Annotated in this window: 57 protein-coding genes, 3 tRNA genes and 1 riboswitch (2 of these 61 only partly in view); of the genes, 42 read left to right on the forward strand and 18 right to left on the reverse strand. The window is 39.3% G+C overall.

Annotated features, from left to right (window positions below; genetic code table 11):
* The 7 genes from AC0N32_RS03380 to pckA form a co-directional block, all read left to right on the forward strand.
* On the forward strand, positions 1 to 670 hold the 3' portion of the coding sequence (locus AC0N32_RS03380) for a RagB/SusD family nutrient uptake outer membrane protein (protein WP_476392462.1). It extends 770 nt beyond the left edge of the window; only the last 670 of its 1440 coding nucleotides appear in the window; the start codon falls outside the window, past its left edge; the stop codon is at positions 668 to 670.
* Between the two features lie 88 nt (positions 671 to 758).
* Entirely contained in the window at positions 759 to 2702 is a 1944-nt protein-coding gene (locus AC0N32_RS03385; protein WP_476392463.1) for a putative porin, read from the forward strand.
* 11 nt (positions 2703 to 2713) lie between these two features.
* Complete coding sequence (gene bshC / locus AC0N32_RS03390) at positions 2714 to 4300, forward strand: bacillithiol biosynthesis cysteine-adding enzyme BshC (protein ID WP_476392464.1); 1587 nt, start codon at positions 2714 to 2716, stop codon at positions 4298 to 4300.
* Between the two features lie 37 nt (positions 4301 to 4337).
* Complete coding sequence (locus tag AC0N32_RS03395; protein ID WP_476392465.1) at positions 4338 to 6272, forward strand: amino acid ABC transporter substrate-binding protein; 1935 nt, start codon at positions 4338 to 4340, stop codon at positions 6270 to 6272.
* A gap of 70 nt (positions 6273 to 6342) precedes the next feature.
* Positions 6343 to 7218: an ACP S-malonyltransferase gene (gene fabD, locus AC0N32_RS03400; protein WP_476392466.1), complete on the forward strand. Its 876-nt coding sequence runs from the start codon at positions 6343 to 6345 to the stop codon at positions 7216 to 7218.
* 13 nt (positions 7219 to 7231) lie between these two features.
* Positions 7232 to 8137 carry a GYDIA family GHMP kinase gene (locus tag AC0N32_RS03405; RefSeq protein ID WP_476392467.1) on the forward strand — a complete coding sequence of 302 codons (906 nt, stop codon included), beginning with the start codon at positions 7232 to 7234 and terminating at the stop codon, positions 8135 to 8137.
* 127 nt (positions 8138 to 8264) lie between these two features.
* Positions 8265 to 9881: a phosphoenolpyruvate carboxykinase (ATP) gene (gene pckA / locus AC0N32_RS03410; protein WP_476392468.1), complete on the forward strand. Its 1617-nt coding sequence runs from the start codon at positions 8265 to 8267 to the stop codon at positions 9879 to 9881.
* Positions 9882 to 10106: 225 nt separating this feature from the next.
* On the opposite strand, the gene AC0N32_RS03415 is transcribed toward pckA, so the two are convergent.
* Positions 10107 to 10520, reverse strand: coding sequence for a type II 3-dehydroquinate dehydratase (locus AC0N32_RS03415; protein ID WP_476392469.1), 414 nt, complete (start codon positions 10518 to 10520; stop codon positions 10107 to 10109).
* A gap of 226 nt (positions 10521 to 10746) precedes the next feature.
* On the opposite strand from AC0N32_RS03415, the gene AC0N32_RS03420 reads away from it, so the two are divergent.
* Positions 10747 to 11166 (forward strand): Fur family transcriptional regulator, encoded by a 420-nt coding sequence (locus tag AC0N32_RS03420; RefSeq protein ID WP_476392470.1) that lies wholly within the window; start codon positions 10747 to 10749, stop codon positions 11164 to 11166.
* 43 nt (positions 11167 to 11209) lie between these two features.
* Positions 11210 to 13168 carry a heavy metal translocating P-type ATPase gene (locus AC0N32_RS03425; protein ID WP_476392471.1) on the forward strand — a complete coding sequence of 653 codons (1959 nt, stop codon included), beginning with the start codon at positions 11210 to 11212 and terminating at the stop codon, positions 13166 to 13168.
* 101 nt (positions 13169 to 13269) lie between these two features.
* Here the strand turns inward: AC0N32_RS03425 and AC0N32_RS03430 are convergent, their stop codons facing one another.
* Together AC0N32_RS03430 and AC0N32_RS03435 are read right to left on the reverse strand one after the other, a co-directional pair.
* Positions 13270 to 13485, reverse strand: coding sequence for a hypothetical protein (locus AC0N32_RS03430; protein ID WP_476392472.1), 216 nt, complete (start codon positions 13483 to 13485; stop codon positions 13270 to 13272).
* Between the two features lie 254 nt (positions 13486 to 13739).
* A complete protein-coding gene (locus AC0N32_RS03435) occupies positions 13740 to 13967 on the reverse strand; it encodes a hypothetical protein (protein WP_476392473.1) in 228 nt (75 codons plus the stop codon).
* Positions 13968 to 14021: 54 nt separating this feature from the next.
* Between AC0N32_RS03435 and AC0N32_RS03440 the strand changes: the two genes are divergently transcribed.
* The 12 genes from AC0N32_RS03440 to AC0N32_RS03495 all read left to right on the forward strand — a co-directional run bounded on the left by AC0N32_RS03440 (position 14022) and on the right by AC0N32_RS03495 (position 26169).
* A complete protein-coding gene (locus AC0N32_RS03440; protein WP_476392474.1) occupies positions 14022 to 14384 on the forward strand; it encodes a hypothetical protein in 363 nt (120 codons plus the stop codon).
* Positions 14385 to 14615: 231 nt separating this feature from the next.
* Positions 14616 to 14891, forward strand: a complete 276-nt coding sequence (locus AC0N32_RS03445; RefSeq protein WP_476392475.1) for a YHS domain-containing protein — start codon at positions 14616 to 14618, stop codon at positions 14889 to 14891.
* Positions 14878 to 15558 (forward strand): SCO family protein, encoded by a 681-nt coding sequence (locus tag AC0N32_RS03450; RefSeq protein WP_476392476.1) that lies wholly within the window; start codon positions 14878 to 14880, stop codon positions 15556 to 15558. Before AC0N32_RS03445 ends, AC0N32_RS03450 begins: the two co-directional genes overlap by 14 nt.
* Before the next feature lie 115 nt (positions 15559 to 15673).
* Complete coding sequence (locus AC0N32_RS03455; RefSeq protein WP_476392477.1) at positions 15674 to 16348, forward strand: superoxide dismutase; 675 nt, start codon at positions 15674 to 15676, stop codon at positions 16346 to 16348.
* Between the two features lie 5 nt (positions 16349 to 16353).
* Positions 16354 to 16725 carry a hypothetical protein gene (locus AC0N32_RS03460; protein ID WP_476392478.1) on the forward strand — a complete coding sequence of 124 codons (372 nt, stop codon included), beginning with the start codon at positions 16354 to 16356 and terminating at the stop codon, positions 16723 to 16725.
* 177 nt (positions 16726 to 16902) lie between these two features.
* A complete protein-coding gene (locus AC0N32_RS03465) occupies positions 16903 to 17730 on the forward strand; it encodes an MbnP family protein (RefSeq protein WP_476392479.1) in 828 nt (275 codons plus the stop codon).
* Positions 17723 to 18790 (forward strand): cytochrome-c peroxidase, encoded by a 1068-nt coding sequence (locus AC0N32_RS03470; protein ID WP_476392480.1) that lies wholly within the window; start codon positions 17723 to 17725, stop codon positions 18788 to 18790. The genes AC0N32_RS03465 and AC0N32_RS03470 overlap by 8 nt, the downstream gene beginning before the upstream one ends.
* Before the next feature lie 2 nt (positions 18791 to 18792).
* On the forward strand, positions 18793 to 19740 hold the full coding sequence (locus tag AC0N32_RS03475) for a transporter (RefSeq protein ID WP_476392481.1): 948 nt from the start codon (positions 18793 to 18795) through the stop codon (positions 19738 to 19740).
* Between the two features lie 126 nt (positions 19741 to 19866).
* Positions 19867 to 20051: riboswitch (cobalamin riboswitch) on the forward strand.
* Positions 20052 to 20163: 112 nt separating this feature from the next.
* The gene (locus AC0N32_RS03480) at positions 20164 to 22185 is read left to right on the forward strand and encodes a TonB-dependent receptor plug domain-containing protein (protein WP_476392482.1); all 2022 of its coding nucleotides are present in this window, start codon (positions 20164 to 20166) and stop codon (positions 22183 to 22185) included.
* Positions 22182 to 23318 (forward strand): YncE family protein, encoded by a 1137-nt coding sequence (locus AC0N32_RS03485; protein WP_476392483.1) that lies wholly within the window; start codon positions 22182 to 22184, stop codon positions 23316 to 23318. Before AC0N32_RS03480 ends, AC0N32_RS03485 begins: the two co-directional genes overlap by 4 nt.
* Positions 23319 to 23329: 11 nt before the next feature.
* Positions 23330 to 24526, forward strand: a complete 1197-nt coding sequence (locus AC0N32_RS03490) for a cell surface protein (RefSeq protein ID WP_476392484.1) — start codon at positions 23330 to 23332, stop codon at positions 24524 to 24526.
* A 23-nt stretch (positions 24527 to 24549) separates the two neighbouring features.
* Complete coding sequence (locus tag AC0N32_RS03495) at positions 24550 to 26169, forward strand: DUF5074 domain-containing protein (RefSeq protein ID WP_476392485.1); 1620 nt, start codon at positions 24550 to 24552, stop codon at positions 26167 to 26169.
* 377 nt (positions 26170 to 26546) lie between these two features.
* Here the strand turns inward: AC0N32_RS03495 and AC0N32_RS03500 are convergent.
* The 6 genes from AC0N32_RS03500 to AC0N32_RS03525 form a co-directional block, all read right to left on the reverse strand.
* Positions 26547 to 26618 (reverse strand) — tRNA-Glu (locus AC0N32_RS03500).
* Between the two features lie 93 nt (positions 26619 to 26711).
* Positions 26712 to 26783, reverse strand: a tRNA-Glu gene (locus AC0N32_RS03505).
* Between the two features lie 11 nt (positions 26784 to 26794).
* Entirely contained in the window at positions 26795 to 27049 is a 255-nt protein-coding gene (gene rpsT, locus AC0N32_RS03510; RefSeq protein WP_042721082.1) for a 30S ribosomal protein S20, read from the reverse strand.
* 67 nt (positions 27050 to 27116) lie between these two features.
* Entirely contained in the window at positions 27117 to 27437 is a 321-nt protein-coding gene (locus AC0N32_RS03515) for a hypothetical protein (protein ID WP_476392486.1), read from the reverse strand.
* 219 nt (positions 27438 to 27656) lie between these two features.
* Positions 27657 to 27728: transfer RNA gene (locus AC0N32_RS03520), tRNA-Glu, on the reverse strand.
* Positions 27729 to 27784: 56 nt separating this feature from the next.
* Entirely contained in the window at positions 27785 to 29071 is a 1287-nt protein-coding gene (locus AC0N32_RS03525) for an N-acetylmuramoyl-L-alanine amidase family protein (RefSeq protein ID WP_476392487.1), read from the reverse strand.
* Positions 29072 to 29098: 27 nt separating this feature from the next.
* Between AC0N32_RS03525 and AC0N32_RS03530 the strand changes: the two genes are divergently transcribed.
* From AC0N32_RS03530 to AC0N32_RS03540, 3 genes are all read left to right on the forward strand, one after another.
* Entirely contained in the window at positions 29099 to 31723 is a 2625-nt protein-coding gene (locus tag AC0N32_RS03530) for a putative LPS assembly protein LptD (protein ID WP_476392488.1), read from the forward strand.
* Positions 31724 to 31791: 68 nt separating this feature from the next.
* Positions 31792 to 32172 (forward strand): RidA family protein, encoded by a 381-nt coding sequence (locus tag AC0N32_RS03535; RefSeq protein ID WP_029297852.1) that lies wholly within the window; start codon positions 31792 to 31794, stop codon positions 32170 to 32172.
* Positions 32172 to 32621 (forward strand): hypothetical protein, encoded by a 450-nt coding sequence (locus AC0N32_RS03540; protein WP_476392489.1) that lies wholly within the window; start codon positions 32172 to 32174, stop codon positions 32619 to 32621. The genes AC0N32_RS03535 and AC0N32_RS03540 overlap by 1 nt, the downstream gene beginning before the upstream one ends.
* 69 nt (positions 32622 to 32690) lie before the next feature.
* Here AC0N32_RS03540 and AC0N32_RS03545 read toward each other — a convergent pair whose 3' ends face one another.
* The gene (locus tag AC0N32_RS03545; RefSeq protein WP_476392490.1) at positions 32691 to 34223 is read right to left on the reverse strand and encodes a trypsin-like peptidase domain-containing protein; all 1533 of its coding nucleotides are present in this window, start codon (positions 34221 to 34223) and stop codon (positions 32691 to 32693) included.
* A 356-nt stretch (positions 34224 to 34579) separates the two neighbouring features.
* Between AC0N32_RS03545 and trhO the strand changes: the two genes are divergently transcribed.
* Complete coding sequence (gene trhO, locus AC0N32_RS03550) at positions 34580 to 35947, forward strand: oxygen-dependent tRNA uridine(34) hydroxylase TrhO (protein WP_476392491.1); 1368 nt, start codon at positions 34580 to 34582, stop codon at positions 35945 to 35947.
* A gap of 3 nt (positions 35948 to 35950) precedes the next feature.
* Positions 35951 to 36529: a 5-formyltetrahydrofolate cyclo-ligase gene (locus AC0N32_RS03555; RefSeq protein WP_476392492.1), complete on the forward strand. Its 579-nt coding sequence runs from the start codon at positions 35951 to 35953 to the stop codon at positions 36527 to 36529.
* Here the strand turns inward: AC0N32_RS03555 and AC0N32_RS03560 are convergent.
* On the reverse strand, positions 36475 to 37059 hold the full coding sequence (locus AC0N32_RS03560) for a hypothetical protein (RefSeq protein WP_476392493.1): 585 nt from the start codon (positions 37057 to 37059) through the stop codon (positions 36475 to 36477). The genes AC0N32_RS03555 and AC0N32_RS03560 overlap by 55 nt on opposite strands.
* Complete coding sequence (locus AC0N32_RS03565) at positions 37043 to 38206, reverse strand: hypothetical protein (protein ID WP_476392494.1); 1164 nt, start codon at positions 38204 to 38206, stop codon at positions 37043 to 37045. Before AC0N32_RS03565 ends, AC0N32_RS03560 begins: the two co-directional genes overlap by 17 nt.
* Positions 38207 to 38390: 184 nt before the next feature.
* Between AC0N32_RS03565 and AC0N32_RS03570 the strand changes: the two genes are divergently transcribed.
* Positions 38391 to 38660: a hypothetical protein gene (locus AC0N32_RS03570; protein WP_476392495.1), complete on the forward strand. Its 270-nt coding sequence runs from the start codon at positions 38391 to 38393 to the stop codon at positions 38658 to 38660.
* A gap of 73 nt (positions 38661 to 38733) precedes the next feature.
* On the opposite strand, the gene AC0N32_RS03575 is transcribed toward AC0N32_RS03570, so the two are convergent.
* Entirely contained in the window at positions 38734 to 39501 is a 768-nt protein-coding gene (locus AC0N32_RS03575; RefSeq protein WP_476392496.1) for a TrmH family RNA methyltransferase, read from the reverse strand.
* 86 nt (positions 39502 to 39587) lie between these two features.
* On the reverse strand, positions 39588 to 41096 hold the full coding sequence (locus AC0N32_RS03580) for a DNA recombination protein RmuC (protein WP_476392497.1): 1509 nt from the start codon (positions 41094 to 41096) through the stop codon (positions 39588 to 39590).
* A 163-nt stretch (positions 41097 to 41259) separates the two neighbouring features.
* On the opposite strand from AC0N32_RS03580, the gene AC0N32_RS03585 reads away from it, so the two are divergent.
* Complete coding sequence (locus AC0N32_RS03585; RefSeq protein WP_476392498.1) at positions 41260 to 41919, forward strand: SGNH/GDSL hydrolase family protein; 660 nt, start codon at positions 41260 to 41262, stop codon at positions 41917 to 41919.
* Positions 41920 to 41979: 60 nt separating this feature from the next.
* Here the strand turns inward: AC0N32_RS03585 and pncB are convergent, their stop codons facing one another.
* Both pncB and AC0N32_RS03595 read right to left on the reverse strand, forming a co-directional pair.
* Positions 41980 to 43155, reverse strand: a complete 1176-nt coding sequence (pncB, locus tag AC0N32_RS03590) for a nicotinate phosphoribosyltransferase (RefSeq protein ID WP_476392499.1) — start codon at positions 43153 to 43155, stop codon at positions 41980 to 41982.
* Between the two features lie 88 nt (positions 43156 to 43243).
* Complete coding sequence (locus AC0N32_RS03595) at positions 43244 to 43720, reverse strand: Dps family protein (protein ID WP_476392500.1); 477 nt, start codon at positions 43718 to 43720, stop codon at positions 43244 to 43246.
* Positions 43721 to 43855: 135 nt separating this feature from the next.
* Here AC0N32_RS03595 and AC0N32_RS03600 point away from each other — a divergent pair, with 135 nt between their 5' ends.
* From AC0N32_RS03600 to AC0N32_RS03630, 7 genes are all read left to right on the forward strand, one after another.
* A complete protein-coding gene (locus AC0N32_RS03600) occupies positions 43856 to 45223 on the forward strand; it encodes a hypothetical protein (RefSeq protein WP_476392501.1) in 1368 nt (455 codons plus the stop codon).
* A 131-nt stretch (positions 45224 to 45354) separates the two neighbouring features.
* The gene (gene rpsL / locus AC0N32_RS03605; RefSeq protein ID WP_027381287.1) at positions 45355 to 45768 is read left to right on the forward strand and encodes a 30S ribosomal protein S12; all 414 of its coding nucleotides are present in this window, start codon (positions 45355 to 45357) and stop codon (positions 45766 to 45768) included.
* 23 nt (positions 45769 to 45791) lie between these two features.
* On the forward strand, positions 45792 to 46268 hold the full coding sequence (gene rpsG / locus AC0N32_RS03610) for a 30S ribosomal protein S7 (protein ID WP_062673583.1): 477 nt from the start codon (positions 45792 to 45794) through the stop codon (positions 46266 to 46268).
* A 6-nt stretch (positions 46269 to 46274) separates the two neighbouring features.
* Complete coding sequence (gene fusA / locus AC0N32_RS03615; RefSeq protein WP_476392502.1) at positions 46275 to 48392, forward strand: elongation factor G; 2118 nt, start codon at positions 46275 to 46277, stop codon at positions 48390 to 48392.
* Positions 48393 to 48409: 17 nt separating this feature from the next.
* Positions 48410 to 48715, forward strand: a complete 306-nt coding sequence (gene rpsJ / locus AC0N32_RS03620; RefSeq protein ID WP_002661363.1) for a 30S ribosomal protein S10 — start codon at positions 48410 to 48412, stop codon at positions 48713 to 48715.
* Between the two features lie 166 nt (positions 48716 to 48881).
* Positions 48882 to 49709, forward strand: coding sequence for a GLPGLI family protein (locus AC0N32_RS03625; protein ID WP_476392503.1), 828 nt, complete (start codon positions 48882 to 48884; stop codon positions 49707 to 49709).
* Between the two features lie 81 nt (positions 49710 to 49790).
* Positions 49791 to 50291 (forward strand): low affinity iron permease family protein, encoded by a 501-nt coding sequence (locus AC0N32_RS03630; RefSeq protein WP_476392504.1) that lies wholly within the window; start codon positions 49791 to 49793, stop codon positions 50289 to 50291.
* A 23-nt stretch (positions 50292 to 50314) separates the two neighbouring features.
* On the opposite strand, the gene AC0N32_RS03635 is transcribed toward AC0N32_RS03630, so the two are convergent.
* Positions 50315 to 53017, reverse strand: a complete 2703-nt coding sequence (locus AC0N32_RS03635) for a hypothetical protein (RefSeq protein WP_476392505.1) — start codon at positions 53015 to 53017, stop codon at positions 50315 to 50317.
* A 59-nt stretch (positions 53018 to 53076) separates the two neighbouring features.
* Entirely contained in the window at positions 53077 to 54054 is a 978-nt protein-coding gene (locus AC0N32_RS03640) for a hypothetical protein (protein ID WP_476392506.1), read from the reverse strand.
* Between the two features lie 456 nt (positions 54055 to 54510).
* Between AC0N32_RS03640 and rplC the strand changes: the two genes are divergently transcribed.
* The 7 genes in view from rplC to rpsC are tightly spaced (at most 21 nt apart) and all read left to right on the forward strand, a layout consistent with a single transcriptional unit that may run on beyond the window.
* Positions 54511 to 55137 carry a 50S ribosomal protein L3 gene (gene rplC, locus AC0N32_RS03645; RefSeq protein ID WP_042720943.1) on the forward strand — a complete coding sequence of 209 codons (627 nt, stop codon included), beginning with the start codon at positions 54511 to 54513 and terminating at the stop codon, positions 55135 to 55137.
* Positions 55128 to 55757 (forward strand): 50S ribosomal protein L4, encoded by a 630-nt coding sequence (gene rplD / locus AC0N32_RS03650; RefSeq protein WP_076444040.1) that lies wholly within the window; start codon positions 55128 to 55130, stop codon positions 55755 to 55757. The genes rplC and rplD overlap by 10 nt, the downstream gene beginning before the upstream one ends.
* A 3-nt stretch (positions 55758 to 55760) precedes the next feature.
* Entirely contained in the window at positions 55761 to 56051 is a 291-nt protein-coding gene (rplW, locus tag AC0N32_RS03655; protein ID WP_027381304.1) for a 50S ribosomal protein L23, read from the forward strand.
* 21 nt (positions 56052 to 56072) lie between these two features.
* Complete coding sequence (gene rplB, locus AC0N32_RS03660) at positions 56073 to 56894, forward strand: 50S ribosomal protein L2 (RefSeq protein WP_027381305.1); 822 nt, start codon at positions 56073 to 56075, stop codon at positions 56892 to 56894.
* A 2-nt stretch (positions 56895 to 56896) separates the two neighbouring features.
* Positions 56897 to 57175, forward strand: a complete 279-nt coding sequence (gene rpsS / locus AC0N32_RS03665; RefSeq protein WP_002983209.1) for a 30S ribosomal protein S19 — start codon at positions 56897 to 56899, stop codon at positions 57173 to 57175.
* A 2-nt stretch (positions 57176 to 57177) separates the two neighbouring features.
* Positions 57178 to 57576 (forward strand): 50S ribosomal protein L22, encoded by a 399-nt coding sequence (rplV, locus tag AC0N32_RS03670; RefSeq protein ID WP_007839512.1) that lies wholly within the window; start codon positions 57178 to 57180, stop codon positions 57574 to 57576.
* An 8-nt stretch (positions 57577 to 57584) separates the two neighbouring features.
* Positions 57585 to 57671, forward strand: partial view of a 30S ribosomal protein S3 gene (rpsC, locus tag AC0N32_RS03675; RefSeq protein ID WP_476392507.1) — the start only. It continues 678 nt past the right edge of the window; the window shows 87 of its 765 coding nt (coding positions 1-87); its start codon is at positions 57585 to 57587; its stop codon lies off the right edge, out of view.

A 57671-nucleotide genomic window follows, 5' to 3' on the forward strand; every position in this document is an offset into this window, starting at 1 on the left:
AAATTTTAAAAATATTTGGAACGATACATCAAGTGATGGTGTTTTATTTAAGATACTAAATTCAAGCATTGAAAATGTAAAAACAGGTTCTGCTTATAACCAAACTGTTGGAGGACAAATTAAATCAGAATACGTTGTAGATTATGATTTGTATATTAAGTTTATTTCAAACGATATTAGAAAAAGTTCTTATATATTGACTTCAATGTTTAATGGGAAAAATTACAATAACATAATTAAATATAAACAAGCGACAGGTAAGCCAATTGAAGCTGTAGATATCAAATATTTACGATCTGCTGAAGTTCTTCTAAATGTTTCTGAAGCAATGTTTAAAAAAGGTAATGAAGGTGGTGCTCTTTCACAATTAAATAAACTAAGAGAACAAAGATATACAGGATTCATTCAAGGAAATGAAACAGGGCAAGACCTTTGGAATGCAATTATGTTGGAGAGAAGGCTTGAATTAGCATTCGAAACAGACAGATTCTTTACACTAAAACGATTAGCACTTCCAATTCAAAGATCAAATTTTGGTCCTGAAGCTAATGGGACAGGTAATCCTGCATCAGTATTAAATCTGCCAGTATCAAGTTATAAGTGGCAGTTACCAATTCCTCAGATAGCCATTGATAATAATCCTCAGATTCAACAAAACCCCAATTACTAATCAATAAATATACATAGGAGCCCCGCATGATTTATGCGGGGTTTTTTATTCCCCATTATTTCTTATTTTTGCTGTACAAAAAAGAATAATGAAGTATATACTTTTCATAATAACTTTCTTCGGTTTCGTTGCTAATGCTCAGGTGGTTAATAAGACAGATTCGAACAGGCTGGATAAAAAGTTAGAGGCAAAAGATACCCTGGTGATCGATTCCGGAAAGAAAGATTCCTTAAAAATATTTAAACCCACCATTAATGACTACCTGTACCAGACGCAGTTTTCAGAAAAGAAAGTCTTTGATACGGTAATGACGTTTGATAAAACCTATATATTTTCTCAGTACAATAACAGGGATAATTTTGGAAGGGTGCAGGTTGCCAATATCGGGGCCGGATTTAATCCTATTTCTTATGAATTTAATCCTGAGCAGAATCTTTCGCTGCTGCCAACCAATAAATCGTATGGTATTCTTGGAGTCAATGATATTCACTATTACGATGTGAAAACACCTACGGCGACGTTTATTTATCATAATGCAATGAAGAACGGAGCTGCACTACGGTCCTCCTATACTCAGAATATCGGAAAAAGATTCAATTTTTCATTGGAGTACAGCGGATTGCGCTCCCAGGGGATGTACAGGAACTCTTTGGCTTCCAACAACAATACCTTATTTACCGGACATTATGTTTCCAAAAGTGGCAATTATGAATTATTTGCCCACTATTTACATCAAAACGTTAATAATCAGGAAAACGGAGGGATTGCGGTAGACAGCCTCTTTCAGAATGGGAACAGTGATTCCCGGAACAGGCAGAATATGCAGGTTAATCTGGCTTCTTCAAGTTCTCAGTTTTCGTACAGGAGGTATTATCTGACGCATCAGTTTGCGCCCTTCAATTCAGAAAAAATACCTTTTAAAATTAGGCATACGATTTCTCATCAGGGAAATAAATATTATTACACCCAAAGCTCACCGGAAACCTTTTGGTATGCTGCTCCGCAAGAGCTGGTAGCAGGTGCGTCGGTATCATCGAAGAAATATTCAGACAATTTTAGCAATACCGTAAGCCTGGTTTGGGATAATGAAAGATTTAAGCTGGATGCAGGCGTCCGGTATCAGATGCTGAAATTGGGAGCTACCGAGATTGTTTTACCTTTACTCGAAATTCCTGCGGAAATCAAAGAAAACAGGATCGGAGCCGTTGGGAATTTACAGATCAACCTTTTTGATAAGTTTCAGTTAAATTCATTTTTAGAGTTATCAAATGGAAGCCAGTTCGGAAATTACCTTAAAACAACAAATAATCTTAAGTTCGAACCGATAAAAGATTATTTTGTAAATGCCAAATTAAATTTTCAGAGCGCCTATCCGTCATTTAATTATCTGCTGAATACTTCTATTTATAATAACTTCAATTATTATCTTCAGAATGCGCAAAACCAAACGGTAATGGAGGCTGGCGGAAGTCTTAATCTGAAATGGTTTAAAACAGAATTATTTGCCAACTATTTCAGAATTGAAAATTACACCTATTTTGATGCGACAGCAATGCCAAAGCAGAGTGCAGGCTCGGTTAATATTTCCCAGATCGGAGGTGATGCCACTTTCAGCTACGGAAAATTTCACTTAAATTCGAGATTGCAGTTTCAGAATGTGCTGACGAATAAAGACCTGTTGCCATTACCGGATTTTATTGGAAGAGCCAATTTCTTTTATCAGTCAAAAGCGTTTAAAAATGCAGCAGAAATTCAGGCCGGGATAAAAGTGTATTACTTTTCAAAATTTGCATCAAGAGACTATTTCCCGATTCTTAATGAATATATTTTACCCGGTGCCAATTCGTTCTCTATCGGAGGACAGCCGATCGCTGACGTATACTTTAATATGAAAGTTAAAAAAATGTTCTTTTTCATCGAAGGACAACAGGTAGGAACTTTTATTTCTCATAATAAAGCCTATGCATTCCCAAGTTATCCGGTCTATGACTTCAGACTGAACCTCGGAATTGTATGGTATTTATTCAACTAAAACAGACAAAGTTGAAAACAATAAATAAAATATCATTTCAAGATATAGCAAGCATACCTCAACTGGTAAAAGATTTTTTAAATCAGAAAATTGAAGGTTTTGAAGAATATACATTTTCTTTGGACCACTTCATAAAGAGTATTCATCAAAAGCAGATTTCTTTCACTTCGCAGCAGAGACAGATTTTAGCAGATGCATGGGAAGATCAGCTTTCGGGTCTCAAACTGTCATCAGCACAAAGGCAGAATTTAAATGACATAAGGCTCGAAAATACATTTACCATTACGACGGGACACCAGTTGAATCTTTTCTCAGGACCTGCTTTTTTTGTGTATAAAATTTTACAGACCATCAAGACATGCTCTTACCTGAAAGCAAAATTTCCGGATTTTAATTTTGTACCGGTCTACTGGATGGCTTCGGAAGATCATGATTTTTCGGAAATCAACCACTTTAAAACCGAAAACAAGTATTACGAAATTAATGAGAAATCTGGGGGAGCGGTAGGAAGAATCCGGATTTCCGATACTTTTTTCATTTCAGAATTTGAAGAAGAATTTAAAGATTTTGTTTTTGGGACCGAATTGATTTTAATGCTGAAAGAAGCTTATAAGCCCGGAAATACTTTAACGGAGGCCATTCAGATTTTAGTCAACCGGTTATTTTCAGAGTTTGGATTGTTGATTCTTGATGGTGATTCAAAAGCTTTAAAAAATCAGATAAAAGATACCTTTAAAGATGAACTGCTCAATTTTTCTTTACATAAGACCTCAAAGGAAAAAGTAGAATTCCTGACCGGGAAATATGGTAAAGTACAGGTAAATCCTCGTGAGATCAATCTTTTTTACCTTACGGAAACGAGAGACAGAATTGATTTTGACGGCCATCATTATATCATTGTTGATAAAAATATTCGGTTCACAAAAGAAGAGATCCTCCGCGAGCTGGAAAATTATCCTGAAAAATTCAGCCCAAATGCGCTGATGCGTCCTGTTTACCAGGAAACAGTACTTCCGAATCTGGCGTACATCGGCGGAAATGCAGAAATCATGTACTGGCTGGAGCTGAAAGATTATTTTACAAAAATAAAGGTACCGTTTCCAATTCTGATTCCAAGGAATTCTATGTTATTTTTAAAGGAAAAAACATTAGGAAAAATTGAAAAACTGCAATTGAAAATTGAAGATTTCTTCCGGAATTTTACAGCGATTACAAACACTAAAATCTTAGATAATAATGAAATCTTAAAATTGCTTGAGGAAAAGGAAAATCAATTAATGCTCCAGTTCTCAGAATTGAAGAAGGCGGCAGAGACCACCGAGAAATCTTTCGGAAATATGGTGAAAGCGGAAGAGACAAGACAGATGAGATCTTTTAAAAGAATGAAAAAACGTCTGCTCCATGCTGAGAAAATCAAACAGGCCGAATTGCTCGAAAGGCTGGAGAAGCTTTTTCTGGAGATCCATCCTTCAAAAAACTGGCAGGAAAGAGTGTACAACTTCAGTGTTTTCTTTGCAGATCACGGATATTCCTGGCTTGAGACTTGTTTAGAAGAAATGGAAATCGATGAGTCGAAATTAATAATTCTTGCGATTTAATTTTAAAGAAGTATTTTTGTAAATATAATGATCCAATATGATAAAGAGGTTTTTTATTCTGTCCAGTTTATGCATGGTTTTGGGGGTGTCTGCTCAGAAATCGCACACCGTTGTAAAAGGCGATACTCCTTATAATATTGCTAAAAGATACGGGCTTTCCGTAGATGAATTGCTGAAGCTCAATCCTGCCGTAAAGGACGGAAAGCTGGCAATTGGTGATGTTTTAACCGTTAAAAACGATAAGACGGCAACGCCATCAAAACAAAATGTGGCGACAAAATCTTCTGATAACGGCAAGTTGGGAAAGATCGTCCTTCAGCCAAAGCAGACGATTTACGGGATTACAAAACAGTACAGAATTTCAGAAACTGATCTCAGAAAGCTGAATCCCGAACTCGATTCCCACATGAAGATCGGCGACGAGGTTACCTTGCCTCTGGAAAGCATCAAAAAATACGGTGAGAGTAATCAGCAAGCAATCACTACCAGCGTAAAACCTGTGGAAACCGTAGCTGAAACACCGGTTGTAACTGTGGCTGAAGGAGAATATATTATTCAGCAAAAGGACAATTATTACAGAATATCAAAACAGTTTAATATTACCAAAGAAGAACTTTTTGCTTTAAATCCAGGATTGGAAGAAAAAGGTCTGAAGCCAGGTGAGAAAATTTCTGTCAGAAAACAGGATGCTGAAACCGGCTCTGGGGCAGATGTTTTTGAAGAAAAAACCAACCCGAAGACAAAAGTAGATGCCGGAAACGAAAGATCTTCGGCAAATACGACAGCCGCTGCAGACGACTATGTTACCTATACCGTACAGCAGGGAGATACCGTTTTTTCCATTGTTAATAAATTCGGCATTTCGATCGATGAGTTAATTGCTCTGAACCCTGAATTGTCCAAAGGATTAAAATCCGGGATGGTTCTTAAGATTAAAAAAATGGATCCCGCTTATATAAAGAAAAACGGAGATGCATTAAGTGTTGTTGTCATGTTGCCTTTCGGATACAGTACCGGGGAAACCCAATACAGAACGATGGCGCTCGACTTCCTCACAGGAGCCAAACTCGCTATTGAAAGAAATGCTAAAAATGGTCAGAAATTAGATGTGAAGATCGTTGATTCAGGAAATGAAGCATCTTTCCGTAATTCATTGACACAGATTAATCCTGATAACACCGATTTGATTATCGGACCTTTCTTTAAATCAAATGTTGTCGACGTACTTGATTTTACGAAAAATCAGAAAATCCCGATTGTGGCTCCTTTTGCCAACTCTCCGGAATTATACAACTACAGCAACCTGATTATTGTTGAAACCAACGACCAGACTTATGCCGACAAGATCGTAGAAGAAGTAAAAGCAGCCTATTCGGATCAGAAAATATATATTGTTGCGGATGCCAAAAAAGAAAATGCAAACTACATCAAAGCAGGTCTTGAAAAAATATTGAAAAACCCTAACGTTACGATTGTAAATTCACCGGCAGATCTTCAGCTGGATCAGAATATGATGACAGGGCAGTCGGCTCCGGTAATTGCAATTCTGGCCAGCGACAATGATGCGGTAGGGGAAGCTTTTGCCAACAAAGTCATTGCTTTATCCAAAGAAGTTCAGGGCGTAAAAGCTTTCAGTATGCATTATGTTCCTGCATTTGAGAAAAAAGTAGATGATCTGGCCCTCGCCAACCTGGTTTATCTTATGGACAGGAAAATCAATACCGAAGGAAATTTTGAAAAGGAAATTCTTGCCGCTTATAAAAGCAAGTACTGTAAAACTCCTCCGAGATATGCCATCATAGGTTTTGATGTGGTTAATGATATGCTGACCAGAGAAAATAAAAAAGGAGAAATCTTTAAACAAATGAATAAAGTACAGACTCAGCTGGCGACCAAATTTGAGTTTGTAAAATCCAAAGCAAACGGAGCATACGTAAATACGGGCTACCGGGTAATCAGATTGGTTCCATAAACCATTTGGTGATTTCTAAAGAATATTATTAACATTATATTTATATTTGCAAAATATTTTAAATTAATACATGAAAGCACTTGTGTTTCCTGGGCAGGGTTCTCAGTTCGTAGGAATGGGAAAAGAATTGTATGATTCTCGAAAAGATATCAAAGATCTGATGGAATCTGCCAACGAAATTTTAGGATTCGATATCTTATCTGTGATGTTTGGCGGAACGGATGATGATCTTAAAAAAACCGAAGTTACCCAACCTTCAATTTTTATACATTCAGTTGCTGCATTGAAAGCCGTAAACGGTCTCGGAGCAGAAATGGTCGCAGGACATTCTTTAGGAGAGTTTTCAGCATTGGTTGCGAATGGCGTTTTGTCTTTTGATGACGGACTGAAGCTGGTTTCCGAAAGGGCAAAGGCCATGCAGGCCGCTTGTGATGCCAATCCGAGTTCTATGGCCGCCATTTTAGGATTAGAAGATGCTAAAGTGGAGGAAATATGTTCTCAGATCAACGGAATCGTTGTGCCGGCTAATTACAACTGTCCTGGGCAGCTGGTCATTTCCGGGGAAACGTCAGCCGTTGAAGAAGCCTGTTTGAAATTAAAAGAAGCAGGTGCCAAAAGAGCATTATTGTTACCGGTAAACGGTGCATTCCATTCTCCTTTGATGCAGCCGGCACAGGAAAGACTGGCAGCGGCCATCGAGCAGACAAAATTCAGAAAAGCAACCATTCCGGTATACCAGAATATTACGACAACGGCGATTTCTGATCCGGATGAGATTAAGAAAAACCTTATCGCCCAGCTTACCGGTCCTGTAAAATGGACACAATCGGTACAGAATATGATCAAAGACGGGGCAACAAATTTCGTAGAAGTGGGTCCTGGAAAAACATTACAGGGACTGATCAAAAAAATTGACAGTACGGTAGACGTTGCTTCTGCCATCTAAAATCAATTAAATCATGGGCGAGATATTTTCACCGGGAAAGCTGATGCTTACTTCAGAATATTTCGCTATAGACGGAGCTCTTGTCCTGGCGGTACCTACAAAGCCGGGACAAGAGTTTTCTTTTAAGGAATCCAATGATGGGAGATCCCTGGTCTTCTGGGAAGCGTACCATCAGAATAAATTATGGTTAAAGGCGGTCATCGATTACCAAAGCTGGCAGATCCTGGAAACCAATATTCCCGCAAGTGCAGCGTTTATTTTAAAAACATTAAAAAACGTTCAGTCGCTTTCCGATACAAAATTCAAAAATAATTTTACCTACCATCTTACGACCAATCTTCAGTTTCCGGCAAATTACGGCTTGGGAAGCAGTTCTACTTTAATGAACAATCTTGCGGAATGGGCAGCGGTTGATCCTTTTTATTTAAATACGATAAGCCTTGGCGGAAGCGGCTATGATATTGCCGTGGCCAAAGAAAAATCTGCAGTGCTTTATCAGAACAAACCGGAGATCAAATATGAAAAGGTAAATTTCAGTCCTTCCTTTAAAAATGAACTCATTTTTATTCACCTCAATCAGAAGCAGGACAGCCGTGAAGGAATCAACTTTTACAGATCTAAAAATAAATCACAAAAACTGGTGGATGAATTTTCGGATCTTACAAGAAAAATTTTATTATGCAGCGAATTGAAAAATTTTTCTGACTTATTGTTATTTCATGAACAAAAAATATCGGATTTCCTTGAAATTCCAACAGTTAAGGAACGTTTTTTCGCCGATTGTCCGGTTTTTGTGAAAAGTCTTGGGGCATGGGGCGGAGATTTTGTCATGAGCTCAAAATTTGATGGCTTTAAGGACTATTTTTGGGGAAAAGATTTTAACACTATTTTCGAATGGAAGGATATAATAGACTTGTAGTCAGTAGATTATAAAGTTGTATTTTTATTTGCCATTTTGACTTATATGATTATATTTAAACCACTTTTAACAATTAATTAATATTAATTTTGTTAACACCCAAAAAGAAATAGAAAATATAAGTAAAATGAAAAACGCTAAAATCATCCAGGATTTAGAAAAATTAGGGATTAAAGGAAACTATCAGATCGTTTATAATCCTTCGTATGAAGAATTGTACCAGGCTGAAGTTTCTCCTGAAAATCAGGGCTTTGAAAAAGCTGAGCTTACGGAATCTGGTGCAGTATCAGTAAAAACAGGAATTTTCACAGGTCGTTCACCTAAAGACAGATATATTGTTCAGGATGATGTTACGAGAGATACGATTTTCTGGGACGGTAAAGTAAACCTGCCGACTTCTCCGGAAATTTTTCAATCTTGTAAAGAAATAGTACTGAATCAACTTTCTACATCAAAAAAAATCTACGTGGTAGACGCTTTTTGCGGAACAAATGCTGACACAAGACTTAAGGTGAGATTCATTGTGGAAGTAGCATGGCAGGCACACTTCGTTACGAATATGTTCATCCGTCCTTCTCATTACGAACTGGAAAACTTCGGAGAGCCGGATTTCACGGTAATCAACGGTTCTAAAACGACCAATCCGAACTGGGAAGAGCAGGGGCTTCATTCCGAAAACTTTATCATGTTCAATCTTACCGAAAGACTTCAGATCATCGGCGGTACATGGTACGGCGGCGAAATGAAAAAAGGAATGTTTGCCATGATGAATTATTATCTTCCGCTAAAAGGGATGGCTTCCATGCACTGTTCAGCCAATGTAGGGGAAGAAGGAGATGTGGCTCTTTTCTTCGGTCTTTCAGGAACAGGGAAAACGACCTTATCGGCAGATCCGAAAAGATATCTGATCGGGGACGATGAGCACGGCTGGGACAACAACGGTGTTTTCAATTATGAAGGTGGATGCTATGCAAAAGTGATCGATCTTTCCGCAGAAAAAGAACCGGATATCTTCGGGGCGATCAAAAGAGACGCACTTCTTGAGAATGTTGTTGTAAATAACGGCATCTCGGATTATACAGACAATTCAATCACGGAAAATACAAGGGTATCTTATCCTATTTACCATATCAATAAGATTGTTCTCCCTTCAAAGGCAGGACACGCCAAAAAGATCGTTTACCTTTCGGCAGATGCATTCGGTGTATTGCCTCCGGTTTCCATTTTAGATGAAGATCAGGCACAATACCATTTCCTTTGCGGGTATACTTCCAAGCTGGCAGGTACTGAGAGAGGTATTACAGAACCCGAACCGTCTTTCTCCCCGGCATTCGGAGAAGCATTCTTAACACTGCATCCGACCATGTATTCTAAAACGCTGATCGGGAAAATGAAAGAACATGGCGCCAAAGCCTATCTTGTAAACACAGGATGGAATGGAACCGGAAAAAGAATTTCTCTAAAGGATACAAGAGCCATCATTGATGCCATCATCGACGGATCTATCGAAGAAGCTCCGAAAACCAGAATCCCGATCATGAACCTTGAAGTGCCTACTTCTTTACCAAACGTTTCTGAAGGTATTCTCGATCCAAGAGATACATACGGCAATGTTGAAGAGTGGGAAGACAAAGCAAAAGATCTGGCTGCAAAATACATCAAAAACTTTGAGCAGTACTGCGATTCGGACGAAGCTAAAAAATTAGTGAAATCCGGACCTCAGCTACAGGAACAGACCATTTAGTAAATGAAAGCCTCATCATTAGATGGGGCTTTTTTCATATAAGTTACGGAGTAATTCTATAGCAGTTTCTTCTGTAAATGAGAGGAATTTAAATTCAAATCCTTTGGAGGGCTGGATGAATTTTCAAAGAAAATTTAGACGGGGTGGCCTTAAGCAGCATCACAAATAAAAACGTATTCATCTGTGAAAATCTGTGTAATCCGTGGTCGATAAATCTACAGTCAATTAAACAGAAACCAGGTTCAGCAAAGCCAGCCGGTACCCCTCCATTCCGAAACCCGACAAGACCGCATCGGTATTCGCCGCCGTGACAGACTTTTGTCGGAACTCTTCTCTTTTATAAATATTGCTGATATGCACTTCCACTTTCGGCTTTGTGATGTTCTTCAGGCAGTCGGCAATGGCATAGGAGTAGTGTGTAAAAGCGCCCGGATTGATCACGACAGCATCAAAATCATCCTCCTGTAACCTGTTGATAATTTCACCTTCAATATTCGATTGATAATATTGAATATCATGAGAAGGAAATGCAGATTTTAAATTGGCCAGATAATCTTCCATAGATACATTACCGTAGATTTCAGGCTCTCTCGTTCCCAGGAGATTTAGGTTCGGGCCGTTTACAATTAAAACTTTCATATCATAAAATTAATGTTTTTACCGTATACGGAAGGGTTTCAGGACTTATTTTTTTTAGCCGGAAATTTCACCTTATTATTTAAAGGAATGCAAAAACCTTTTTAAATACAGGTCTCAATGCGTAAAAGTCATTCAGACGGCACGAAGATCTGTATAAAAACCACTAACTTTGGGTAGAAGGAAGTAACAAGGCTCCTTTTAAGCTTCCGGAAATCCACCAACGATCATGAAGAAATATATTGAAGATAAATTAATCGACAAAAATACCAAGCCCACCAGCATGAGAATTCTGGTATATGATTTCCTGAGTTCCCAGGAAGCGGCGCTTTCACTGTCGGAAATTGAAAATCATTTTGAACATGCCGACAGAACGACCATTTACAGGACCTTGAAAACGTTCGAGGAAAAAGGAATCGTTCACAGCATCCAGGAAAATACGACCACAAGATACAAGCTTTGCCACGATGGCTGCGACGAAAATACACACAAAGACCGGCACCTTCATTTTTACTGTAAAATATGCAAACAGACCACCTGCAGGGAAGATATTTCCTTCCCGGAAAATATGCAGACCGATTTTCGCATCGACGAAATACGCCTTTTTGCCAAAGGAATATGCGAAACCTGCCTGGAAAGTTTGCCATAGCATTGCATTTGCTTAAGATCTAGTTTTACATAAAAATTAAGTTATGGAAGAATGTTGCAGCACAAAACCAAAAAAAGATAATCACAGCCATAATCACGAAGGCCACGACCATTCGCATGATACCGGGGATAAATCTGTTTTTCAGATGTTTCTCCCGGCCATCATTTCTTTCCTGTTATTGTTAGCGGGCATTGCATTGGATCACTACATAAAACCGGAATGGTTTACCGGATGGCTACGGCTCGGATGGTATCTTGCCGCCTATATCCCGGTGGGAATTCCGGTGCTGAAAGAAGCGTATGAAAGCATCACCCACGGAGATGTTTTCTCTGAATTTTTCCTGATGGGGATTGCCACAGTGGGCGCCTTTGCCATTGGTGAGTATCCTGAAGGCGTCGCCGTTATGCTGTTCTATTCTGTCGGAGAAGTTTTCCAGGGAATAGCTGTTACAAAGGCGCAAACCAATATCAAATCATTGCTTGACCAGAGACCCGATGAAGTGACGGTCATCAAAGAAGGGAAACCAATCACCATAAAAGCCGAAAAAGTAAACATCGGAGAGATCATCCAGCTAAAGTCCGGTGAAAAGCTGGGGCTGGACGGAGAACTGCTGTCTGAAACGGCCTCTTTCAATACCGCGGCACTCACAGGAGAAAGTAAGCCCGATACCAAAACAAAAGGACAAATGGTATTGGCTGGAATGATTAATTTAAATACCGTCAGCCAGGTGAGAGTCACGGCCGCTTACAAAGACAGCAAGCTGAGCCGGATTCTTGAATTGGTGCAGAACGCCACGGCCCAAAAAGCCCCCACCGAATTATTCATCAGGAAATTTGCCAGGATCTATACGCCCATTGTCGTATTTCTGGCGGTAGGAATCACATTTTTGCCCTATTTTTTCGTTAAAGACTATCTGTTCAGCCAATGGCTGTATCGGGCACTGATATTTCTGGTGATCTCCTGTCCTTGCGCACTGGTGATCTCCATTCCGCTGGGGTACTTCGGGGGAATAGGGGCCGGCAGCCGGAACGGTATTTTATTTAAAGGCAGTAATTTCCTGGATCTTCTGGCCAATATCCGGAATGTGGTGATGGACAAGACCGGAACATTAACAGAAGGCGTCTTCAAAGTACAGGAAGTTATTTTTAACAATGAGGTGAATAAGGATGAAATCCTAAAGCTCATTAATGTTTTGGAAAGCAAAAGCTCACACCCCGTAGCCACAGCCATCCACGAATATGCCGGCGAAATAGACCATTCTATTATAATGGATGATGTAGAGGAGATCTCAGGACATGGCCTGAAAGCTACCGTTAACGGGAAAGAACTTCTGGTCGGAAATCTGAAGCTGATGGATAAATTTCATATCAGCTATGATATCAATTCTGACAATATAGTGTACACCCTCATCGCAGTGGCGTATGATAAAAAATTCGCAGGCTACCTCACCATTGCAGATGCTGTAAAGCCCGATGCGTCATCAGCCGTCAACAGGTTAAAGGCAATGAATGTAAAAACCACCATGCTGAGTGGTGACAAAACCTCTGTGGTAAAACACGTTGCCGATCAGTTAGGAATCCTCAATGCGTACGGAGACCTGTTGCCGGAAGATAAAGTGAACAAAATAAAAGAGATAAAAGCAAGGAAAGAAACCGTTGCTTTTGTCGGGGATGGTGTGAATGATGCTCCTGTGGTAGCCCTCAGCGATGTCGGAATTGCCATGGGCGGACTCGGAAGTGATGCCACCATCGAAACCGCAGATGTCGTGATACAGGATGATAAGCCAAGTAAAATTCCCATGGCTATCAATATCGGAAAGCAGACAAGAAAAATTGTGTGGCAGAATATCATTCTGGCATTCGCGGTAAAAGCGGTGGTCCTTATCCTGGGCGCCGGCGGGCTGGCCACGATGTGGGAAGCCGTTTTTGCAGATGTCGGGGTTGCTCTGCTGGCCATCCTCAATGCCGTGCGGATCCAGAGAATGACTTTTACTTCGGAATAAAGATCATCAAAAAAGACTTTTATTTCAATAGGACGGGCTTTAGCCCGTTTTTTTATAATCGGCTGGAACGATCTGGCTTCAGCCAAAATTTAAAATAAGCATCATCCATTTCTTCCCACCAGAAAGTTTGTCGCAAGGGTGTAATAGGTTTTCTGGTATTCCGGAAAGTCTCCTGCAGGTTGCAGCACGTTTTCTGGTATCCCGGAAAGTTTCCTGCAGGTTGCAGCAGGTTTTCCGGAAATATCAATGCCTTTCATCATAATTGTCGCGTAAGAAGATTTTAAATTTTTATAATCGGCTGAACGATTTGGCTTCATCCAAATTTAAACAACCTGAATTCGTGATAATTTTATATACCACGCAAAGCTAAACAAAGTATTAATCACATACCTTTCAAAATTTAAGATATACGAAGGCGTGAAACTTATCAAAGTAATACAAAATTGTTGTATTACTTTAATAAACGAAGTGGCATTGTTTAACTTAAAAGCGTTTCAAAAATTAAATATTTCTTTGTTTCTCTTTGCGATAAAATAATTTTATTTTGAAAATCAATTATTTAAAATATCGCTTATCCCGAACTCAGGTTTAATAAATCCAAACATTTTCCTTTCACCCGAAAATCTCCTGCAAGGGTGCAATACATTTTCGGCTGTTCCCGAAAGTTTGTCGCAGGGGTGTAACGGGTTTTCGGATGTCCCCGAAAGTCTCCTGCAGTTTGCAGCGCATTTTCGGAAGGATCCGAAAGTTCCCTGCAGAGTGCAGCGGGTTTTCGGGAAATATCAATGACTTTCATCATAATCGTCCTGTAAGAAAATTTTCAGTAGTATATTTGTAGTACCAAAAAAGAAAGTTGAGGTTTTTCATTTCCATATTTATCATCTTTACCATCGCATTACGTCCGGTTCTGCCATTGGTCAATTATGCGGTCAATTATGATTATATCGTGAAGAATCTCTGCGAAAACAGGAACATCCCCCAATCTACCTGCAAAGGGAAATGCTATGTCGCCAAAGAACTGGCAAAAACGGAGAAGCAATCCAACAACAATCAGAATATAAAGATCGGCGGCCTGGATGTCTTTCTGTCAAATGACATTCTTCTTTTCACCACCGGAAAACAATTTCCCTGTGATCTTAAGAATCCGGCCCCGGATGATATCAGCTTCCGTACATCAGGGTATTTTTCCAGGATATTCCATCCTCCTTTAGCCTAAAATTATTTTCAGCACATTTCTCAGTTGAATTTCACATGAAATAAACTTAAGCATCATTTGCTGAGTGTTTATTTTACGCTGAGCCTGTAGAAGTATCCTTGTGGACGTATCAACATGAAGTTTTACGAAAAACTTTGCGGGCATGGCGTTTAAACTGGATCTATTGTTAAATTTAGTTTAAAAATCAACCTTGTTTTTCCCATTACGAGTATTAATTTCAATGTAAATAAAATGAAATCAAAAGTTATTTTAACAGCCCTATTGTCTGTTTCCCTGATGGCCTGTGCCCAGGAAACGCCTAAAGTAAAGCATAAAAAAGCAAAAACGGCAGCAAAAGCCGATGCAAAAACCGTGAAGTTTGCCAACGCCACAGATCCGATCTGTAATATGCCGACCGAAGCCGATATGAAAGATACGGCAGTCTATAAAAATAAAACGTACGGTTTTTGCAGTGCATACTGCCGTGACGAGTTTAAAAAGAATCCGGAAAAGTATGTCCAGAAATAAGAAGACCAACAATACAAAGCGCAAAGTCATTATTCCGATAGCGGTTATGGCGCTGCTTTTCTTCGGGATCGGGGTCGGGATGGGCTACTTCAAGAAGAATCTGTACACGGTCATGAAAGTTCCCGATTTTAAACTTACCGACCAGAACCATAAAGCGATAACGAATAAGGATATGCTGGGAAAGGTCTATCTGGTAGAATTTTTCTTCAGCAGATGCCCGACGATTTGCCCGGTGATGAATACCAACATGAGGCACATCGAAGACGAGATCAATAATCCTGATTTTGGAATAATCTCCATCAGCATTGATCCGGAGAACGATACTCCCGGACTGCTGAAGGAACATGCTAAAAGAATAGGCGCAAAGTCTCCCAACTGGCACTTCCTGACCGGCAACAGGGATTATATCGGTAAGATCGCCGATGAATTCAATATCTATGTAGGGGATAAGGAAGACGAAAGCGAAAGCCTGAACCACAGCGGAATGATCGCCCTGGTGGATAAAGAAGGAAACATCCGGTGCCGATATAATAAAGAAAATATGCCCATCCTTTATTATTCGGGACTGAATTATGAAGACCCGGAAGGAAAAGTTCCGAAGCTGAACGGGAAATACCATCCGGACCGGAAAATTTTAATTGAAGATATTAAAAAATTGTTGAAGTAAAAGAATGGAAGTTAGAAGATGGAAGCTGGAAGTTTAATGATGTTTAAAATAACTTCCATTCTCCCAATCTCCATCTTCCATCTAAAATTTTAACCATATATAAAAATAGGAAATTATGAAAATTATGAAAATTGCTGCTCTGAGTGCAGTATTTGCGGCCCAGTTTGCCATGGCACAATTCAAACAGACCCCTCTTCCGTATGCGTACAACGCACTGGAAGGAAACATTGATGCGCAGACCATGGAAATTCACTATTCAAAACATGCCGCTGCGTATGTGGCTAATCTGAACAAGGCGATTGCCGGAACCCCACAGGAAAAACAAAGCCTGTTTGAGATCATGTCGAATGCGTCAAAGCTAAGTCCGGCCATAAGAAATAATGCCGGCGGCCACTACAACCACGAGCTGTTCTGGACGGTTCTGACACCGGAAAAAAATACGCAGCCGTCTGCAAAACTGGCCAAAGCCATCAACGACGCTTTCGGAAGCATGGAGGCTTTTAAAGAAAAAATGAGCAAAGCCGGCGCCGACCGTTTCGGGTCGGGATGGGCGTGGCTTGCGGTAGACAAAAACGGTAAGCTGTTCGTTTCATCAACCCCAAACCAGGATAATCCTTTAATGGATGTGGTAGAGCAAAAAGGAACGCCCATCTTTGGAATTGATGTCTGGGAGCATGCGTATTACCTGAAATATCAGAACAAAAGAGCCGACTATCTTTCAGCAATCTGGAACGTAACCAATTGGAAAGAGATCAGCAGAAGATACGAAGAGGCAGTAGCCAAAAAATAATCTGAATGAACTTTATTTGCAGCATATTCCTTACCTTATTCGTGGTATTCAGACCTCTGGTGCCGCTGGTGGAATATGCTGTAAATTATGATTATATCTCTGAAGTTTTATGTATCAACAAAGACAATACGGAACTGCACTGCAACGGGAAATGCTACCTCAGGAAACAGCTCTCCAAGGTTAATGATACTGAATCTTCTCCTTTAAACAAGACAAAAAATTCCGGCCAGAAATTACTGGATATCTACATTCTCCCCGATATAGCCGGAATCAATACAACAGAAAATACTTTCTTTTCACATTTCAATTTTCTCTTGACATCGGACTATTCTTTTCTGTACCTGAAATCTGTTTTCAGGCCGCCCGTTTTAAGTTAATTTTTTAAACCTTATTTAATTCCAAAAGTTTACGCTTTTACTCATTAGTTGTGATTCAATAAAAATCTCAGCCAGGTTTTTAGTGTCATTGCTAAGCCAAAACTTTTCAGTTTAAATCGAATGAACGCTCATTCGATCAAAAAAATTCTATTTAAAAATTAACTTAAAAAATCAACAATGAAAATTTATAAACTCTTACCGCTATTCCTGATCATCGCCACATTATTCATCACTTCCTCATGCAGCAGCCATGATGACGATGAGGTTCAGGCCGCGACTCCGGGAAATCTTCAGGTAAAATTTGAAAACGGATTCAATAACCTCGGGGATATTGTATTGAACCAGACGACGCAAACTTCTTCAAACGGACAGAAATACCAGTTTTCAACCTTAAAATACATCATCAGCAATATCACGCTGATCGATGAAAACGGTAATCAATTTAAATATCACGAAAACGATCCGGATAAAGGAGCCTTCATCATCGACCAGTCGGAAGCGGTTGCCGGCATCAATTATATTAACCTCGCCGATATTCCTAAAAACAATTATAAGAAAATAAAAATCGGACTGGGAATCAGCCAGAATGCTTACCTGATTGGCCAGGACGGGCAGGGTGTTTTCTGGCAAAAAGCAAAAACCGCCGGAATGGCCTGGTCATGGGCAGCAGGATATATTTTCACGAAACTGGAAGGCAAGTACGGAACTTCTGCACCGGTTTCCGAATTTATGAACCACTGTGGAAATATGGGAAATACAGCGGCCAACAACACGCCCGATCTCTACCGTGAAATTACCCTGGATTTGCCCACTACGGCAAGGGTATCTCAGGACATCACGCCTTCCATCCATATTCTGGCCGATCTTAATCAGTATCTGAGCGGGCAGAAAGCGTTAACCCTGGACTCAAACAACGACACGGCGATGGGCTCCAGCCAGCATCTGGTAGATGTTACCGACAATATTTCAAAAATGTTCAGAGTAGATCACGTTCATAATGATTAAGAGATTAAAAAAGTCCGGAAGCGCGGGTTTCCTTGCGGGGTTATTTGTTTTAAGTATGCTGATGTGTATTGCTTGTTCCGATGAAGTGATGGAGCCTCTTGAAAAAAATGAGGCTTACCCGCTTGAGAAACCATCCGGTTTTCCTGAGATGACATTTGATGTCACCGGAAATCCCGTTACGGTCAATGGGGTTGCTTTGGGTAAAAAACTGTTTTATGAAGGGAAACTGTCCCGGAATAATACCATTTCATGCGGGTTTTGCCATATCCAGGAATATGCTTTCACGCACCATGGCCACAGCATAAGCCACGGCATTGATGATCGGCTGGGAATGCGCAATGCACCACCAATACAAAACATGGCTTTCCTGAAAAATTATACCTGGGACGGCGTAAGCCACAACCTCGATGAAAGATCGCTGGTTCCCATCACGACCGATTTTGAAATGGATAGTTCGCTCCCCGAAGCGGTTGGAAAACTTAACGCTGACAGCAATTATAAAAAAATGTTTAAAGCGGCATTCGGAGATGAAAATATTACAGGAGACAGAGTTTTGAAGGCGATTTCCCAGTTTATGGCGACCATGATCTCTGCTGATTCAAAATATGACAGGATGAAAAAAGGAGCGGCTGCCTTCACGGCTGAAGAGAACCAGGGAATGTCGCTGTTTCAGAACAAATGTGCCGCATGTCATTCGGGTGACCTGTTTACGGATGAAAGTTACCGCAATACAGGAATGTACTACAACAGCCAGCTCAATGACCGGGGAAGGTACAGGGTAACTTTAGACTGGAATGACAATATGAAATTCCGTGTTCCAAGCCTCAGAAATGTGGAATATACCGCTCCTTATATGCATGACGGAAGGTTTTACTCCCTGGATGCCGTCATGGATTTCTATTCCGGAAATGTAGAGGACCAGCCGAACCTTGATCCTCTTTTAAAACAGAACGGTCACGTAGGAATTCCCATGAACAGCCAGGAGAAACAGTATATCATCGCTTTCCTGAAAACCTTAAGCGATCAAAATTTTATTACCAACCCAAAATTCGCCGAGTAATCATGATTAAAAAACTAATGGTATTCATTTGCCTGATGAGCTTTTATCTCCATCAGGCCAGAACGGTCAATGACAGCCTTTACATTCCACAAAGTTTCAGTCATATTGTTTTGTATGACGATTGTGATGCGTGTGGCTGTGCTGCGGGCAACGGCTCTTCCGGTTTTGAATCGCTGCTTAATCCTCAGTTTATAGGAATTAAATATTTTGCCCAGCATTATAAAGCCAAAGAAAATCTTTTCACTGATGAACTGACCCAGGACCAGTATTTCAATACCATTCAGCTCTGGGGTAAAATTCCTGTCGCCAAAAAGATCAGTGTTTATGCAAGCATTCCCTATCATTTCCATACCAAAAAAACACTGCAGGGAGATATTCCGATCCAGGGAATCGGGGATGCCAGTGTGATGGGAATTTACCAGCTTATGGATTCACGAGATTCTGCTCACCAGCTTAATGGCGGGATCGGCGTGAAAATTCCGGTCGGAAAGTTTGATGAAAAGGGAATCTCCGGTGTGAATCCCAGTTTTCAGCTCGGTACGGGAAGCTGGGATTATCAGCTGGCCATCAATTATAAGTTTCAGAAGAATAAAGTGGCTGTACTGCTCAGCACCGATTATACGCTGAAAACGGAAAACAGAAAGCATTACCGTTTCGGAAACCAATGGAATTATTCTGCGGCAGGTTTTTACAGGCTCTGGAATGCTGAAAAAGGTGTGGTTTCGGGAAAATTGGGTGTGCAGGGTGAAGTGTATGACTGGAACAGGCAATTTGGTGAAATTATGCCCAATACCGCTGGCAACGCACTCTATGGAAAACTTGGTTTCGAGGCTTCCTATAAGAAGTTCAGCCTCGGGAGTGAGATCATGCTTCCTGCATACTCCCATCTTGCGGGAGAAGATCTTGAAGCGAGGTCACGTTTCAGTGTGTTCCTGAACTTTGGGATTTAGCAATGTAAATAAGAAGCTTCAGGTATTGTCTGCGGGAGAAAACTGCTTTCAGGCAATACCTTTTTTTCAATTATATGATTCATACTCACGGAGATTACATTCGATTTTGATTCTATGATTTATTTTCTATCTTTGCCGCAATCTGGTGAGCCGTAAAAAGCGCTTAAAAGGGAATCCGGTGAAAATCCGGAACAGACCCGCTGCTGTAAGCTCCAAACCAAAGTTTCCGGAAGGTATATCCACTGTTTTTTAATGGGAAGGATTTCGGAAACGGAGTAAGTCAGAAGACCTGCCGGAGGATTTATCGTTTGACGCTTTCGTGGAATAAAGCTTAGGACATCATTGATTCTGTGCAGTGTATAGCTGTACTTTATCACTGTATTCTTATATCCGTTAGCGTCATCATTATCCTATGTTGAGCTAATGGTGACCATATTTTTTACATCGCGACTTCAGAAGGTTGTTTGCACCATATTGGTGTTGACAGCACATCTTGTATTTTCACAATCCGTCCGGGATACGGTGAAGGAACATTCAATCATTCCCGTTCATATCAAGAAGAAAAATTTTAAACAGGTTCTTCCGGCACAGGTTTTATCAGGAGAAACACTGGAAAGGCTCAATAGCCATTCCGTTGCCGATGCGCTAAGATATTTTTCCGGAACACAGATCAAGGATTATGGTGGGATTGGCGGACTGAAAACCATCGACATCAGAAGCATGGGAAGTCAGCATGTCGGTGTTTTCTATGATGGCATTCAGATCGGAAATGCGCAGAACGGTGTGGTGGATCTGGGAAGATATTCATTGGACGACCTGGAAGAAATTTCTTTATATAACGGGCAGAAAAGTGAGATCTTCCAGCCGGCAAAGGATTTCGGTTCTTCGGGATCAATTTATCTGCAGCCCAAAATTCCAACCTTTAAAGATCAGAGTAAAACAAATCTTACGGTAAGGTTAAAAAACAGTTCTATCGATTTATTCAATCCTTCCTTCCGGCTGGAACAGAAAATATCCCAGAATATTTCGGCAAGTTTCAGTTCGGAATTTATTCAGAGTGACGGCGTTTACAAATACCGCTACAAAAAGAAATATCCCGACGGCGAAATTGCCAACGATACGATTGCCAAACGCCATGATTCGGATATCAGGGCCAAACGTTTCGAAACATCTTTAAATGGAAATCTGAATAACGGAAGCTGGAATGTCCGTGGCTACGGCTACCTCTCCGACAGGGGAATACCTGCTGCTATTGTCAATAACCGTTTTGACGGGAGAGGGGAAAGGCAGACCGATGAGAATTTTTTTGTCCAGGGAAGCTTTAGGAAGAAAATATTTCCGAAACTGGAAACTCAGCTGAAAGCCAAATTTGCCTACGACTACACGCATTACATCGATACGGCGTCCTCTATAAAAATCGAGAATCAGTATGTACAGCGGGAACTTTACCTTTCAAGCTCCAATCTCTATTCGGTAACGCCGGACTGGGATATCGGCGCAAGCCTGGATTTTCAGTATAATAATCTCGATGCGGATCTTGATAATTTTTCCTATCCCGTGCGGTATACCACTCTTACAGCATTCGCTACGACTTACCAGTGGAAAAATCTGAAGTTTTTAGGAAGTGTCCTGGGAACCTTCATTGCCGAACAGGTGGAAAAGAACACAAAATCACCCGACAGGACGGTCTGGACTCCGGCCGCTTTTCTGAGCTACCAGCCTTTTGCGGGCAGAGATTTTACCGTAAGGGCTTTCTATAAAAGGATTTTCAGGATGCCTACATTTAATGACCTTTATTATACGATGATTGGCAACAGTTCCCTGCAACCGGAATTTACCAATCAGTATAACCTGGGCTTCACTTATTCCCAAAGTTTTGGTCATTCAGTTTTACAAAGAATTTCGGTAAAGGCAGACGGCTATTTTAACAAAGTGGAAAATAAAATCATCGCCGCTCCCAACGGAAGTATGTTTCGCTGGATGATGCTGAATCTGGGTGAAGTTGAAGTTCTCGGAACCGATGTTAATCTTCAGGCAGATCTTGTTTTTGGTAAACTAAAGATTCATCCTTTGTTAACCTACACTTTTCAGCGGGCAAGAGATTTTTCCGGTCGTGAAGAGTCTTATTTCGGGCACCAGATTCCGTACACGCCATGGCACAGCGGATCTTTTTCCCTGATGTCCGATTATAAAAGCTGGAGTTTCAATTACAGTTTTATCTATGTCGGCGAGCGTTACGACGGGCAGCAGAACAATATTCAGTACAACTATATCCAGCCGTGGTACACACACGATCTGTCGGTTCAGAAGAAAATCAATTGGAAAAAGCACGAATTCAAAGCAAGCTTTGAGGTGAATAATATCCTGAATCAGTATTATGATGTGGTCTTAAATTATCCGATGCCGGGGAGAACTTTTAAACTCATTGTCAGCTTTACTTTATGAAAAAATTAAACTTTTACCTTATTATTTCCGTTTTATTTTCCCTGTTTTCCTGCAGAACCGATGAGTTTATTCCCAGGGAAGAAACGGAAACAGGCCTGGCGGCGCCGGAAAATACTGCTATTAAAGGATTTTACCTGCTAAACGAAGGAAATATGGGCAGCAATAAAGCCACTCTGGATTTCTTCGACTATACCACAGGAACCTATCACCGGAATATTTACGCGGAAATAAACCCGACTGTCATTAAAGAACTTGGAGACGTGGGAAATGATATTCAGATTTATGGAGCTAAAATGTATGCGGTCATCAATGTTTCCAATAAAATTGAAGTACTGGATGCCAAAACGGCTAAAAGAATCAAAACGATTAATCTCGAAAACTGCCGTTACATCACCTTTAAAGACGGAAAAGCCTACGCCTCAAGCTATGCCGGCCCGGTTTCAATTGATCCGGATGCGCCTTTGGGAAAGGTTGTTGAAATCGATACAACTTCTTTAACGATCCAGAGAACAGCGGTCGTAGGGTATCAGCCCGAAGAAATGGCAATTGTGGGGAATCAGCTGTTTGTGGCTAATTCCGGAGGATACAAACCTCCTGATTATGACAGAACGGTGTCGGTTGTCGATCTTAATTCTTTCGCCGAAACTAAAAAAATAGACGTTGCCATCAATCTTCACAGGATCACGAAAGATCAGTACGGGGATCTTTATGTAACATCCAGGGGCGATTATTACACGGTTCCATCCAGTTTGTTTGTACTGGACGCTGCAACAGGTACCGTGAAGAAAAATTTTCATATCTCGGTGAGCGCAATGACCATCGTCAATGACAAGCTGTATTATTTCGGAAATGAATTTAATTATAACACCCATTCTTACAGTAAAACCTTTGGGATTATTGATGTTAAGACGGAAGAAGTTATTTCAAACAAGATGATCAGCCAGCAGTATGCAGATGCGATTAAAACGCCTTATGGCATTGCCGTAAATCCGGTTACGGAAGACATTTATCTTACCGACGCAAGAAATTATGTGTCGACAGGTTTTGTGTATTGTTTTGACCGGAACGGGCAATTCAAATGGAAAACGGAAGGCGGAAATATTCCCGCTCACTTCACTTTTTTATATAAGTAATCCATTCTAAAATGAAAAAAAATACTTTTAAACTTATTAAGTTATCACTCGCTTCAGCCTTTCTTATCGGAACCGTAGGCTGTAAAAGCGAAAGAGAAGACGAGGAAACGGTTTTTACCGGACTGGAGGAGTCTTACACAATAGACCGCCTCAGGGTTTTGAATATCGATCCTAAAACGGGAGGTGCTTTTAAATGGAGCATCAACGACTCTGTTATTTCACAGGAAAGCCAGCTCGATTTCATCAGCCCGGCTGTAAAAACATATCCTTTAACCCTGACCATCGATTTTGGAGGAAGTGTAAAAACATATCATTCCAAAATTATCGTTAAACCGGAAGCGGTTCCGTACAGCAGGTATATTTCTGATGTTTTAGATTTCCGTCCGGCGGTAGGCCAGTTTACCAATGAAATGCCTGAATACTCGGATGGTGATACTTTTAGCCAAATGCTTCAGAGAGCTAAGGCATCGCTGATAGGAAGCAGTCCGTCTTTAATTACTTTGGGTGGTTTCGGAGGCTATGTGGTCTTGGGTTTTGATCATACCATTCCGAATATGAACGGGAAGGATTTTAAGATTCTGGGAAATGCTTTTTTTGGAAACGATGCGAGCCAGCCGCGCTCCGGATCCTGCGAACCAGGTATTATCATGGTCGCCTACGACCGTAACAAAAACGGAAAGCCCGATGATGAAGAGTGGTACGAAATAGCCGGAAGTGAATACTTTAAGAATACAACCGTAAAAAATTACAGCATTACGTATTTCAAACCCAATGAAAATAAACCTCCTGTTACCGGAAGTGAATTCTGGCAGGCTGATATCGAGTATATCAAATGGCAGGACAATCTCGGAAATACAGGGTATAAAACGAAAAATGCATTTCATGGACAAAGCTATTATCCACTGTGGATTGCAGATGCTTCTTACAGTTTTACCGGAACAAAGCTGATGAATAATTATTACGATCAAAGCGGAACCGGAGATTACTGGGCAGGAAAGTCTTATGATTTTGGATATGCAGACAACGCCCCGAATAACGATGAAGCCTCTAATATCGATATATCATGGGCCGTAGACCGGAACGGGAAATATGTAAAATTGCCGGGTATTGACTTTATAAAAGTGTATACCGGAGTGAATCAGGAGGCCGGCTGGGTAGGTGAGGTATCTACGGAAGTGGGCGGTGCTTATGATCTCCATTTGAATTAAATTAAAAATAAATATTTTATACAATGAAAAAGTTTTATCTTTTTACAGCACTTTTATCTGCGTTTCTCGGAAATGCACAATCGACCTACACGGACGGATTTTTTATGGTGAATGAAGATTGGTTCGGCCATGCCAACGGTTCTGTAAATTTCATTAAAAATGATGGGATCGTAAATTACAGAGTCTACAGCAATGTGAACAATAATCAGGCTTTCGGAGCGACAACACAGTTTGGGACAATATATGGCGATAAGTTTTATTTTGTTTCAAAACAGCCGGCAGACGGTGGAGACACGCAATATACACCCGGAGGAAGACTGGTGATAGCCAACGCGCAAACCATGCAGAAAATTGCGGGCTTCAACACCATTGGTGGAGCAGACGGAAGATCTTTTGTCGGCGTTAATGAGCATAAAGGATATATCGGAACTTCCAACGGAATTTATACATTTGATATCGACAATTTACAAGTTGGAAGCCTTATTCCTAATACGGGAGGGGGGCAGATCGGGAATATGATCAGGACTTCCCGTTATGTGTATGCCGTAAAGCAGGCGGTCGGCATTCTGGTCATTAATCCGGAAACCAATGCGGTGGTTACTACCATTCAGGGTTCTTACCATTCTGTTGTACAGGCCAAAGACGGAAGTGTCTGGACGGTACAGGATCAGAAGGTTGTCAGTATCAATGAAACGACCTTTGCGACAACCGCTTATAATATTCCTTCAACCAAGTATATCGGGCCGTGGGGTGCCTGGAATGCCGGAAGCTTTACGGCGAGTGTTCAGAATAATACCTTGTACTGGATCAATTCAGTCAACAGTTTTGTTTCGGGGACACAGATTGTAAAGTTTGATGTGACCAGCAAAACTTTTAATGAAAACTTTGCGACGCTTCCCGGACAGACCGGAACTTACAAACAAATTCCGTACGGTGCGGCACTAAGGGTACATCCGGTGACTGATGAACTTATCCTGAATACTACGGAAAGCGGATATGGCGCGCACTATCAAAACAACTGGATCCATACATTCGGCAATGACGGAACACTGATCAGCACCAAAAAACTGGACGATTACTACTGGTTCCCTGCCATGGCTGTATTTCCGGACAATACAGCGCCTGTCATCAGCAGTGTTTTACCAACACAGATCGCGGTAAGCGGTACAACGACGATAGATCTTAAAAATGTTATTTCTGATACCGATAATTTATCGGCGGCTATTGTAAAGACCGTAAAATCAAATACAAATCCCGGAGTTGTTTCGGCTGCTATCAATGCCAATGAGGAGCTTGTTTTAAATGCACACGGAAATGGAACGGCTGAAATAGTGGTAAGCTTTAATTCAAATGGTAAGATTAGTGAGAAAACGTTATCGGTAACGGGTTCTACGCAGGTATTGGGAACCACAGACGTGCAAAAGGTGTCATTCAGCATTTATCCGAACCCGGCGACAGATGTTCTGAATATCCGTACTTCTGAAAAGGTCGTTGAGGTGTCTGTATTTGATGCAACGGGCAGAAAAATCCAGACTTCATACAGCAGTGGCCAGGTTAATGTTGGTTCACTGGCCAAAGGGATGTATATTCTCCGGACAACCACCGACAAAGCTGTTTACCAGCATAAATTCATTAAGAACTAAATATCTTTTTAGTATATCCAATTTTTGTTAACCTTCACCTTTCTTAGGTGGAGGTTTTTTCATTTTAAATAGTAAGAATTTATTTGTAGGATAAAGTATGGTTTGAAAAAGGAATAGCTTATAATTAAAAACATTCCTGAAGACATTGGAAGCTTTGGCGTAAAACTGCCATGGGAGCAATATTTAAACAATCAACCAAGATAGTTGTAAATACACTTAAATTTTACGGGTACACTTTTACAACAATAGAACAAAAAAAGAGAAAAATAGCGAGATTTTTTAGATTAGATAGGAATAAAAAGTAGGCAAAAAAATTCGTAAATATTAAAAATAAAAAAACTCTGATTGTATATATCAGAGTTTAAATTGTTGTCAAGTAGCCCGTAGGGGAATCGAACCCCTCTTACCAGAATGAAAATCTGAGGTCCTAACCGATAGACGAACGGGCCATCTGTCTTCTACTGTTGCCAGTATGTTAGTTTTTTTGTTTTAGAAGTTTACAACTCTTCGAACAATCACCAGGTTAGATCGTGATTATTTTGTAGCCCGTAGGGGAATCGAACCCCTCTTACCAGAATGAAAATCTGAGGTCCTAACCGATAGACGAACGGGCCAACTATACTTATTAAGCCAGTTTGTTAACGTGCTTAGTTAATTTGCTTTTTAAGTTAGCTGCTTTGTTTTTGTGGATAATGTTTTTCTTCGCTAATTTATCCAACAAAGAGATAACTTTTGGCAATTGTTCTGCAGCAGCAGCTTTATCTTCTTCATTTCTTAACACCTTCATTGCTGTTCTAGCAGTCTTGTGGTAGTATCTGTTACGAAGTCTTCTTACTTCGTTTTGTCTAATTCTTTTTAATGCTGATTTATGATTTGCCATATCGTTCAAATGTGAGTGCAAAAGTATAAACTTTTTTTTTATCTACCAAATTTATTTTTGAAAAAATTTAATTTTCTTCTGATAAATATTTTCGGAGTTTATCAATCGCTTGTTCTATTTTAATATTCTCTTCTTCTCTTTCTAATTTTTTGATGGTTGCGGTAAGCATGGCCATCGCATTGTTCCATTCTCCAGTAGTATTGGTGAAGGTAAGTCCGTCAATCGTTACTTCAAAATCGACTCTTTCTCCTGTCCTGTAAAGTCTGAAACTAATTTTTTCATCACTGCCTGTAATCCCGTCTTCATTGATTCTTAAATCGTAACTTTTTGGGTTAGAGTGGATTTTTTTAAAAAGCATTTTTGCTTCCTGTATTTTTAAATCCGGCATTATTTGTGGCTCTATCAGGAGTAATTATTCCCTGCTAAAGCGATGCAAAGATAATATTTTTTTCTTTTCAACAAAATAGCGGATTGGTTTTTGAGAATATTTTTTGTAAAATAGTATCCGTCAGTCAGTTTTAGTTGTATGCAGTGACAAATAGCTTCATTCTTAAAATAAAAATCCCTCTCAATAATGTTTGAAAGGGATTTGTTCATGAATATCTTGTAGCCTATAGGGGAATCGAACCCCTGTTGCAAGAATGAAAATCTTGAGTCCTGACCACTAGACGAATAGGCCAAATTTTGAGGTTGCAAAAGTAGGTATTAACTTTTTAACTTCAAAATTATATTGTATTATTTGGATACTTTCTGAATGACCGTATTCTTAATTCCTTTAGCTTCAAGATCTTTCTGAAGTTTTACTGCTTCTTCCAGGGTAAAGACTTTTCCGTAGGTGTAATAGAAAACACCGCTTTCCTTATTTCTTTCTACGTCTTTCAGCGTCTGGAGAATGAATGAATTTCCATTCAGTTTACCTCCTGTATACACTTCAATGGTATAATAACCTGTGCTGAGTTTCTGGTTTGGCATAAATCCTACGGCGTATGCATTTCTGAAACCTGCATCTTTTGCCGTCTTAATATTAATGTCTCTTACCGAAGCCAGATTGGTCACACCATAGTAATACTTATACTGTCCGTTTTCTTTGATAGGTAAAATATAATTGAGTCCTTTTAAAGCCGGGTCGCCATCGTTGTATTTCGTCGGTGAGCTTAACAGCAGAATCCTGAAATCATTCTTCAGGGCTACTTCCGCAAGTCTTTCCGGTTCCTGCTTCTTGGGGGCAACCGGAGTTCCCGCTTTACGATCGATGGCTTTTTTGTAATCGATGACAGCCTTATATATACTTTCTGCAATTTCATCCTGGCCTTTTTCCGAGGCAAGATAGTGGCTTTCTTCCGGATGATTGATAAAGCCGGTTTCGATAAGCACGGAAGGCATGGCATTCATCCGAAGTACGTGAAGGTTTTTCTGCCACACGCCTCTGGATGTTCTTTTATCCTTATTTACGAAATTTTCTTCTACCAGGCCGCCTAAAAGCAGGCTCGATTCAAGGTATTTGCTTTGCTGAAGCTTCAGTGCAATAAGAGATTCGGGTGAACTTGCGTCATAGGAGCCGAAGGTCTGCTTATCTTTTTCATCCAGAAAAATCACATCATTCTCTCTCTTGGCCACTTCAAGGTTGGTGTCGTTCTGGTCCGGCCCCTGCACGAACGTTTCGGTTCCGTAGGCCGTAGGTTTTTTAGAAGAGTTACAGTGTATGGAAATAAAAAGATCTGCCTTGCTTCTGTTGGCAAGGTTGGTTCTGTCTGAAAGCGAAGGATATTCGTCGATTTTTCGGGTGTATATTACCTTAAAATCTTTATTTTTTTCAAGCATAGCGCCCACCTTCAGGGTAATCGCAAGCGTAATGTCTTTTTCTGCAATTCTGCCTATGTCTGCATAGGTCCTGTTTGCTCCGTGATCATTTCCTCCGTGTCCCGCATCGAGAACAATGGTGAATTTCTTTTGCGAAAAAATAAAGTTGATCGAAAGAATAAGGAGAAATGATAAAATTATTTTAAAATTTACTTTGTGCATCCTACAGTTTTAAAAATTATATTAATTTTGAGCCCTAATTATATCTTAAATATAACAAATAAATTGGCCAAAACCGTCTCCAAAAATATATTACAAATTTTAATTATCCTAATTTTTAACAATTTTTTAGCACAGGAAACTTCTGAAAAATTGACTAAAAATACGGTTAATGATACTATACCCAAACAAGATACGATCGTCCTGAAGAAAGAACCTCTCGAAAGTGTTCTTCAGACCAAGGCCGACTATAACCGAAGGGATTTTCAGAAAAAAATGATTTATCTGAACAAAAATGCCCAGGTAAAATACCAGGACGTGCAGATCGATGCAGATTACATCTCCATTGATGAGTCTAAAAGCCTCATGTACGCCCGCGGAAAACAGGATTCTCTGGGGAAATATATAGAGCCGGCGGTGATAACCCAGGGCGGGAAAAAATATGAAACGGACGAGTTCCAGTATAATACCAAAACAAAGAAAGCCATTGCTTTCAATGCGAGAACTGAAGAAAACGAAGGCGTAATTGTCGCTGAAAAAACCAAAAAATACAACGATTCCGTTTTTGCCATGAGACGGGCGAATTATACGACCGACGATTATTTCATTAAAAAGAAAGACACCGCGGCAGATTATCATTTACGGGCATCCAATATTAAACTGGTTAAAACCAAAAATAAATCCTCCATCATTTCCGGACCTATCCAGATGTATATCGAGCAGGTTCCTACGCCTTTAATCATGCCTTTTGCGATTTTACCTTTTTCGGATAAAAGATCGGCGGGGATTCTCATCCCGAGTTTCGGGGAAAGGCAGGATGTGGGGTTTTTCCTGAACGGACTGGGATATTATCAGCCCATCGGGGAACATTTCGACCTTAAAATTCTTACCGATATTTATACAAAAGGAAGCTGGAACTTACGCCCGGAAATGAATTATGTGAAAAAGTACCGCTATTCAGGGAGTTTTTCAGCGGACATCGGAACGGCCGTCCGAGGAATCAAAGGACTTGATGACTACGGTAAAACCAGTACCTACAGGATTGCCTGGAGACACACGCAGGACACAAAAGCGAATCCTTTTTTAAATTTCTCCGCATCCGTTGATATTGTGAGTACACGATTCTACAATAATACATTGAACAACAATTATATTTTAAATCAAAACGTATTAAATACTCAGCAAAACTCAACGGTGACGATCACCAAGAGGTTTTTGAAGCTGCCTTCAACCATCACGGCTACGGCGTCTTATTCTCAGAATTTTGCGACGGGACTGTCAGATCTTCGTCTTCCTCAGATGAATGTGGCGATTAACCAGTTTTATCTGTTCCCTTCCAAAACCGGCACACGAACAGGCTTGTTGGAAAATATCACGGTAAACACCGGCCTCAATCTTACGAATTACGTACAGACTAATGAAGGAGAGCTTTTTACTGCCGCCATGTGGGATAAAATGCAGACCGGCCTTAAAAACAATATCGCTCTAGGAACGAATACTACGGTTGCCAAATATTTCACTTTCAGTTTAGGAGCGAACATCGATAATGCTTTAACAACAAAAACCGTCAGAAAATATTATGATCCTTTACTGAACCGGCCTGTCACCGAAACGGATAAAGGAATAACAGGATATTCCACGTTCTCTACGACAGCCAGTATTCAGACCATTTTATATGGTGTAAAAAAATTTAAGAAGGGATCTACTATCGAAGCCATCAGGCATATGGTAACGCCAAGCATTGGGTTTACTTACTCTCCGGATTTTGGTGGTTCCGGGTTTGGGTATTATAAAAACTATTACGATGCCAACGGAGCTTTAACGCCTTATTCTATATTTGAAGGAGGTATCGTCGGAAGCCCGACGAGCGGAATGGTAGGCGCCTTAGGGTTTAATATCGGAAACAATATCGAGATGAAAGTGAAGTCTAAGAAAGATTCTACAGGGATAAAGAAACTGAAGATCTTCGAATCGCTGAATCTTGCCGGGAACTACAACTTTGCGGCGAAAGATCACCCTTTGTCAATTATCACCATCAATGGGCAGTCTTCGTTCTTTAATAATAAGTTAAATGTCAATACAAGCTTGTCATTAGATCCCTATAAAATCATTTATCTGCCAGGACAGGATGCCGGGATTAGAACAGAAGATCTTGGAGGGTTCAGCGTACAGGGTTTCAATGTTCAGCTTTCCTATCCTTTAAGCAGTGAAATATTTGGCGAAAAAGTAGATTACTCAAAAAAATACCAGTCAAAAGGGGAGATCAGGAATGAAAATTATTATTTTGATGATGATCACTATGCCCATTTTGATCAGGCCTGGACTTTAAATGTAAATGCCAATTATGCCTATACCAAAAGTTATGCATCCAGAACGCCTACCAGGCTGGCTTCGGTGGGTCTTGACGGTAGTATCAAGCTTACCCCGTATTGGAACATCAATGGAAGTACGCATTATGATATGGTTACCAAACAACTGGCATACACGAGAATAGGTTTTTCCAGGGACCAGAGAAGTTTTACGATTAATTTCAACTGGGTGCCTTTCGGGCAGTACAAGGTGTATGACTTCTTTATCGGGATCAAAGCCAATATCTTAAGTGATGCCCTGAAATATAAGGACAGAAGTTTTACACAGCCGAATGCACCATTCTAGCATTAGATTTGATATTTGATTATAGAAATAGAATATAAATTTTATATTTGCACCCAAAATAAATTCTAATGAAAAAAATAATCAACACTGTAAATGCTCCTGCAGCAATCGGGCCTTATTCGCAAGCCAATATGGCCAACGGAATTCTTTACATCTCCGGTCAGATTCCTGTAGATCCGGCAACAGGTAAATTGGTGGAAGGAATTGAAAAGGAAACGCATCAGGTGATGAAAAACCTTGAAGCTATTCTTACGGAAGCAGGAATGACTTTTAAAAATGTTGTAAAAGCTACTATCTTCCTTAAAAGCATGGATGATTTTGCGGTAATGAATGATATTTATGCGTCTTATCTGGATGCAGAAAGCTTCCCGGCTCGGGAAACGGTACAGGTTTCTTGCCTGCCGAAAAATGTGGATATCGAAATTTCTATGATTGCTCATCAGGATTAATGAATTTTATAAGGAATACAATTGCGGTTATTGTAGGTCTGGGGATTGCCGGACTTATTATTACTCTTGGGATAAGAGCGTTTCCGCAATGGGTTACTTTCGATGCTTTTGCTCCGTTTGAACATTGGCAGAGATTCCTTCAAAGCATGCAGCATGACGATGCGTTTTTTGGGTTTCTTTTATTTATTTCCGGATTGGGAACGACCGTGGGAGGGGTTGCCACAGCAATGATCGTTAAATACGCTAAAGTAGCCTATGCTATTCTTATCGGGTTTATCATGCTTTTCCTGGCGATGCTGGATGTCATCGTTTTTCCTTATCATCCGACTTTCTATAAGATTTCAATTTTCCTTACGTTCTTTCCTTTTTCCTGGATCGGAGGTAAAATTGTAGAAATCATTTATGAACGCAAAAAGAAAAAAAGGATCTCCGAAAAGGTAAATCAATAATAAAATAAAAATCGCTGCAATAGTCACTGCAGCGATTTTTTGTTGATATGAAAGTTTAGGTTAATTTTCTTAAGGCATTTTGAAGCCTCTGGTGTAGATCTGTCCGTAATTATCAACAAATTTCACCGATACGTTCCCTGAATATTTCTCGAGAATCTTTTCAACGTCTTTCTGTGAATTTACGGGTTTGCCATTAATTTCAATTACGATATAGTTGTCTACGATGCCGATTTTGGCGATTTCGCTTCCTTCTGCAACATTCGAAGCGATCACACCGCTGTTCAATCCGTAGTCGGTTTTAAATCTTTCGTCTAAAGGTTTAAATTCTGCGCCGATCTTTTCACTTACGCTAAGGTCGGCTTTTGTTCTGGTGCTGGTTCCTCCTTTCTGGTCTCTAAGGGTAACGGTGGCAGTATTTTCTTTACCGTTTCTTGTGTAGGTCACTGCTACTTTGTCTCCAGGTCGTTTGCTTCCGATTGCAATAGAAAGGTCTGCAAAATCAGTTACTGCTGTATTATCAATTTTAGTAATGATATCACCTGTTTTTAATCCTGCATCTTCTGCACCGCTGTTGTCGCCAAAACCTGTTACATATACTCCTGATCCCGCTTTAATATTGGTTTTTTTCTCTCTGTTATAAGCAGCTACCTGCATGTCATTGGATAAGTCCAAAGACTGTACACCCAAGAATCCTCTCTGTACGATACCGAATTTCTTGATATCTTCTACGATCTTTCTTGCTAAATTGGAAGGAACGGCAAATCCGTATCCCTGATAATATCCGGTTGTAGACTGTATCGCAGAGTTGATACCGATCAGGTCGCCGTTCGTATTTACGAGTGCACCTCCCGAGTTCCCAGGATTAATCGCAGCATCGGTCTGGATAAAGCTTTCTATTGGGTTAGCTGCCTTACCTTGTGTGCTCAAAATACCAATTCCTCTTCCTTTTGCAGAAATAATACCGGCTGTCACCGTAGAATTCAGTCCGAGCGGGTTACCAACCGCAAGCACCCATTGTCCGACTTCGATGTTATCAGAATTGGCGAAATTAAGGTATGGTAAGCCTTTTTCCTCGATCTTTAATAATGAAATATCTGTATTCGGATCTGTACCGACCAATGTAGCAATGTATGATTTTTTATTGCTTAAAACCACTTCCAGTTTATTAGCTCCGGCAACAACGTGGTTATTGGAGATGATATAGCCGTCAGGAGAAATGATCACTCCGGAACCCATTCCGGAAGGCATATTGTCCGGTGCCTGTTGCTGCTGTCTTTGTCTCTGCTGGCCCCTTCCTCCAAACGGATCTCCGAAGAAAAAATCGAAAAGATCCTGTTCCGAAGCTCGGTTGGCAGATCTTGACTGGTAATTTTTAATCGTTACTACGGCAGGCACTGTTGTTTTCGCTGCTTTTACGAAATCATCGCCGACCACGGCAGAATTCATCCCGGCAAAACTTACATTAGAAGCCGACTTGGTAAAATATGACTGGTCGGAACCATCGGAATTATGATTGAGATATTGAATACCTCCAACGGCAGTAGCCCCTGAAATAACGCCCACTACGGCAAATGGTAATAGTTTTTTTAAAGTACTCTTCATTTTTATATCTTTCTTATTTATTGATTGTTTGTTCACTTTTTCGTTTTATCTAAAACAAATTTAATGCTAAATAGGTATGCAATTAATATATAAAGTTTCAATTTTAACTAAAATTTAACGAGAATAGCAATACTTTATGGATTATGTCATAATTGTTAAAATGCTGATTAACGATTATTAAAATTTTATTAAAGACAAATTGTCATAAGTAAGATACAATTGTCATACAAAAAGTTAAAGATGACCTTAATTTAAACATTTAATTTTTAACCATCCATTGGTTCGCTTTAATTTAAAATCTGAAAAAAAGTTTTATCTTTGCACCATTAATTTTTCTCACTTAAAACGTTTATAGCATGCAACTGTACAACACCTTAAGCGCAGAAGAAAGAGCACGACTTATTGATGAGGCCGGAAAAGAGCGCCTTACTCTGTCTTTCTATGCGTATGCCCATATTGAAGATCCTAAAAAATTTCGCGACGATTTATTTATAGCCTGGAATGCCCTTGATGCATTGGGCCGTATTTATGTAGCGCATGAAGGAATTAACGCTCAGATGAGTGTTCCTGCAGAAAATTTTGAGGCTTTCCGCGAAACGCTGGAAGTGTACGAGTTCATGAAAGGCATCCGTCTGAATGTGGCAGTGGAGCAGGACAACCATTCCTTTTTGAAGCTTACCATCAAGGTAAGACACAAAATTGTGGCCGACGGTCTCAATGACGATACTTTTGATGTGACCAATAAAGGAGTACACCTTAGGGCAAAAGAATTCAATGAACTCCTTGAGGATCCCAATACCATTGTAGTAGATTTCAGAAATCATTACGAAAGTGAAGTAGGTCATTTTGAAGGAGCCATTACGCCCGACGTGGAGAATTTCAGAGAAAGTCTGCCTATTATCAATGATCAGCTGCAGGATTATAAAGAAGATAAAAATCTGCTTATGTACTGTACCGGAGGGATCCGTTGTGAGAAGGCGAGTGCTTATTTCAAACACCAGGGTTTCAAAAATGTATTTCAGCTGGAAGGCGGAATTATCGAGTACACCCGCCAGATCAAAGAGGAAGGAATCCAAAGTAAATTTATAGGTAAAAACTTTGTGTTTGACCATCGTTTGGGCGAAAGGATTACAGATGATATCATCGCGCAGTGCCACCAATGCGGAAAACCTTGTGACAATCATACCAACTGTGCCAATGATGCCTGCCACCTCCTTTTCATCCAGTGTGATGAATGTAAGGCGGCTATGGAAAACTGCTGTTCTACGGAATGCCAGGAAATCATTCATCTGCCTTGGGAAGAGCAGCTGAAACTGAGAAAAGGCCTGCAGGTGGGAAATAAAGTCTTCAGAAAAGGAAAATCCGAAGCTTTGAAGTTCAAAAAATCAGGTGATCTTCCGGATAAACCTCTGGCAAAAGCAGAGGTAAAAGACATTCGCCAGAAAATAAAAATTAAAAAGACATTAATCGGTAAAGCGGAGCATTACTTTACAAAGTCAAAGATTGCGCAGTTCCTGATCGAAAACGATACTCTTTTTATCGGAGACAAAGTATTGATTTCAGGGCCTACTACCGGTGAACAGGAAGTTGTTATTACGGAAATCTATGCTAATGGCGGTCCTGTGGAAACAGCTGCTGAAGGGGATCAGGTAACTTTTGAACTTCCGTTCAGAGTGCGTCTGTCTGATAAACTTTATAAGATTTTACCTGCCGAAAAAGCTTGAGGTATGTTAAAAGCAGAGCTTAGAAAAATATATATGCAAAAAAGAAAAACCTTGTCAGATGATGAGGTTTTCTTGTTATCCGAAAGTATTTTTAAAAATTTTATCCATTATTTTAAACCTTTTTCACGTCAGAAAATTCATGTTTTTATCCCGATTGAGAAATTTAAGGAAATTGATACCCAGATTTTTATAGATTACTTTTTAAGTGGTAATATCAGGGTTTTCGTTCCTAAAATCATCGGTACCACTTTAATATCCGTTGAAATTTTCGATGATACTAAGTTTGAGCCTAATAAATGGGGTATTCCTGAGCCTGTTTCCAATAAAGATGCTGAAATTCTCGACTTTGACTATGTGATTACGCCGCTGCTGTATTGTGATAACAAAGGAAACAGGGTAGGATATGGCAAAGGTTTTTATGACGGTTTTTTTGAAAGTATATCTGAGGGAACAAAAAAAATCGGAGTTAATTACTTTAACCCCGATGAAAATATTGATGATGTCTGGAAAAGTGATATTCCACTAGACTATCTTGTTACTCCAACAGAAGTACTGTCTTTTTTAAGCAAAGGATTGGAATAAAAATTCAGAAAGAAAAATTTAAACTCTTTTTTCGTATTGGGAGTCGATAACAGGATGTATTGTGCGTTTTTCTCAAAAGTTCCCAATGATTTATTCTTATTGTCGAAATATTCCACATTGAATTTTGCAAAATCCAGGGTGTCCTGATTGTGCAGGTCCTTGTAAACTTCCAGGTTGTTTACCTTCACGCTTTTCACTTTCAGGCTGTCAAGTTCATGAAACAGGTTTTTGAATGTGAGACTGTCGGGCTTATGAAAATAGCTTTGCATCTGAGAATAAATCAGCGTGTCTATTTCGGTGTTTTTGTTTCCCGATAAATACAGGGTCGAGAGATCAAGAAGTTCCTGCACCTTTTGTTTGGTGATAAAATTGATTGCCTGTGCACTGTCCATCTGCACGGCAGGATATGTTTTGGTATTATTGCTGTTTCTGAGTTTATCCAGATCGCTGATTTCTGTTTTCTTGTTGTTACAGGAAACAAATGCAAGAAGCAATAAAGTAAAAATTAAAAAGTTATTTATTCTTTTCATCTGTTGCAATTTTAAATTTGATGGAGATGATTTTTCCGTTGTTGTCTTTTTTCATTTCTATTACACTCAGGTTTTTTAACGAGGTGGTTGGGGTGGTAACCAGTGTAATATATTTCTGTTTGTCCAGCCTTTCTATGCCGTAAATATTGTTATCGTAAATCTGATAAATAACTGCATTGCTGCTGATCAGGCTTTCCAGCTGGTTTCTTTTTTTCTTGAGTTCTTCGGGGTCTCCGTTGGCATCTTTAATAGAGAAATAATAAGCCGCCATCTTATAATCGTCGGGTTTAAGCTCAATAATTTCTTCATCAGGGGCATTTTCAAGGCTTCTGTTGACTTCCAGATACTCGTAAAATGGTGAACTGATCTGCATTTTCAGATTCTTGTCCTTCGTGGAGTAATAAAAACATTCTCCCGGTTTGATTTTATAAAGAATTGGAGACTCGTTTTCCTTGATCACTTTGATCTCTAATGTGTTGACAACACCGACTCCGCGGTCCGCATCCGTAAAACAATATTTGTAAGTTTTTGAAAACAAGGCATCTTTAAACCCTAAAAGACCGGTCACGACAACCAAAACAGAAGTTACAATAGCCCAGACATTTTTTCTGATGAAACTTTTCCTTGATTTTTCATCTTCAGGTTTAGTTGTTGCTGGTGTATCTGTGTTTTGATTAACTATTTGATTTTCAGTATTTGATTTTTGTAAATCAGTGTTTTCAGGTGTAATTGTTTCCTGCTTTTGTGGCAAAATTTCATTTTCGGTAACCGATGGTGCTGCCGCAACGAGTTTTTCAATTTCCTGCAGGTTTTCTTCACTTAATCCATCGTCGTCCTGTAAAAGCTCGCCGGCAAAAAGATGCTGTTTCTTGAATTCATACCAAGAGTCGTAACCCGCATAAATACTGAGCAAATTGAGCATGTCAATTCTTGGTAGTTTTGTAACGGGTGAATTTTTAAAGTAGGTATAAAAGGATTTTTCGCTGATGTTTCCTTTGGCCTTTTTCCTAAGATCCTCCTGAAAATATATAATATCAATTCCCTTCCATTTAGAAATATCATCATAGGAAGGGGTGTATTCTTTCAAATATTGAGCCTGTACATCCTTTTTCAGCTGCTCAAAGTGTAATAGATCCAGATCTGTCAATTTATTTTAAAATAATTAAATTATTGATTATCAGTTGTATTTATTTGTAAAACTATTTTACAAAGGTATTACAATTATTTTTCCTACACAAATTTTCTATCTGCTATACCTTTGTCTTGTTCAAATAATAGAACAGAGAAAAGATTTTATAAAACAATATTAACAAAATTAAATTTAATTTATTATGAAAAAGTCATTATTCGTAGCTGCTATCGCTGCAATCTCTCTAGTTGCTTGTAAAAAAACTGAAGCTAACACTACTGAAGGATCTGTAGATTCAGTAAACGCTACAGCTGATTCAGCTACTACTGCTATCGATTCTACTGCTAACGCTACTGTAGATTCAGTAAAAGCTAACGCTGATGCTGCTAAAGATTCAGTTAAAGCTGATGCTAAAGTAGCTAAAGAAGAAGTTAAAGCTGAAGAGAAAAAAGAAGAAGCTGCTAAGAAATAATTAAAGCACGCTTTAAAAATAAAAGAACCGCTCACCCAGTGATGCGGTTTTTTTATGCTTAAAAATCAAATGGCTATGATTTCTTCTGTCTCAAAGCTTCATAGCAGGTAATGGCAACAGCATTGCTCAGGTTAAGAGAATCGATGCTTCCAATCATAGGAATAAGCGTATTTTTTCCTTTTCCATTCCAGAATTCACTCAATCCGGAGTGTTCTGTGCCGAATACGACGGCAGATTTTTCTTTGAAATTTCTCGTAAATAGATCCTGCGAACTTTCATCCATAATGGTTGTATAAACATGATATTCATTTTTACGAAGGAATTCCAGGGTTTTTTCATTATCCGCCTGAAATACATTCATCCCGAAAAGGCAGCCGACACTTGATCGGATGACATTTGGGTTATAAAAATCTGTTTTCCCGTCAGACACGATAAGTGCATCGATTCCGAAAGCTTCACAACTTCTTAAAATAGCGCCTAAATTTCCGGGCTTTTCCACGCCTTCCACAATGATGACCGTAGAATCTTGTTGTGGAATAAAAGAAGTAAGATCTTCCTGTTTTGTATGGTAAATGCCAATAATTCCTTCCGAAGTCCCGCGATAGGCAATTTTTTCGTACACTTTATCGCTTACCCAATGAACTTTTCCTTCCGGGATTTCCTGCTGGAAAATTTTTTCACAGATAAAAAATTCTACCGGCTCAAAACCGAATGCTTGTGCACGTTCATTCTCCTGTTGCCCTTCAACGGCGAATACATTTGTTTTTTTTCTGAATCTGTTGTCTGTAAGGAGCTTGGTGATATATTTTACCTTTTCGTTCTGAAAGCTTTCTATTAACATACCGCAAAATTATGTAAAATTATTTTTAGATCTTTTCAAATGGGATCTCATCATAAAAACTCCGGCCCAAAAGAGCCGGAGATGTATTATTCACCTGAAATATTCAGATATGTCTGAGAATTGTCAATCAGGCTTGCAGGGAGATCTTTTTTATTCTTAATGCCCAGTGATTTCAGTTTCTGGGTCTGTAATACGAGATTGTCATTTCCTGTAGAAAGTTGTTTATAGGCATCATTATATACGTTTTTGGCCAGGTCAAGATTCTTACCGACCTTTTCCAGATTGTCGACAAAGCCTACGAATTTATCGTAAAGTCTGGCGCCGCGGTCAGCAATTTCCATTGCGTTACGGTTCTGGTATTCACGTTTCCAAAGATCGGCAATCAGTTTCAGGGAGGTAATCAGATTGCTGGGGTTGAGCAGCAGGATTCTCCTGTCATAGGCATAATTCCATAAATTCTGATCTGCCTGCATGGCGGCAATATAAGCCGGTTCGCTTGGAATAAACATCATGACAAAATCCAGGGACTTTCCATAGTCATCATAAGCTTTCTGGCTAAGCTGTGATATGTGATTTTTAATAGACGATAAATGCTGGTTGAGTTTTATCAGGTAAACGTCCTGATCGGTCTCATCCACAAGCTCGGTAAAAGCGGTAAGGGAAACTTTGGAATCGATAATCACATTTCTTTCATCGGGATATTTTACAACGGCATCCGGACGCATTTTTTTACCGGAGAACTCTGAAAAGAGAGCTTTGTTGTCTTCGTCCCGCAACTCATGCTCAAGGAAATATTCTCTTCCTTTTACCAGTCCCGATTTTTCAAGGATGCTTTCGAGGATCATTTCACCCCAGTTTCCCTGGGTTTTACTTTCGCCTTTCAAGGCACGGGTTAATTTTTTTGCATCTTCTGAAATTTGCTGATTCAGTTCTGCGAGTTCTTTTACTTTTTCGGCCAGGGAAAAACGTTCTTTATTTTCTTTCTCATAAGCTTCATTGACCCGGTTTTTGAGATCCGTGATCTTTTCCTGGAATGGCTCAAGGATCGTTTTCAGGTTGTTTTGGTTGATGGTGGTGAACTTTTCACTTTTTTCTTCAAGAATTTTATTCGCGAGATTCTCAAACTGTAACTTAGATTCTTCCTGGATCTTTGTAATTTCTTCTTTTTGGGTTTGAAGGGATTTTTGTAAGCTGTCATTAATGGCCGACAACTCTGAGTTTTTGGCAAATAACGATTGTTTTTCGATCAGCAAGCTTTCAATCTGTAAGGTTTGTTTTGAACGTAACTCTTTTTGTTCCTGGAATTGACCGCTCAAAGATGAATATTCGGCGGAAATTTTGGCAAATTCATTCTTCAGATCATTCAGAAGATCGGTTTGCTGAAGATTGGTTTCTTTGTCTTTTTCAATGTGCTGAATAAGTTCCCGGATTTTAAGATTTGAGTTTTCCAGGTCAGAATTGTTCTTAATGTATAAATTATTGAGTTCATCAAAAGATCTTCTCGAAATCATCGACGACTTCAGTGCGAAATACTGAATGACCGCCCCGATAATTCCGCCTGCGATGCATCCGATTATTAAATAAGTAATCTCCATGTTCCAAAATTACAAAAAGGAAAATTGATTTCTTTTACGGTAAACCGTAAGTTTTGTCCTGTTCATTATTTTTGTTCAAAAGTTTCTGAATCGATGCACGGAATGTTTTCAAAACGTATATTTGTTGGGTTATTTCTTTCCTTTAAATATAAAATATACTTTAATGAGACTGTTAATTCTTGCTGCCTTTATTTTCTCAGCAGTCCTTTCGGGACAGGATTTTGCCAATTATGCCAAATATGAAAAGCAGAATCAGGAAATTTTATCCCAAAATAAGATGCCGGATACTGTGTTTATGGGAGATTCTATTACGGAAGGCTGGTTTTCTGCAGATCCTTCATTTTTCACGAAAAATAATTTTGTGGGGAGAGGAATCAGCGGACAGGTGACTTCCCAGATGCTGCTCAGATTCAGGGAAGATGTTATTAATTTAGAACCAAAACGTGTAATCATTCTGGCCGGAACCAATGATATAGCGGAAAATCAGGGACCGATTTCTCTGGATAAAGTTTTCGGGAATATTGTTTCGATGGCCGAACTGGCTAAAGCGAATAATATTAAAGTCATATTATGTTCTGTACTTCCGGCTTATGATTTCGGTTGGCGAAAAGACATGCATCCGGCAGAAAAAGTGATGACACTTAATAAAATGATTGAGTCTTATGCTAAAAAAAATAATCTTGTTTATGTAGATTATCATTCCGAAATGAAAGATTCAAGAAACGGTCTCGATAAAATTTATACCGAAGATGAGATTCATCCTACGGCAAAAGGATATCAGAAAATGGAAACAATTCTGATGAAGAAACTGGGCAAAAATTAATCATGGAAAAATTGATAAAAGCCGTGATTCTTTAAATTCTGAAGTTCACGGCCTTTTAATTTAATTTATTCTTAAAAATTCTTTAGCGAGTTCAATCATTTTACGTTCACCCGTATATTTTCCATGTTCGTCGGAAAGTTTTACGGTTGGGATCCATTCTTTGTTGGGTGCCTGAACGCCGATGAGCTTCATTACAATATTCATGGGTTTTAAACCTACATCGTTCGTGAGATTGGTGCCGATACCGAAAGATACGCCGATTTTTCCTTTACAGTAGTTGGTAATTTCCTCAACTTTTTCAAGATTTAATCCATCGGAAAAGATGATGTATTTAAACAGCGGATTGATGCCGTGTCTTTCGTAATGGGCAATCGTTTTGTCGGCAAACACCAACGGATCGCCGCTGTCATGACGTACACCGTCGAAAAGCTTGGCAAATTTTTTATCAAACTGCTGGAAAAAAACATCAGTGGTGTACGTATCTGAAAGAGCAACTCCCAAATCGCCTCTGTAAACGTCTACCCAGTGTTCTAAAGCCAGCTCGTTGGCCATTTTAAAACCATACTCCGCAGCGTGGAACATAAACCATTCGTGGGCATGGGTTCCGATAGGCTTTACACCGTATTTCATGGCAAAATGTACGTTTGAACTGCCAATGAATGTTGAATTTTTGTTCTGGGTAAGAGCTTCCATAACAAGGTTCTGTACTTTGTGAGAATGTCTTCTCCTGGTCCCGAATTCTGCGAAATTTACCCCGAGTTTTTCCAGTGTAGCGGCTTTTTCGAGGGTTCTGTTCATGATGACTTCATTGGAATCTCTCTCCAGGTGATTCATCTCGTAATGAAGTTCGCTGATGAGAGCCAGCAAAGGAACTTCCCATAAAATTGTTCGGTACCATAGTCCTTCCACGATCACGGAAAGATCGCTTCCTTCCTGGTGAATTTTAACCTCAGACGGGTCGTAATGATAGCCTTCAAGGAAATCAAGATAGGGGAGATCGATATAAGGACATGTTCTGGCCATGAATCTTTTTTCTTCTTTGGTCAGTTTCAGTTCAGCCATTTTATTAACGGCCTCCCTTAAAGCGACATCAAAACCTTCGGGAAACTGATGCTTTCCACGGTTGATAAATTCATATTTCACTACGGATCCGGGAAATAATTTTACAACGGCATTCTGCATCGTTATTTTATAGAAGTCATTATCTAAAATGGAGTTCAGTCGTACGTTGTGCATAATTGTGTAATTTATACGCAAATATAATTAATAAAAATAAAATCACCTAAATGTAAGGTGATTTTTTTAATTTTCGAGTCACATTTATTTATTTTCCGAGATAAGAATTGTACATCCACACTTCTTTTTCCTGTTCCGTGATATAGTCGCTCATTTGGGAATTGGTACCTTCGTCTCCGGCTTCATCGGTAATGTCAAGAAGTTCTCTCTGAAGATCAATCACGACTTTAAAAGAATTTAAGATAATTTCGACACTTTTTGTCGCATCACTTACCTCCTGGCTTTCTTTAATGGTGGCCACTTTCAGGTAATCCGAATAATTGTGCGCAGGAGTGGCTCCCAGTGTCAAAATTCTTTCTGCAATTTCGTCAATCTTCAATACGAGATTGTTGTAAAGCTCCTCAAACTTTGGGTGCAATGTGAAGAATTGATCTCCTTTGATATTCCAGTGAGAACCTCTTGTGTTCTGGTAAAACACGGAATAGTTGGCGAGAAGAATATTCAGTTTTTCTGCGATTTTCTGGCAATCTGCTTCCTGAAGCCCGATGATATTGGAATTTTTCATATGATACTGTAGTTTATTATTATAGACAAATTTAAGTAAATATTATGCCGAAAGTGTGGGTTGCTGATTGATGATGGCTATACTTATGTTTTTAAATAAGTTTGCTTAATATTGCAGCAGGAAATTAATTTGATCATGAAATATAAGATACTGGCTGTTGTTATCATTGCCGTATATTTTTTACAGACTTTTTTTATCTCATTCGGAGGTATCGGTGCAGACAGTCTTTCATATTTTGGTATTTCGTCTGATCTTCCGCATCCTGAGACAAATCTTTTCCCTGTCGGATATCCTGTTTTACTCAGGATGGTTCATTTCTTTTCAAAGGATTATTTCTGGGCTTCTAAGATCCTGAATTTACTGTTTACTGTTATCATTCTTTCTTTTTCTTATTATAAAAAATATTATTTCCGGGAGACGGTTTTGCTTTTTGCCGGAAAAACATTTTATGTTGTGTTTTTTGGGGCTATGTCAGAAGGACCTTTTATTTTCTTCATGTATTTCCTGTTGTATTTTTTACACCAACTATTTTCCGGGACTAAAAATATGTATCTGAATGCGGTGGCTGCTTCCCTGATGATGATTTTCATGTTTGCCTGCAGGTATTCGGGAATCTATATTTATATTTCGATCATATTGTTTTGTGTTTTTTTTTTATTAAAACTGAAAAAACAAATCTACTTCAGGGCTTTGGTCATGTTTGTTATTTTGTCGGGTTTAGGTATAGGCGGCTACTTACTATTGAATTATTTACATTTCGGAAGCCTTACGGGGGAAGGGCTAAGAGGGAAACCGAGTGATGATTCATTGATCGGATTAGTCAGGAATCTGTTTGGGCTTGTGAATGGGATAGACCCGTTTATCGCGATAAAGCCGATTTCCAACAGCTTCGGAAGTATGGCTTTCCAGTTTGTTGTTTTTGTGATCGACTTATTTATATTTTATTATCTGCTTCAATGTTATAAGAAGGCTAAAGAAACAGTCCTCTATCATTTCCATGTTCTTTTATGGATTATGGCGGCATTTTATGGCATCGCGTTGTTGGTTTCAGGATGGTTTCAACAAATTGAAGAGCTCGGCGTGCGGCTCATGGCGGCTTCTAATTTCTGTCTGTTTTTCTCATTCCTGATTTTATACTTTCAGAAGAATACTTCGGATAAACTAACTTGGAGGGTGAGCTGTTTCTTTTTCGTTTTCCTGGTTTTGTACGGATTAAAAGATCCGGGCAATTATCTGGAAAATAAAAATAAAATCGAACCCCAGATGTCTAAGTTTAAGGGTAAAAAGTATCTGTATAATAATGAAAAGAATGTGGTGGCGGTCACCACTTATTATTTCCCGCTCATCAACAAGTCATTTAAATACATTCATACCAACAATCAGAAGGGTAAGCTCAAGGAAAGCATTGCCGGAACGATTAATCCTCAAATAAAATGGATAAAAGCCGATACGGTAAAGGATAAATCTAAAGTTTTATATACATCACAGTTGAATCTTCGCTGATTCTTTCGTTACAGGATGTTTACTTCCGCTTATTATTAATTAAAATTAAATAATGATTGTAATTTCTTCATAACTGCTTGTTAATTAAAAAAATATTACTATTTTTGCACCCTAAAATAAAAAGCAATTAAATGCCTACTATTCAACAATTAGTAAGAAAAGGAAGAGCCACGCTTGCCAAGAAGAGCAAATCGGCTGCCCTTGATTCTTGTCCACAAAGACGTGGTGTATGTACGAGAGTATATACTACTACACCGAAGAAACCGAACTCTGCACTAAGAAAAGTTGCAAGGGTAAGACTTTCTAACGGTAAAGAAGTTAACGCCTACATCCCGGGCGAAGGACATAATCTTCAGGAGCACTCGATAGTATTGGTGAGAGGCGGAAGGGTGAAAGACCTACCGGGAGTACGTTACCACATCGTAAGAGGTGCATTAGACACTGCAGGTGTAAATGGAAGAACACAGAGAAGATCTAAGTATGGAGCGAAGAGACCTAAACCAGGTCAGGCACCAGCGGCACCAGCTAAAGGAAAGAAAAAATAATCATTAAATAAGGTACAGAAACAATGAGAAAGACAAAAGCGAAAAAAAGACCGTTGTTACCAGATCCGAAATTTAATGATCAGTTGGTAACAAGATTCGTAAACAACTTAATGCTTGACGGTAAAAAGTCAATCGCATTCAAAATTTTCTATGATGCATTGGATATCGTAGAAACTAAAAAAGGAGATAACGAGAAAACAGCCCTTGAAATCTGGAAAGATGCACTTACTAACGTAATGCCTCACGTAGAAGTACGTTCCAGAAGAGTAGGTGGAGCTAACTTCCAGATCCCGATGCCGATCAGAGCAGATAGAAAAATTTCTATGGCGATGAAATGGTTAATCAAATATTCTAAAGCCAGAAATGATAAGTCTATGGCTTTGAAATTGGCTAACGAGGTAGTAGCTGCTTCAAGAGAAGAAGGTGCTGCTTTCAAAAAGAAATCCGATACTCACAAAATGGCGGAAGCAAACAAAGCTTTCTCACACTTCAAATTCTAATCTGAAATGGGAAGAGATCTTAAATTTACAAGAAATATTGGTATTGCTGCTCACATTGATGCGGGTAAGACAACCACTACAGAAAGGATTTTATTCTATACAGGTGTAAACCACAAAATTGGAGAGGTTCACGACGGTGCTTCTACAATGGACTGGATGGAACAGGAAGCGGAAAGAGGTATTACCATTACTTCTGCTGCAACTACTTGTAACTGGAATTTCCCAACAGATCAGGGTAAGAAATTACCTGAAACAATGCCTTACCACTTCAACATTATCGATACACCGGGACACGTTGACTTCACCGTAGAAGTAAACCGATCTTTGAGAGTATTGGACGGATTGGTATTCCTTTTCTCTGCCGTAGACGGTGTAGAGCCTCAGTCTGAAACAAACTGGAGACTTGCCGACAACTACAAAGTAGCAAGAATGGGATTCGTAAACAAAATGGACAGACAGGGTGCTGACTTCTTGAACGTTGTAAAACAAGTAAAAGAAATGCTAGGATCCAACGCCGTTCCAATCGTTTTACCAATCGGTGCTGAAGAAGACTTCAAAGGAGTTGTAGACTTAATCAAAAACAGAGCGATCATCTGGGATGAAGCAGGACAGGGTGCTACTTATGAAGTAGTTCCGATTCCTGAAGACATGAAAGATGAAGTTCTTGAATATAGAGAGAAATTGGTAGAAGCTGTTGCTGATTACGATGAAACTTTGATGGAGAAATTCTTCGAAGATCCGGATTCAATTTCTGAAGAGGAAATCAACGAAGCACTTAGAAAAGCAACGATCGATCTTTCTATCATCCCAATGACTTGTGGATCTTCTTTCAAAAACAAAGGAGTACAGTTCATGCTTGATGCTGTTTGTAAATATCTTCCTTCTCCATTGGATAAGGATAATATTAAAGGAACAGACCCGAGAACTGACGCTGATATCGAAAGAAAACCATCTGTTCAGGAGCCTTTCGCTGCATTAGCTTTCAAAATTGCTACTGACCCGTTCGTGGGAAGATTAGCATTCTTCAGAGCTTATTCAGGAAGATTGGATGCTGGTTCTTATGTATTGAACACAAGATCCGGTAACAAAGAAAGAATCTCAAGAATCTATCAGATGCACGCAAACAAACAAAACCCGGTTGAGTATATCGAGGCTGGAGATATCGGTGCTGCTGTAGGATTTAAAGATATTAAAACAGGAGATACCTTATCTGATGAAAAGAACCCGATCGTTCTTGAATCGATGATCTTCCCGGATCCGGTAATCGGTATCGCTGTTGAGCCTAAAACGAAGGCTGACCAGGATAAAATGGGTAATGCTCTAGCTAAATTAGCTGAAGAGGATCCTACTTTCCAGGTTAAGACTGACGAGGCTTCAGGACAAACCATCATCTCCGGTATGGGTGAGCTTCACTTGGATATCATCGTAGACCGTATGAGAAGAGAGTTTAAAGTGGAAGTTAACCAAGGGCAGCCGCAGGTAGAGTACAAAGAAGCTCTTACCCAGAAAGCTAACCACAGAGAGGTTTACAAGAAGCAGTCCGGAGGTAGAGGTAAATTCGCCGATATCGTATTCGAAATCGGTCCTGCAGACGAAGGGAAAACAGGTCTTGAGTTCATCAACGAAATTAAAGGGGGTAACATTCCAAGAGAATTTATCCCTGCTGTTGAAAAAGGATTCAAAGAATCAATGAAGAACGGTCCATTGGCTGGTTTCGAAGTTGAGGCTATGAAAATTACCCTTAAGGACGGATCTTTCCACGCGGTTGACTCCGATCAGCTTTCTTTCGAATTAGCTGCTAAAATGGGATTCAAAGAAGCGGGTAGAGCTGCGAAAGCGGTTATCATGGAACCGATCATGAAGCTTGAGGTAGTAACTCCTGAAGAATACATGGGGGATATCGTAGGTGACCTTAACAGAAGAAGAGGTACCGTAAACGGTATGGACGACAGAAACAACGCTAAAGTTATCAAAGCTTTCGTTCCACTATCTGAAATGTTCGGTTATGTAACTTCTCTTAGAACTTTATCTTCAGGTAGAGCAACATCTTCTATGGAATTCGAAAAATACGAAGCTGCTCCTAGTAACGTTGCTGAAGAAGTAATCGCTAAGGCTAAAGGTTAATATTAAATTAGATTAAAATGTCACAAAGAATCAGAATAAAACTTAAATCTTACGATTACAACCTGGTAGATAAATCTGCAGAGAAAATCGTAAAAACGGTAAAGGCTACCGGTGCTGTGGTAAACGGACCGATCCCATTGCCTACCAATAAGAGAATCTTCACTGTGTTGAGATCTCCGCACGTAAACAAGAAAGCAAGAGAGCAGTTCCAATTGTCAGCTCACAAGAGACTGATGGATATCTACTCTTCTTCTTCTAAAACTGTAGATGCCCTAATGAAATTAGAGCTTCCTTCAGGTGTAGACGTAGAAATTAAAGTGTGATAATTGCGAAGACAAAAGTCTTCCATGCAAAATCAGACTTTGCTATGATAATGAATCCCTTTTCGAAAGAAGAGGGATTTTTTATTTTAGGAAAAGATTATTTGTTAAAATTAGTATTATGTATTGCAAGGTTCTGTTTATTGTGTATATTTGTGAAAATGTTTCTATGAAAAAATTGTTACTCCTATTGATAGTATTCAATCTGTACTTGTCAGCACAGACCCACCGGTTTATTTATGAATATCATTTTAAAACGGATTCCTCATCAGCTGAAAAAAGGAAGGTAAGCATGGTGCTGGATATAAACCCTGACCAGGTAAAATTCTATAATTACGATTTTGTAGTCACCGATTCCATCAACAAAACAAGAGGTGAGAACAATGTGGTCTGGGACGATACTCCCGCGCTCACGAGAAAGAGAAATTCTACAATAAACTCAAATTACATCATGGTCCAGAATATGTTTCTTGTAGTGACTGATGATAAAATGACCTGGAAGCTGGATGATGAAACCAGGATGATCGGAGGATACAAAGTTCAGAAAGCGACTACACGATATGGCGGCAGAAACTGGACCGCATGGTTTACGAAAGAAATTAATTTGAACGAAGGCCCATACAAATTCAAAGGCTTGCCGGGAATGATCTTTGAGATTTATGATGACAGGGATAATTTTAAATTTTCACTGGTGAAAAGCTACAAAATCCCGAAGACTTATGAGACACTGGAAATCCTTGAAAAATTCGGAGGGCAGAATCCTGTTAAAATTCCGGAATCGAGACTCAAGAAAATGATGCTCGATTATTACAACGATCCGCTTCATACATTCAAAGAACATTATAAAAATAATACCAATCCTGATGCGCATTTTATGGTGATGGGAATTGAAGTAAAAAGACCGGAACAGCTGAAGGAACTCTCTGAAATGATGCAGAAAAATATTAAGCAAAATAACAATCCTATCGAATTGGATAAAGCAATACACTATAATTAACATTCATCAATTAACTAAACCTGAAAACTCCGCTCTTCGGCGGAGTTTTTGCTGCTCTTTAATGATAAAACAACAAACATAATGGCTAATTCAGATCAAAGTATATTTGAAAGATTTTCAAATTGGGCAACAAAATTTACCGGAAGTTCATACGCTTTTATAGGAGCTACCATAATCGTGATTGCCTGGGGGATTTCAGGACCCATCTTTAATTATTCGGAAACGTGGCAGCTGGTCATCAATACAGGAACTACGATCATCACTTTTCTGATGGTTTTTTTAATTCAGAAAGCCCAGAATAAAGATTCGAAAGCAATCCAGATAAAACTGAACGAGCTGATTGCGGCCAACGAAAAAGCCAGCAACCGAATTGTGGATATCGAAGATCTTACCGAAAAGGAACTGGACCAGCTTCACTGCTACTACGAAAAGCTTGCCGATTTTGCCGAAGAGGATGATGATATCCATACGTCACATTCTATTGACGCTGCCCAGCGAAATCAGGATCATAAAGACAGGGTTTTCAGAAAAAAGCATGAAGAGTGGTTGGAGGAACAGAAACAAAAAAAGGAATCTCACTGATTCCTTTTTTTTATTAATTTAATTTAATTCATAAAATAGTTAAAATAAGTACAGCTTCCCAGAAGATCTTTGGCTGTTTCCGTATCGGCATATTGAGATTTGAGAATCGCAAAATAGGTTCGGTATTTTTGATTTTTAATCTGATCAAGCTGCTTCTGATAAGCATCACTTTTTTCATTATACTGAGGATCCGAATAACCGATTTTCGAAGGATTTTTAGCTTCATACTGATAATATTTCCCCTGTTCGGCGCTCGCCATCTGGAAAAGAATTCTTGCCTTCTGTTCTTTATTGTTTGAAGTGTTTAAAGCTTTTTTATAATAATTAATGGAAAGGTCAAAATTATCAGGTTCAATATAAGTTCTGTCCAGGAAGTTTTTATAGTAATACTGGTAAGGATTTTTGCTTTCTGAAGTCTGGAAATCATATTTTCCGCCATTCGTATTATCTATGTCCATTACGAAAAGCTGTCTGTAATAGCCAAGGATAGACGTGTTATACAGCAGATTTCCGATAAGCTGATTGGCTGTCGCAGATTTTTCATCTTTCCCGTTTCCGATTTTCTTTAACTGGATCAATGCATCCGCCAGTTCAAGTTTGTTCATCGCCGGTTTTATGAAAGGAAAAGCTGAGTAATCTTCTTTTCTCATGCTTTCTTCCGGGGAACTTTGATAGCTTTCCCAAGCATTATGCCCGAAGACAAGATCGGAAATATTACTGAATCCGTTGTATGCTCCCGGAGAATATTTCAGAACGGTAACTTTTTTCTCGTCATAATTCCATTCGGACCTTGGAATTCCGGAAAAGTTCTGTGCTTTTGCATAGTAGGATCTTGCTTTTTCAAAATCGGCCTGTCTCATTGCCCTGTCGCCGTATATCACGGCAAAAAAAGCATCGATATTTCCGACATCATTAATGTTTTTAGCAATGATCTCCTGTTCAAATTTGGTCTTGTTAGGTTTCCTGTAGAAATCTTCCACGCTTTTCACAAGGCTTGAATTCGGATTGTACTGCAGATCTGAAAGCTTGTTGTTCATCAGGAAGGATTTTCCGTCTTCGCCCTGAAGAAAATAACGGTTTGCCAGGACATCTTTCAGGAAGTCTGCGGTAGAAGGGACTTCACCGTAGTAATCATATTCGTCTGTTTCGGTGCTGTCTTTTTTCGCTTCAGGTTGTTCCGTGAAATATTCTGAATAATCATTCATCAGATGATCTTCATATTCTGCGTCAATCTTTGGCTGCGAAACAATATCATTCAGAACCTTCATTCTCTTGATCTCCTCCAGGTATTCGGGATTGGAAGTTTTAATATCATTTAATATTTCGGTGCTTGCCTTGTAGTCTTTTTTAAGAAATTTGAGATAAGCATCTGCAATCTGCCAGTATTCGTCCTTGGATTTTTCTTTTGTCTTTGAGGTAAATTTTTCAAGGTCATCTAAAAAATCCTTGGTCTTATCATCGTAATAATAATTGTTTTTGGCGAAAACCGGAATTCTGTCCGGATTGTCTAAAAGTTCGTCGTCACTCTGATCGCTCTTAGAATCAACGGAACTTTTATCCTTTTTACTGCTGAAAAGATTTTTAAAGAATCTCACAATTTTTTGCCAGAAAGAAAGCTCTTCTTTTTTGGTTTCAGTGGCTTCTGCTTTAGTTTGGCCAGACCCGGAATCGGTGGCGTTTCTTCCAGCATTTGTATTGTTGTCATCCGAATAATAGTAAATCGGGAGGTAGCTTCTTTCCAGCTCGTTGATGCTTCGTACCGCCATCACTTTCAGGATCTCGGAATCAGGATTGATTTCAAACATCTTCTCCATGACAGGGATCGGATTGTTGAAATCTTCATAGCCTAAGAGAAAATAGGCCATGTTTTTATCCTCGTCCGTTGAGGCTCTTTTTAAAATATTATTGAAAGATGCGGTGTCTGAAAGCTTCATGGATACAAAAGCAGATTCTTTGCGGCTTTTGCTGTCTCTGAAGACTTTGAAGAAATTCCAGTTGGCTTCACTGTTCATTCCCAGGCCGCGCTGAGCGCCCGCAAGCTGGTCGAGAGCCATGATGTAAGGCGCCCCTTTCAGTCTTAAAGGTTCTACATAGGTTTTAAATGCTTTTACGGCCGCGTCATAATTTCTTGTATAATGGTTGAAGCGGACAATCTGAAATCCGTATCTCTGTTTGATTTCGGGATTTTTCGCAGCGTTGTACAATGAAGTAAGGGCGGCAATGGTTTTGTTATAATCGAGATTGGTGGCATTTTTTCCGGTTCCGGGCTCATTGTAATAGAACGAATCGGCAGTTTCCACGTAATTGATTTTCATGTAAGGTTCAAGATATTTAGCCTCAATCAGATAATCGATTCCTTCGCGGTATTTCTGGTAAAATCCCGGACCTAAAGTTACCAGAAGCTGGTTGGTCGGGGAGCCTTTTTTTAAAGCATTAAGATCATTAATATTCATCTTATTGACCAGGTATTCCGTCTGGGCGTAACTCAGCTGATTATTAAAATACCGTTTCCAGGAGTCTATATTTTCATCCGGAATCACAGAAGGTTTAAAATCTGTGTAAAATCTTGTCGAATAGCTGTGAAGAAAAGGCAGATAAGATTTATCCTTAATAATGCTCTGGGTAAAGAGATTGAAGTATTCATAGTCCGGGTCAGACCAGGCGCATGCTGCAGATTCTGTATAAAACAGTGAAGCAACGGCGAGTGATAAGAAATACTTTTTCATTTTTTATAGCAGTGTTTTGATTTATTTAATTCTTTCCGGAAATGCAGGACGTTTGAATTTTAAAGATTAAAATTTTTATCCTTAACAAATTTACGATCCAGCTGATAATAGATAATAGAGTAATGCGGAATTTTTTTATCAAGAAAGTCAATGACTTCGTTGAGCTGTTCATCGGAAACAGTTTCGATTTTAATTCTAAAACCTTTATTCATGTAGCTGCCGAAATAAAAGCCATCTTTCAGGACTTCATATTCAGCCTGGGAAATCTTTTTAAAATTCGAATTCTCCAGGTCTTTCTCAGATAAAGCATTGATGAGTTTGTGTTTCCCTAAATAATTGGTCACAATTCCCCAGGAATAAATGGGCAGTGCAACTTCGATTTTTTTCAAAGGATAATCGTTTATGGTTGAAAGATAGCTTTTCAGGGTATTGACATCCAAAATGGAATTTTTATCGGAATTTTCAAGCGGTGAAGAGGTGGAATAGCACATCAGGTAAACTTTCCCTACCGGAGGAATTCCTGTCTGTGCTTTATCTTTTACCTGGTGCAGGCGAAGGGTGCATGATATCTCTTTCCCCGCGATTTTCTTCAATTCTTTTAAAAAGCTAAAGTAATCGTCACGGGTGCCGGCAGTCCAGTCACAATCAATCTGGATTTCCGGGGCGGTTTTTAAATTGTATTCGGAAATTTTTCTCTGTAACAGATTATTGATATGGCGGGCAAGAAAAGTAATTTCGTCTTTCTGTATATAAAGGAAAGTACGGTTGGTTATAAATACTACGGGGACAATTTTCTGGTTTGGATTAAAGCTTTTATCTTTTGTAACGACTCCCACCGGGAGAAACTTTCCGCCGGATTTGTCAATGTCAAAAAAACGGGTGTATAAGAAAGGTACGCTTGCTTTATACAATACCTGTTTTTCCTGGCTATTAAGGGCAAGCTTAGTTTTCCAGTAATAAAAGGTGTAAGGATGGTTCTGTTTTTCACTACAGGACAATGTAATGAGCAGAATGCATAAAAACCTGAGCGCTTTCATTAGTGATAAAAGTCGATGTCATCGAAGGTGAAAGCAGAGTTTATTGCTCCTACAGCATTACTTAATGTTTTTTCAAAAAAATGAAAAGGACTATTGAACGCCATCTTCAGTTTTGGTAATATTTTATACGTGTTTTTCATTTTATCAGGAAGCTTATAAATAAATTTTACCATAACAAAAATCAAACCGTAATTTGACATCTTATAACACAAGTTTTAATAAAGATTTTACGATTCATAAATTACTCGTCCAAATTTTTTCTGCTGATTTTCTAAAAATGATGTAATTGATTAAAAATCAAAATATTTTGCATGAAATATTTGTCAGATTAAATTTTATTCATAAATTTGCACACTCATTTTAAGGGCGTAGTATGCCTATATCAAACGTAGAAATTACTTCAGATCTTCTTAAAATGGTGATAAATAAAGGATAAATTTTATTATAATATAAACAATGTCAGGTATTATTGGTAAAAAAATCGGTATGACATCTTTGTTTAACGAAGAAGGAAAAAACATTCCTTGTACAGTTATCCAAGCTGGTCCGTGCTCGGTTTTACAGGTCAGAACCATTGAAAAAGACGGTTATAAGTCAGTTCAATTAGGTTTCGATGACAAGAGTGAGAAGAACGTTGGTAAAGCGTTAGCTGGCCATTTCAAAAAGGCTGGTTCTGCTCCTAAGGCTAAATTGGTAGAATTCTACAGAGAATTCGTTGATGAAGTAAAAGTAGGAGAAGAAGTAAAAGTAGACTTGTTCAACGAAGGAGAATTCGTAGACGTAACAGGTACTTCAAAAGGTAAAGGCTTCCAGGGTGTTGTTAAAAGACACGGCTTTGGAGGTGTAATGCAGGCAACTCATGGTCAGCACAACAGACTTAGAGCTCCAGGTTCTATCGGTGCTGGATCAGACCCTTCAAGAGTATTCAAAGGGATGAGAATGGCTGGAAGAATGGGAGGTAAGCAGGTAACTGTGCAAAACCTTCAGGTGTTAAAAGTGGATCAAGAACAAAATCTTTTAGTAGTAAAAGGTGCTGTTCCGGGAGCTAAAAATTCTTATGTAATTATCAGAAAATGGAACTAGTAGTATTAAATACATCAGGAAAAGAGACCGGAAGAAAAGTAACTCTAGACGAAACAGTATTCGGAATTGAGCCAAATCAGCACGCGGTTTACTTAGAAGTTAAACAGTACCTTGCCGCACAGAGACAAGGAACTCATAAAGCTAAAGAAAGAAGCGAAATTACCGCTTCTACCAAAAAGCTTAAGAAGCAGAAAGGATCTGGTTCTGCAAGATACGGGGATATCAAATCTCCAACTTTCAGAGGTGGGGGTAGAGTATTCGGTCCTAAACCAAGAGACTACAGATTCAAATTGAACAAAGCGCTTAAGAGATTGGCGAAGAAATCTGTTTTATCTCAGAAAATGAGAGACAACAGCATCAGAGTTTTAGAAGATATGAGCTTAAATGCTCCTAAGACTAAAGATTTCATTACTTTATTGGATGCATTGACATTAAACGGTAAAAAATCTTTGTTCATTCTTCCTGAAGCTAACAAGAATGTGTATTTATCTTCAAGAAACTTACCTAAAACCAAAGTAATGAACTTCAATGAAGTAAGTTCTTACGACCTGGTAAATGCAGGTGAGATCGTATTCTTCGAAGGTGCAGTAGAAAAATTCCAGGAAAATTTAAAGAAATAAATCATGTCTATTATTATTAAACCAGTTATCTCAGAAAAGGCTAATTACCTTACGGATTTAAGAGGTTCTTATTCTTTCTTGGTAGATACCAAAGCGAATAAAATCCAGATTAAAAAAGCTGTTGAAGCGGCTTACGGTGTAAAAGTAGCAGACGTTAACACAATGATTTATGCTCCGAGGGTTTCTTCGAAATACACTAAGAAAGGTCTTCAGGTTGGAAAGACGAACAAATTGAAAAAAGCGGTAATCAAACTTGCTGAAGGCGAGGTTATCGATATTTTTGCTGTAAATTAATTATAATTATAAATAATAGTAATGTCTGTTAGAAAATTAAAACCTATCACCCCGGGACAGAGATTCAGAATTGTAAACAATTTTGAGGAAATTACTACCAACAAACCAGAGAAATCTCTAACCGTTGGTATTAAAAAGTCAGGTGGACGTAACCAAACAGGTAAAATGACCATGCGTTACACCGGAGGTGGACACAAAAAGAAATACAGAATTATTGACTTCAAAAGAAACAAAGCAAACGTTGAAGCCACTGTAAAATCTGTAGAATACGATCCAAACAGAACTGCATTTATCGCTTTATTAGAGTACGCAGACGGAGAAAAGAGATATATCATCGCTCCAAACGGTATCAAAGTAGATCAGAAAGTAGTTTCAGGTGAAAGCGTAGAACCAAACGTAGGAAACGCAATGAAATTGAAAAATATTCCATTGGGTACTGTGATTTCTTGTGTTGAAATGAAGCCTGGTCAAGGTGCTATTTTAGCAAGAAGTGCTGGTTCTTCAGCACAATTAACCTCAAGAGACGGAAAATACGCGATCATCAAATTGCCTTCAGGAGAATCTAGAATGATCCTTACGGAATGTATGGCTATGATCGGTTCGGTTTCCAACTCTGATCACCAGTTAACGGTATCAGGTAAGGCTGGTAGAAGCAGATGGTTAGGTAGAAGACCAAGAACAAGAGCGGTTGTAATGAACCCGGTAGATCACCCGATGGGTGGTGGGGAAGGACGTTCTTCAGGAGGTCACCCAAGATCTAGAAACGGTAAACCGGCTAAAGGTTACAAAACGAGAAAGAAAAACAAAGTGTCTAACCGTTACATCGTATCTAAAAGAAAATAATTATGGCAAGATCACTTAAAAAAGGACCGTTCATTCATCATACTTTAGATAAGAAGGTTCAGGCAAATATAGAGTCTGGTAAGAAGACAGTTATCAAAACTTGGTCTAGAGCATCGATGATCTCTCCGGACTTCGTAGGACAGACTATCGCTGTACACAACGGGAAATCTTTTATCCCGGTTTACGTTACAGAAAACATGGTAGGTCACAAGTTAGGCGAATTTTCTCCAACAAGATCTTTCAGAGGTCATGGTGGTAACAAAAACAAAGGAAGCAGATAATCATGGGATCAAGAAAACAAGATAGTTCAATCGCAAGAAAAGAAGCTAACAAGGACGTTGTAAAAGCTTCATTAAATAACTGCCCATCCTCTCCGAGAAAAATGAGATTAGTTGCTGATATCATCAGAGGAGAGCAAGTGGATAAAGCTCTTTATATCCTAAAATATTCTAAAAAAGAAGCCTCTAACAAATTGGAGAAATTACTTCTTTCTGCTATGGCAAACTGGCAGACAAAAAACGAAGGTGCGGATATTGAAGAAGCAAACCTTATCGTTAAAGAAATCTTCGTGGATAGTGCAAGACAATTGAAGAGACTAAGACCGGCTCCGCAAGGGAGAGGGTACAGAATCAGAAAAAGATCTAACCACGTTACATTAATCTTAGGTAATAAAGAAAACTAAATCAAGGTATGGGACAGAAGACAAATCCAATTGGTAACAGATTAGGTATCATCAGAGGATGGGATTCTAACTGGTTTGGCGGAAACGATTATGGA

The organism is Chryseobacterium endophyticum, assembly GCF_056333165.1.

Coding starts and splice junctions, on each gene's coding strand:
- AC0N32_RS03385 (WP_476392463.1), top strand. CDS start 759: ATGAAGTATATACTTTTCATAATAACTTTCTTCGGTTTCGTTGCTAAT.
- AC0N32_RS03395 (WP_476392465.1), top strand. CDS start 4,338: ATGATAAAGAGGTTTTTTATTCTGTCCAGTTTATGCATGGTTTTGGGG.
- fabD (WP_476392466.1), top strand. CDS start 6,343: ATGAAAGCACTTGTGTTTCCTGGGCAGGGTTCTCAGTTCGTAGGAATG.
- AC0N32_RS03405 (WP_476392467.1), top strand. CDS start 7,232: ATGGGCGAGATATTTTCACCGGGAAAGCTGATGCTTACTTCAGAATAT.
- pckA (WP_476392468.1), top strand. CDS start 8,265: ATGAAAAACGCTAAAATCATCCAGGATTTAGAAAAATTAGGGATTAAA.
- AC0N32_RS03415 (WP_476392469.1), bottom strand. CDS start 10,520: ATGAAAGTTTTAATTGTAAACGGCCCGAACCTAAATCTCCTGGGAACG.
- AC0N32_RS03420 (WP_476392470.1), top strand. CDS start 10,747: ATGAAGAAATATATTGAAGATAAATTAATCGACAAAAATACCAAGCCC.
- AC0N32_RS03425 (WP_476392471.1), top strand. CDS start 11,210: ATGGAAGAATGTTGCAGCACAAAACCAAAAAAAGATAATCACAGCCAT.
- AC0N32_RS03430 (WP_476392472.1), bottom strand. CDS start 13,485: ATGAAGCCAAATCGTTCAGCCGATTATAAAAATTTAAAATCTTCTTAC.
- AC0N32_RS03435 (WP_476392473.1), bottom strand. CDS start 13,967: ATGATGAAAGTCATTGATATTTCCCGAAAACCCGCTGCACTCTGCAGG.
- AC0N32_RS03445 (WP_476392475.1), top strand. CDS start 14,616: ATGAAATCAAAAGTTATTTTAACAGCCCTATTGTCTGTTTCCCTGATG.
- AC0N32_RS03450 (WP_476392476.1), top strand. CDS start 14,878: ATGTCCAGAAATAAGAAGACCAACAATACAAAGCGCAAAGTCATTATT.
- AC0N32_RS03455 (WP_476392477.1), top strand. CDS start 15,674: ATGAAAATTATGAAAATTGCTGCTCTGAGTGCAGTATTTGCGGCCCAG.
- AC0N32_RS03460 (WP_476392478.1), top strand. CDS start 16,354: ATGAACTTTATTTGCAGCATATTCCTTACCTTATTCGTGGTATTCAGA.
- AC0N32_RS03465 (WP_476392479.1), top strand. CDS start 16,903: ATGAAAATTTATAAACTCTTACCGCTATTCCTGATCATCGCCACATTA.
- AC0N32_RS03470 (WP_476392480.1), top strand. CDS start 17,723: ATGATTAAGAGATTAAAAAAGTCCGGAAGCGCGGGTTTCCTTGCGGGG.
- AC0N32_RS03475 (WP_476392481.1), top strand. CDS start 18,793: ATGATTAAAAAACTAATGGTATTCATTTGCCTGATGAGCTTTTATCTC.
- AC0N32_RS03480 (WP_476392482.1), top strand. CDS start 20,164: ATGGTGACCATATTTTTTACATCGCGACTTCAGAAGGTTGTTTGCACC.
- AC0N32_RS03485 (WP_476392483.1), top strand. CDS start 22,182: ATGAAAAAATTAAACTTTTACCTTATTATTTCCGTTTTATTTTCCCTG.
- AC0N32_RS03490 (WP_476392484.1), top strand. CDS start 23,330: ATGAAAAAAAATACTTTTAAACTTATTAAGTTATCACTCGCTTCAGCC.
- AC0N32_RS03495 (WP_476392485.1), top strand. CDS start 24,550: ATGAAAAAGTTTTATCTTTTTACAGCACTTTTATCTGCGTTTCTCGGA.
- rpsT (WP_042721082.1), bottom strand. CDS start 27,049: ATGGCAAATCATAAATCAGCATTAAAAAGAATTAGACAAAACGAAGTA.
- AC0N32_RS03515 (WP_476392486.1), bottom strand. CDS start 27,437: ATGCCGGATTTAAAAATACAGGAAGCAAAAATGCTTTTTAAAAAAATC.
- AC0N32_RS03525 (WP_476392487.1), bottom strand. CDS start 29,071: ATGCACAAAGTAAATTTTAAAATAATTTTATCATTTCTCCTTATTCTT.
- AC0N32_RS03535 (WP_029297852.1), top strand. CDS start 31,792: ATGAAAAAAATAATCAACACTGTAAATGCTCCTGCAGCAATCGGGCCT.
- AC0N32_RS03540 (WP_476392489.1), top strand. CDS start 32,172: ATGAATTTTATAAGGAATACAATTGCGGTTATTGTAGGTCTGGGGATT.
- AC0N32_RS03545 (WP_476392490.1), bottom strand. CDS start 34,223: ATGAAGAGTACTTTAAAAAAACTATTACCATTTGCCGTAGTGGGCGTT.
- trhO (WP_476392491.1), top strand. CDS start 34,580: ATGCAACTGTACAACACCTTAAGCGCAGAAGAAAGAGCACGACTTATT.
- AC0N32_RS03555 (WP_476392492.1), top strand. CDS start 35,951: ATGTTAAAAGCAGAGCTTAGAAAAATATATATGCAAAAAAGAAAAACC.
- AC0N32_RS03560 (WP_476392493.1), bottom strand. CDS start 37,059: ATGAAAAGAATAAATAACTTTTTAATTTTTACTTTATTGCTTCTTGCA.
- AC0N32_RS03570 (WP_476392495.1), top strand. CDS start 38,391: ATGAAAAAGTCATTATTCGTAGCTGCTATCGCTGCAATCTCTCTAGTT.
- AC0N32_RS03575 (WP_476392496.1), bottom strand. CDS start 39,501: ATGTTAATAGAAAGCTTTCAGAACGAAAAGGTAAAATATATCACCAAG.
- AC0N32_RS03580 (WP_476392497.1), bottom strand. CDS start 41,096: ATGGAGATTACTTATTTAATAATCGGATGCATCGCAGGCGGAATTATC.
- AC0N32_RS03585 (WP_476392498.1), top strand. CDS start 41,260: ATGAGACTGTTAATTCTTGCTGCCTTTATTTTCTCAGCAGTCCTTTCG.
- pncB (WP_476392499.1), bottom strand. CDS start 43,155: ATGCACAACGTACGACTGAACTCCATTTTAGATAATGACTTCTATAAA.
- AC0N32_RS03595 (WP_476392500.1), bottom strand. CDS start 43,720: ATGAAAAATTCCAATATCATCGGGCTTCAGGAAGCAGATTGCCAGAAA.
- AC0N32_RS03600 (WP_476392501.1), top strand. CDS start 43,856: ATGAAATATAAGATACTGGCTGTTGTTATCATTGCCGTATATTTTTTA.
- rpsL (WP_027381287.1), top strand. CDS start 45,355: ATGCCTACTATTCAACAATTAGTAAGAAAAGGAAGAGCCACGCTTGCC.
- rpsG (WP_062673583.1), top strand. CDS start 45,792: ATGAGAAAGACAAAAGCGAAAAAAAGACCGTTGTTACCAGATCCGAAA.
- fusA (WP_476392502.1), top strand. CDS start 46,275: ATGGGAAGAGATCTTAAATTTACAAGAAATATTGGTATTGCTGCTCAC.
- rpsJ (WP_002661363.1), top strand. CDS start 48,410: ATGTCACAAAGAATCAGAATAAAACTTAAATCTTACGATTACAACCTG.
- AC0N32_RS03625 (WP_476392503.1), top strand. CDS start 48,882: ATGAAAAAATTGTTACTCCTATTGATAGTATTCAATCTGTACTTGTCA.
- AC0N32_RS03630 (WP_476392504.1), top strand. CDS start 49,791: ATGGCTAATTCAGATCAAAGTATATTTGAAAGATTTTCAAATTGGGCA.
- AC0N32_RS03635 (WP_476392505.1), bottom strand. CDS start 53,017: ATGAAAAAGTATTTCTTATCACTCGCCGTTGCTTCACTGTTTTATACA.
- AC0N32_RS03640 (WP_476392506.1), bottom strand. CDS start 54,054: ATGAAAGCGCTCAGGTTTTTATGCATTCTGCTCATTACATTGTCCTGT.
- rplC (WP_042720943.1), top strand. CDS start 54,511: ATGTCAGGTATTATTGGTAAAAAAATCGGTATGACATCTTTGTTTAAC.
- rplD (WP_076444040.1), top strand. CDS start 55,128: ATGGAACTAGTAGTATTAAATACATCAGGAAAAGAGACCGGAAGAAAA.
- rplW (WP_027381304.1), top strand. CDS start 55,761: ATGTCTATTATTATTAAACCAGTTATCTCAGAAAAGGCTAATTACCTT.
- rplB (WP_027381305.1), top strand. CDS start 56,073: ATGTCTGTTAGAAAATTAAAACCTATCACCCCGGGACAGAGATTCAGA.
- rpsS (WP_002983209.1), top strand. CDS start 56,897: ATGGCAAGATCACTTAAAAAAGGACCGTTCATTCATCATACTTTAGAT.
- rplV (WP_007839512.1), top strand. CDS start 57,178: ATGGGATCAAGAAAACAAGATAGTTCAATCGCAAGAAAAGAAGCTAAC.